Source organism: Sediminibacterium sp., assembly GCF_051861365.1.
In the GTDB taxonomy this organism is placed as follows: domain Bacteria; phylum Bacteroidota; class Bacteroidia; order Chitinophagales; family Chitinophagaceae; genus Sediminibacterium.
Genome location: NZ_JBHYCW010000002.1, coordinates 115,344 through 173,014 on the forward strand (window position 1 = coordinate 115,344; position 57,671 = coordinate 173,014).

The following is a 57,671-nucleotide window of genomic DNA, read 5'->3' on the forward strand; positions in this document are numbered from 1 at the left end:
TAAACAAGGTGAAAAACAGATCATACTGTTGGAAGATGTGATCAGACATAATTTGCCGGAGATCTTTACCTATTTTGATTACGATTATTTTGATGCACATGTTTTTAAAGTAACCAAAGATGCGGAGATCGATATTGACAATGATGTGAGTACCACTTTTGTGGAGAAGATAGAAAAAGGATTGAAAAACAGACGCAAAGGAAAACCCGTTCGTTTTGTTTACGACAAAGAAATGGATGCCGGTTTATTGGAATACCTCATTCGTCGCTTGAGTCTGAATCGTAAAAGCAATATTATTCCGGGTGGCAGAATTCACAATTTCCGTCACTTTATGGATTTTCCGGATGTATTTGACAGTAAGAATACACGTCGCCCCTCCTTTACACATCCGGCAATACAAGGCAGCATGCGTGTTACAGATGTGGTATTGAAAAAAGACGTGATGCTGCATTTTCCTTACCATTCTTTTCATACGGTCATTGATCTATTGCGTGAAGCTGCCATGGATCCGGATGTGAAATCGATCAAGATCACAGCATATCGTTTGGCTTCCAACTCTAAAGTGATCAATGCATTGATCAATGCTGCCAGGAATGGTAAAGAGGTAATTGTAATGTTGGAACTGAAAGCGAGATTTGATGAAGAAGCCAATCTGGAATGGAAAAAAATTCTTGAAGAAGAAGGTGTGCGTGTATTATTGGGTATCCCTAAAATGAAAGTCCATGCCAAACTTTGTATCATTAAAAAAAGAAAAGGGAATAAAACGGTTCAATATGGATTTGTGAGCACGGGCAACCTAAATGAAAAAACAGCCAAAGTATATGGTGATCATTGTTTACTAACCGCAAACAGAATGATCATGGCTGATATCAACCGCATTTTTAATTATCTCGAAAACTGGAAGACTGCAGCAGCCCAATTAAAACAATGTAAAACTTTGATGGTTTGTCCAACCAACATGCGACAGGAACTGACCAATTTCATCAACCGTGAAGTTAAAGCAGCAAAAGCGGGAAAAGAAGCCATCATAACACTCAAAGTAAACTCTTTGAGTGATGCCATGCTGATTGATAAATTGTATGCAGCTGCAGCAGCGGGTGTTGAGATCAGATTGATCGTGCGCGGTATTTTTTGTGCAGTCATTGACCATAAAAAATTCAAACAACCGATACGCGCAGTTAGTATTGTAGATGAATACTTGGAACATGCCAGGGTGCTGATTTTTCACAATGGAGGTCAGGAAAAGATTTATATATCCAGCGCAGACTGGATGGTTAGAAATCTTGATCATCGTATCGAAGCCGCTGTGCCCATTACAGATCCACATATCCGCGAAGAATTGAAACAGATTATCCACATTCAATTAAGAGATAATGTAAAAGCGCGTATCCTCGACAAAGAATTAAAGAACAACTATGTACCTTCCGCAGGTAAAAAAAGGGTTCGTTCTCAGATCGAAACCTATCAATACCTACACCGAAAAAACATAGTACCTATTGAGGCTGGCCGCAATTGATATTGGAAGTAATGCTGCACGCTTACTCATCTCTGAAGTAAGTCATGATGCAGAAGGCAAACCGCGTTTCAATAAACTGAATCTGGTTCGTGTACCCTTACGCCTCGGTTTTGATGTGTTTGAAAAAGGAGAAATCTCCAAAGAAAAAAGAGGAATGGTATTACAAACCATGAAAGCTTATGGACATCTCATCAATGCCTATGGAGTTCAACATACCATTGCTTGTGCCACCAGTGCCATGCGTGATGCACGTAATAGTTCGGACCTCATTAGGAAAATTAGACTAGAAACCGGACTTGAAATTGAGATCATTAGTGGAGATCTTGAAGCCTCAATCATCTATGAAAATCATGTTGCAGAAAATATGGATACCGATCATAGCTATCTGTACATTGATGTTGGTGGTGGTAGTACCGAGCTTACTTTTTTTGCAGAAGACAGGCTGGTATTCAAGCAGTCATTCAATATTGGCACCATACGCTTACTGAAAGATATGGTAGAAGACCATCATTGGAATGAGATGAAGGATATCATCAAAAACAAAACCAAAGGATATAAAAAAATAGTAGCCATAGGTACCGGTGGAAATATCAATAAGGTTTTTTCACTGAGTAAGAAAAAAGACGGTAAACCTTTGCCGATTGAGCTATTGAAAGATTACTATAAAGAAATTTCAAGCTTTTCGCTGGAAGACAGAATCAATATTTACAAATTGCGTGAAGATCGTGCCGATGTAATTGTACCAGCGTTACAGATCTATATCAATGTGATGCGTTGGGCAGATGCAGATGAGATTTATGTACCTAAAATAGGGTTGGCCGACGGACTCATTCAACACCTCTACTCTGAATTAACCTTGCAACAACAGTAATTCGTCTTTTTAAGATTGTGGCAATCCTAAAATCTGCCTACTTTGCAGCGTACCCGGCTTATCATCTGATTTAAAAAATACATGCATGTCTATTCATAAAGAAGTCAAAAAAATAACTACCAATACCCTGCTGAAAATGAAAGCTGCAGGTGAAAAGGTTTCCATGATCACCGCCTATGATTATTCTTTTGCCCGCTTGTTTGATGAAGCCGGTATTGACGTAGTGCTGGTTGGGGATAGTGCCAGTAATGTAATGGCCGGACATGAAACCACAGTTCCCATTACATTGGAACAAATGATCTACCATGCACAATGTGTGGTGAGAGGTATCGACCGATCGTTGGTAGTGGTGGATCTGCCCTTTGGCTCTTACCAATCTAATTCAGATATCGCATTGGCATCTGCTATTCGAATCATGAAAGAAAGTGGTGCCCATTCCATTAAACTGGAGGGGGGCTCAGAAGTGGTGGAAAGTATTCAAAGAATTGTTTCAGCAGGTATTCCGGTGATGGGACATCTCGGATTAACGCCGCAATCGATTTATAAATTCGGCACTTATAATGTACGCGCCAAAGAAAATGAAGAAGCTGAAAAGTTGAGGAAAGATGCCAAGTTATTGGAAGAAGCAGGCTGTTATGCAATTGTTTTGGAAAAAATACCCGCAGTATTGGCGGCAGAAGTCAGTCAATCCTTGTCTATCCCCACCATTGGTATCGGAGCCGGTGCCGGGTGCAATGGACAGGTGTTGGTTATGCACGATATGCTGGGGATTAACAACACATTCAAACCTCGTTTTTTAAGGCAATATTTGAATTTACAAGAACAGATACAAGAGGCGGTTGAACAATACATAAAAGATGTAAAATCAGGGAATTTCCCATCGGAAAAGGAGTCTTATTAAATCTTTACCGATGAAGACCCTCTTTTCGCCCATAATCATTTTTTATATTCATTGAGAAAAATAAATTTGAATAAATACCTATGTTTCGATTCACTACCATATTTCTACATTTTCTGTTGCTGAGTGTGACTGAGGCATCTGATGTACTGGCAAATAACGCTTGTGACACTTTACCTTATAAACATACCACTAATGGTGAACTGGATGACTGGGATCCTGCATCATTTGATATTCATGAACTTTCCGGTATTCGATTCGCTACAGAGAATGACAAGGAAAAGTTGTACATAGCTATGTATATCATTGATCAATCCGTACAAAAGAGAATTGCTCAAGCCGGTATGCAAGTAATGATTGATGTAAAAGGGAAAAAAAGAGAATCCACTTACATAGAATTCCCTGTGAAAAAAGATCCATTATCTGAGATGCCTGCTCCGGATTTACAAGCTCAAAATCAATCCTTTACTGAACGTTTAGCCGCCAGTATGTTATTCCTTAAGAAAAAGGGATTTAAAGATCAGTTGCAGGATATAGAAATGGAGCTTGCAGGAAGAGCATCTGATATCATGTTATCATTCGGATGGGATGAAAGAAATGTGCTTTATATTGAGTATGAAATTCCACTTAAAAGGATAGCAGCAGTGGAAAATTTAGTGGGTAAAGAAATTACCGTTGGATTTAAATTAAACGCACAAGAATCGCTACCGCTACCACCCAAACCTGTAACACCTATTGGATCATTCAGCGCCAGATTGGTAGCTGTTCCAGCAGGAAGTGGTCCTCCTGCGAGTAGGACAACTAGTACTCAAAATGCCAACCCAGCTCCAGCTAATAAGATATTGCAACCACAACAGTTGTTTTGGATGAAACATGTACTCAATTAAAATTATCAACACTATCATTAATCTCATCTTTTGAAAAACGATAAAAAAATAATTACGGTCTTCACGCATATGGTGGCATGGGCTTGTTTTTTCTTTGTGCCCTATCTGGTGTTTTTTCCGCGTTTGAGAGAATTCAGCATGAGCGATAATATGCTGGCTACCATCATTTGTAACAATGTTTTTATCGTTCTATTTTATTATTTCAATACACAGGTACTGGTACCCAAATTGTTGATCAATAAAAGATGGGGATGGTATATTCTTTCCATTGCCGCGTGTTTAGCAGCCTTTCTGTTTTTACCAAAAGAAATCGCCAATTTTCTTGTTGAACCTGAATTCATTCGTCAGAATAATGAGTTCATCAGAAACCCTGAGTTTAAAGGTACTCCTAAACTTACTAGGGCTCCTCGAAGAGTCAGACCCATTGCAGACCCCTATAATACAGTACTATTTCTATTGGTATTTGCTTTTGGAACCTGTATCTCGGTTACACAGCGGTGGTTAAAGACAGAGCAAACCAAAAAAGAAACAGAAAATGAAAAATTGAATACTGAGCTTTCGTTTCTGAAATCACAGGTCAACCCACATTTCTTTTTTAATACACTCAATAATATCTATTCCCTGGCAGTGGTAAGAAGTGAAAAAACAGCTCCCGCTGTGATGAAGCTTTCATCAATCATGCGTTATATTCTTACAGAAACAGAACGAGATCTGGTACCCTTGAATAATGAAGTAGACTTCATCCATAACTTTATTGAATTACAGCAGGTAAGACTAACAGATAAAGTCACCTTACATTTTTCCGCCAAGGGCGATATCGATACAATACTGATCGCGCCATTGATGTTTATTCCATTTGTTGAAAATGCTTTCAAGTATGGAGTGAGTACGAAAGAAGTATCAAAAATTGATATCTCTATTGATACCAAAGACAATATCATTTATTTTTCAGCCACCAATAATATTGTTGCAACAGATAACAATCTTATGGAGAATACAGGCATTGGTATCAACAATGTTAAAAGAAGACTTGAACTGATGTATCCAGAGCGCCATAAACTGAGCACAACAATTGAAAACAACATTTACATTGTAAAATTGGAAATCACAACATGATACATTGTATTGCCATAGATGATGAGCCACTAGCCTTACAACTGGTTCAGGAATACTGCGCGAAGATTTCTTTTCTGAAATTGGAAAAGACTTTTACCAATACAGATGAAGCCATTGCTTACATGCAATCGAATACCGTTGATCTTTTGTTTCTCGATATTCAAATGCCCGATATTACCGGCATTCAGTTTTATAAAGGTTTATCTGAAAAACCTCCGGTTATTTTTACCACTGCATACAAAGATTTTGCAGTAGAAGGTTTTAATGTGGATGCTGTAGATTATCTGCTCAAACCCTTTGAATATGATCGCTTTTTGAAAGCCTGTTATAAAGCCAAAGAATACATTGAGTTTCTTAGCTCCCAGGAAGTACAACTCAATTCACTGTTCATCAAAGTGAATTATGAGATCATGAAGATCAATCTGAAGGATATTGATCTGATTGAAGCGCTAGACGACTATATTAAGATCTATATCAAACCCAATCCCGTACTCACATTAATGACATTAAAGAGTATCCAAGAAAAATTACCTCCCCGGGACTTTGTAAGAATACATCGTTCTTTCATTATCCCGATTGCTAAAATTGAAAAATTCAGTAAGTCCAAAGTATGGATCGCCGGTAAAGAAATACCTATTGGAAGCAGCTACAGCAGTGTGTATGATCAATTACTGGAAATTTCTAAAACAAAATAGCCATTCCCCGATTTTGACCCACTCCTCACCTATCAATCGACAGGAAAAATCAACAAAAAGATAGTTTTACTCTGTAAATGCTGAAAGGCGTTTCATGCAGGGTTTTAGATAATAAAGTATCACACAGTTGGTCTCAACATAGTGATACTTTTTTTATGTCAGTTATTCTCTTCAGGTGCTCTTTTTTGAATCCATTACCTTTACAGCAAATTTTAACCTGCATGGATTTTTTAGCACAATTAGGCATTCAGTCTGTCAATCCCGGCGCTTCTACCGGAACCCAATGGATAGATAGTAAAGCAACAGTCATAAGTTCTTCCTCTCCGGTTGATGGTAAATTGATTGGCACCGTTCAATCAACCGATGAAACTACTTATCAGCGTATCGTACAACAATCTGCCCAAGCATTTGAAGATTGGCGTCAATGGCCGGCACCCAAAAGGGGCGAAATCGTTCGTCAGGTTGGTGAAGCTTTAAGAACTTATAAAGAGCCATTAGGGAAATTGGTGAGTTATGAAATGGGTAAAAGTTTGCAAGAAGGATACGGTGAAGTTCAGGAGATGATCGATATCTGTGATTTTGCTGTGGGATTATCCAGACAATTACATGGCTTAACCATGCACAGTGAAAGACCCAAGCACCGCATGTACGAACAATGGCATCCTTTGGGTATCACCGGTATTATTTCGGCCTTTAACTTTCCTGTTGCGGTATGGAGCTGGAATGCTGCACTGGCATGGATCTGTGGCAATACTACCATCTGGAAGCCCAGTGAAAAAACACCACTCTGCGCCATTGCCGTGCAAAATATAGTTGCAGACGTCTTCAAAAAAAATCAGGTACCGGAAGGTGTGAATTGCTTGGTACAGGGCGCTCGTGAAGTAGGTGAATGGATGAGCAATGACAACCGTATTCCATTGATCTCGGCAACAGGTTCTACCAGAATGGGTAAAATCGTTGCTGCAACCGTAGCCGCTAGATTAGGAAAAACGATTCTGGAACTAGGGGGTAATAATGCCATCATCATTTCTAAAGAAGCAGATCTGGATATGGCATTGATCGGTTGTGTATTTGGAGCGGTAGGTACTGCCGGACAAAGATGTACTACCACACGCAGACTGATCATCCATGAATCAGTATATGAAACTTTTAAAGCGAAATTGGTAAAGGCTTATGGACAATTGAGAATTGGCGATCCATTGAATACCAAAAATCATGTAGGTCCATTGATCGATCGAGATGCCGTACAGTTGTATTTGAAATCGATAGAAGACTGCAAACAACAGGGTGGCAAATTCATTGTAGAAGCAGGAGTATTGGAGGGCGCGGGATATGAAAGTGGTTGTTATGTAAAACCCTGTATTGCTGAAGCTGAAAATCATTTTCCCGTAGTACAACATGAAACATTTGCACCGATATTATACCTTATGAAATACCGTGATCTGGATGAGGCCATTGCTTTACAGAATGGTGTGCCACAGGGGCTTTCATCTGCTATCATGACATTGAATATGCGTGAGGCTGAACAATTCCTTTCTCATGGAGGAAGTGATTGTGGAATTGCGAACGTAAATATTGGTACAAGTGGTGCAGAGATCGGTGGTGCATTTGGTGGTGAAAAAGAAACCGGTGGTGGAAGAGAAAGTGGTAGTGATGCTTGGAAAGCTTATATGCGTCGTCAAACCAATACCATCAACTGGAGTACACAATTACCTTTAGCTCAAGGCATTCAATTTGATTTATCTTAAACCACTATGCATATCTCCGTATCAGATGCCATCAACCTATTAAGCAGAACACCCCAAGTATTGGAGGATCTGTTGCATGGTATCCCTGACTCACTTCTTCATGCCAATGAAGGCGGTGACAGTTGGAGTCCATATGATGTGGTAGGGCATCTGATACATGGAGAGAAAACAGACTGGATACCCAGGATGAAGATTTGTTTATCTGATGATGACCATAAAACCTTCACCCCTTTTGATCGCTTTGCTCAATTTGAAGACAGCAAAGGGAAATTACTTCCCGAGCTCTTACAAACATTTCGCAATCTTCGTGAAGAGAATCTAGCCACCCTTCAAAACTTCCATCTCAGTTCCGAAGATTTTAAAAGAACTGCTATACACCCTGCTTTTGGAACAGTAACACTGCAACAGCTATTGGCTACCTGGGTGGTACATGATCAGAATCATATTTATCAGATCACCAGAACCATTTCGCACCAATACAGGGATGAGACAGGACCTTGGAGAGCTTATTTGAGAATTATTGAATAAGTACTAAACCTCGCTGAAGATCAATTGTAATAATCAAGAACCTTTGTCAAGAAAATATGGTATTAAAAACCAAAGCAATCATTGAGGAATCGAATGGCTTGACATTTATTGCTATTGGTACATCCATGGCTCAAAAGTTTGTCAAAAAAGGAATCAAGCGATGTATTTGCATCCTCAATGGGAAATCGAGTCTGCATGTTGCACTACAATCCAGAAAAGAAGAAAGGTATTTCATTTATATCAGTAAGCATGTATTAAAAGAATTGAGCCTGAAAAAAGGAATGATAGTACAAATGGAACTAAAAGAGGATGAGAGTCAGTTCCAATTTGAAGAAGCGGCAGAATGGAATGAAGTACTTGCAACAGATCCTATTGCCAAAGACGTGTTTGATCAATTAACCCCGGGTAATCAGCGAAGTATTTTGTATTTAATTACCCGCGTTAAATCATCTGAAAAAAGAATCGAAAGATCACTCCATATCGCTGAACAGCTCAAAAGAGGTATTCATAGCGCTGCTAAACTGATGAAGAAATAAATCTCCATTGATCTTTAAAATTGTTAAGGAAAACTAAAAAAAGAAAACTTACTGATTGAGCTCCCCTTTTACCCCGCCAAGATTTTCCTAAATCATGTGTCAGCGGTTAATTTTTCATTATCATTACGGAAATTTGTGCTGATCGTTAAACTATACATTCGATGCTTCGCGGGATTCTCAGCTTATTAGCCATACCATTTTCTGTGCTGGTTCTTCATGCACAACAGGTTCCTAAGACCTGGTTTCACCTGGACTATCATAGAGATTCATTCTACGGAATCAGTTTATACAAAGCCTACGATTTTTTAAAAGAGCGCAATAAAAAAAGTGAACCTATCATTGTTGCGGTACTTGACTCAGGTATTGATACTACCCATGAAGACCTGAAGTCGGTACTTTGGCGTAACCCAAAAGAAATTCCGGGAAATAATAAAGATGATGATGGTAATGGATATGTAGATGATGTGTATGGATGGAATTTCTTAGGTAATAAAGACGGTAGAAACATTAAAAAAGCATCCGACGAACGTTCAAGAGTTTTTCACAGATGGAAGGATCAGTTTTCAAATAAAAATCTGAATCCGGAAGAAATGACACAGCAACAGCGTGAGCAATTCTTTATCTGGAAAAAAGCTTTGAACCAGATGAATTTTAGTCACGAGGAGCAAATGGAATTAATATTTGTTGAGGTAACAGCCAAGGCATTAAAAAAGCATGACAAAATCCTACGTCAGGAAATGGGATGTGAGGAATATACTTGTGAGAAGCTAGAAAAATTTCAGCCGATCAGCAAAATGGGGAAAGAAGCGAAATTGGGCTTTCTTACCTGTATGAAAATGATTGGATTGGATGCAGAAGAAAAGAATACTGTTTTATTATCTCAATTAGAGGAATACATTGATGGCAAGAAAACGGCTTTTGAATCGAAAGAAAAAGCACCTCGTGATTATCGTGCAGAGATCATTGGAGATAATTATTACAGTTTAAGTGATCGCTTTTATGGCAATGGTGATGTGATGGGACCCAACCCTGATCACGGTACGCATGTAAGTGGATTGATCGCCGCTCAGCGAAACAACGGTATCGGTATTGATGGTGTGGCAGACAATGTTCGCATCATGATGTTACGTGTGGTACCGGATGGAGATGAATACGATAAAGATGTGGCACTCGCCATTCGTTATGCAGTTGATCATGGTGCCAAAGTCATCAATATGAGTTTTGGCAAATCATTCTCCCCTGAAAAGAATTGGGTTGACAGTGCCATTCATTATGCAGAGCAGAAAGATGTACTGGTATTACATTCATCCGGTAATGATGGCGATAATATTGATGAAAAAGATGTGTTCCCAAATCCATGGTTACAACAGTGGAATACACTGGCCAGCAATTATATTACAGTAGGTGCGAGTAGCGATCCAAAAATTAGCGGCAGTATCAGTGCCGAGTTTAGTAATTATGGCAAACAGAAAGTGGATTTGTTTGCACCGGGTGTCAAAATTTATTCTACGATGCCGGGAGGCAACAAATACGGTAATCAGCAGGGTACCAGTATGGCCACTCCGATTGTTAGCGGTATAGCAGCTATGATACGGTCCTATTATCCACAGTTAACTGCTGCTCAAGTAAAACAGATTATCGAAAAATCAGTACTGATTCCTGAATCATCTGCGTATTGTTTCCGTCCGGGTGAGAAAGCCACCATTGTGCCTTTCACTGAATTATCAAGAACCGGAGGTATTGTAAATGCTTACAATGCAATGGTGACTGCGGAACAATGGATTCAGCAAGCGAATAAGCCGACTACAGAAACCAAGATCACCAACGTTAAGAAGAATAAGTCATACTAATTATTTATGAGTAGACCACAAGCCGGTGAGTACAACTCATTTTTTGAGCGATACATCAACCAAACCAAAGCACAAAATGCACATGCATTACTGGAAGAGTTAACCGCAGTACTTGAAAATTTTTATACGGGTTTACCCGAATCAAAAGCAGACTATGCTTATGCACCGGGTAAATGGACTTTGAAGGAAGTATTACAACATGTGACAGATACGGAGAGAATCTTTAGTTATCGTTTATTAAGAATTGCCAGAAAAGATGCTACTCCACTCCCTCCTTTTGAAGAAAATGATTATGTAGTGAATGCGGATGCCAACAAAAGAAGTTTTGATGCCATCAAACAAGAATTTTTAGCAGTAAGAAAATCCAGCAACCTGCTGATTGAATCACTTACAGAAGCACAATTAAATCATAGAGGTATTGTAAGCGGTACTGAAACTTCAGCCAATGCAATTGCTTTTATACTATTTGGACACTTGATGCATCATAAGGGGGTGATTGAGGAGAGATATTTGTAGGTAGCTTATGGTTCATGGCTTATGGTCCATAACCCATAGTAGAAGAAAGATCCACTTTAAATAAGAAGAGGCTGTATCAAAAATCTGATACAGCCTCTTTTAATTCATATCTGCGATCATTATTTAGCAAACAAATGAATCGCCAGTTGTACATCTTTAGCAGGACCATTGTACAAAATACCTAATGCAGTTCTGTCTACACTGAAATAAGCCTGACCAAACAGACCTTTTTCACTTGCACTGCGGATATTTGCATTGAATTTCACAGCAACAGTAGCGCCTTTGATATTCAGGTTACCATTGATTTCACAAGTACCTTCTCCGGTATAGTTTACACCTGTAATCGTGTAGGTAGCTTCACTAAACTTAGCTACATCAAAAAAGTCTGCAGACTTCAGGTGACCGGCTAATCTGTCTCCGGCTCCATCTGTTACTTTCAGGTTCGCCAGATCAATTACGAAACTACCACCTGTCAATTTACCATTCTCTACCTGTACTTGTCCACTTTTCACAGTGAAAGAACCGGTATGATAGTCGCCAGCTTTAGAACCGATCCAGTCAACACGGCTCTTATCAGCAACGACATTCAGTGTGATAGGTGCTTTTTTGTTTTCACCCGTAAAAGAAGAAAGACCGATCAATAATACGGCACTCATCAAGGTCAAAAATGCTTTTTTCATAATGTTTTTTGTTTTTACAGTTTTTGTAAGCATCGTAAAATTAGGGGAATTAATGTTACAACAATAAAATTTCGGCTTAAATCTGAATGCCTGATTCTCTTATCTTCGCAAAAATTTTTCCCGTATGAATCTTCACGAATATCAAGCCAAGGAATTGCTGAAAAAATACAATGTACCGGTGCAGGAAGGCATTGCGGTAGACACAGTAATGGCAGCCGAAGAGGCGTATCGCCAGATTAAGACCCAAACCGGTAATAATTTTGCTGTTATAAAGGCTCAAATCCATGCCGGCGGACGTGGTAAGGGTAAAATTGAGGGTACAGAACAGCGTGGTGTGGCCGTGGCTAAGAGTGTGGAAGATGTGGCTACCATCGCTAAAAATATTCTGGGTGGTACCTTGGTGACCATCCAAACCGGTCCAAGCGGTAAAAAAGTAAACAAGATCCTGATTGCTCAGGATGTGTATTATCCCGGTCCTAATCCAGTAAAAGAATTCTACCTATCAATCCTGCTTGATCGTGCCAAGGGCATGAACGTGATCATGTATAGCACTGAGGGAGGTATGGATATTGAAGAAGTAGCGCATAACACCCCAGATAAAATCTTTAAAGAGTGGGTTCACCCGGGTGGTGGTTTACAAGGTTTCCAGGCGCGTAAGATCGCTTTCAACCTGGGTCTGAGCGGGGAAGCTTTCAAAAACTGCGTGAAATTTGTCACCAACCTGTACAATGCCTATGTTGGATTGGATTGCGGCATGTTAGAGATCAATCCATTGTTCAAGACCAGTGATGAAAAGATCATTGCAGTAGACTGTAAAATGAATATTGATGACAACGCTTTGATGCGTCATGCAGATACTGCTGCTTTACGCGATGTATCAGAAGAAGATCCTACTGAAGTAGAAGCCGGACAATACAACCTGAACTTTGTGAAACTGGATGGTAATGTAGGATGTATGGTAAACGGTGCCGGTTTGGCGATGGCTACCATGGACATGATCAAGTTGAGTGGCGGTGAGCCGGCCAACTTCCTGGACGTTGGAGGTACTGCAAACGCTCAAACAGTAGAAGCCGGATTCCGTATCATTATGAAAGATCCGAATGTAAAAGCTATTCTGATCAACATCTTTGGTGGTATCGTTCGTTGTGATCGTGTTGCTGCCGGGGTGATTGAAGCTTATAACAAATTGGGCAATATTGAAATTCCTATCATCGTAAGATTACAAGGTACCAATGCCGTTGAAGCAAAGAAACTGATCGATGAAAGTGGATTGAAAGTACAATCTGCGATCGAACTCAGCGAAGCTGCTGATCTGGTGAAGAAAGCGGTTGCTTAATTAAAACTTTGAAAATTCAAAAGCTCCGGAAAAGCCGGGGCTTTTTTTTGCTGCAAGCTGCACGCTACACGCTGCAAGTGATCATAAAACCTTGAAGCTTGTAGCGTGTGGCTTGTGGCGTGCAGCTTCTAGCTTATAGCCGAAAGCCTTTTACGACTCTGAATAGATCATTTTAACTTCCATCACTGCGCTGAATGAATAACGCAGTCCGGTTGCCACTTCTACACATTCATATCTTTTTCTTCTTAGCTTACCTCGTCTGAAAACCCGCCCATTATCCATCTGAAATAGTTGTCCTTCAGCAATATCAGCCACATGTGCATAGCCAACCCTTTGTTGCTTATTGTACTTACGAAGAACCAATAACAAAGCGGTTTCACCATTCGCGGTAGCTGCAGGGTTCATCACCGAATTATGTAGTGCCTGTTCAATATCTTCCGGAAAAACACCTAATTGAATAAAGTGCAACAACAATTTTGCATAACAGGTCTTCCATTCTTTTCCATGTGCTTCTACCCTATTACGATATTGCTCAAACGTAAGCAGATGTGCCAATTCATGTAAGAGTGTAATGAGAAATTCATAAGGATTCAAATCACCGTTAACAGTGATGCGATGGTTCTTTCCAGCGAATGCATGGCGATAATCGCCTAGTACCGATTTTCTTTTCCGCGTAATAGTGAGGTGTACACGATACTGTTTGATATATGCTACTACTTCCTCAAAACTCCCTTCCGGAAGAAAAGAGGACAATGCCTGCATAGGATGTTCAGATACGGGCATTCTTTTTGGGGTTCTGCCTTAAGAATAAACGAACTTCCATCCAGGTATACACTACGTATAAACCGAGGGCCGCATAGATGGAGTACACACTTTTATCTTTTCCTACGATAGATAAATAAATAAGTAAAGCCGCCGCAAAACCAATTAGTTTTAACCCCATGCCTGCCATTACAGCTCTCACAATAGCATTGGGATTGGGATTTTTGGAAGCATTCAATTGCAATAATAAACCTATCAAGGAAAACACGAATAATAGAATATTTGCAACAATCAATACATCCTGTTGCATGCCCCATGCAGCAATTTGTTTATCGCCCACAACGGTGAGTGCATTGATGATCAAAAAAAATAAAACAAGTGGTCGGATTTTTTTTCCCATAATCATTTCTTTGATGTACCTGATGTATCGCTGATCAGTTTGATCAGTGTACCCAACAATGCCAGCAAGGGCAAAAGCCAGATGAATACAGGTTTTGAAAAGCTAAAATATTGATCTGCCCACTTTCCGCCATATATGGTTATACACAATAGCACGATGAGCTGTGTGGCTAGTGAAGCATAGGTTAGTAAGTTTTTATCAGGACGTTGATCAGATGACATTATTCGCTCGATATATCGGTCTTGGGAATGGCCAAGGAAATAGTATCTAGTTGAGAGGGTGTATCCCCTGCCAACACTTTTTTAACCCCATCAATATATTGTTCTTTATACCGTATGGCTTGCTCAAGAGAATCTGTTCTCATTTTCAGCATTTGAAGTGCTGCCCTGCTTTCTCTCGTTCCATAACCCGGTATATAATATTTTAAAGGCGAAAAGGCGATCAAGGCGATGGTGAGTCCAACCAGTAACACAAATATGGTACTCATCCCGATGTATACACTGAGGCGTGATAATCTGAAAGTCACTACTTCTTCATACGTATCATCATTCATTACTACGAGACGATAGTTATTTCTGATGCGTTTGAGATTATTATTACTATCGGAGTTGGCCATAGACTAAAATCAGGTTAAAGGTAATGATGAATTGGGTTTTCACAGCCGCCGAAAGGGAAATAACTGTATTTTTAGAGTGTTTTTATGCAGATACACCAGCGAATAAGATTTTCCGGGATGATTTTACGTTCTATACTACCATGCTTGTCAGTGATTTTTCTGTTTTTCACCGGAAAAAGCATTGCACAGCCTTATACCACCATCGAGCTCAAAAAGGAAAAACCTTATGAGAATCGAACTTTGCCATCCGAAAAATCGGGCAATAAAAAATTTACACTTCCCAAAAGGATCTATAACAATACAGTTACCCATTTCAACTATTATTTCAATGCCAACCAGCGCATGAATGAGATTGTAGAAAGGGCTACTGAATCGCATCGGGATGATTATACCCAACTCCTATCTTTTTACGATTATGAACTTGAAACAACCGCCCAGGATCAAATTGATACCGTACTGTATAAATGTACTGCTGGTATCTTATTGCATGATCTGAGAAGTGATTGGGTTGACAACCTCTATCTGCTGATGGGTAAAGCCTATCTCTTCAGAAAAGATTTTGACTCTGCATTGCATGTATTTCAATACATCAATTATGCATTTGCACCAAAAGACGATGGGTATGATGTGCCCATAGGAAGTAATGTAAGTAATGCCGGAGGTGTTTTTTCCATTTCTACCAATGAAAAAAGAAATCTATGGAAGAAAATAACCACCACCCTTCCCAGCAGGAATGAAAGTTTTCTCTGGATGGTTCGTACCTATATTGAACAAGATAAAATAGCAGAAGCTTCCGGTTTGGTTGCATTACTAAGAAGTGATGCGCTTTTCCCAGCCCGTCTACAGCCTGAACTTGATGAAGCTAGTGCTTATCTATTCTATAAACTCAATGCCTACGACAGTGCTGCATTTTATTTGACTCGTTCTTTGAAAAAAGGAAATAACCAACTGAATAAGGCTAGAACTTATTACTTGGCTGCACAACTGTATGAAAAGGCTAATAGAAATGCTGATGCCATCAAAAATTTCACTGAAGCCATTCGAAATGCACAAGATCCGTTTATGGAAGTGTATGCAAGATTGAATATTGCAGCATTGGCTACCGGAGAAAAAGACAATGCCCTTCAGGAAAATCTGAATGAGTTATTGAAAATGGCAAAAAAAGATAAGTATGATGTGTATCGTGACATCATTTACTATGCTGCCGCTAAATTGGAACTGAGCAGAAAAGCTTATCCTGCCGCACAACAATGGTTACTGAAAAGTGTTGCGTACAGTAGTGATAACCCCATTCAAAAACAGAAAAGCTTTTTGTTATTGGGTGATTTGAATTATGATCGAAAATCATATAGTCAATCTTTTCGTTTTTACGACAGCGTTGAAGCCAGACTTTTACCGGATGATGAGCAAGCAAGAATCGAAACACGTAAACCTGCACTACAACTCATCAGCATCAATGAAGAAAATATTCATCGGGAAGATAGTGTTCAAAAGATAGCAACCTTGCCTGAAAATGCCCGAACAGATTTTCTCAAAAAACTACTCAGACAAATCAGGAAAGAAAGAGGCATCAAAGAAACAGAAGAGCCTTCTTTCGGAGCAGATCTTGTGGCTGATTCTAAAAACACCGGCGATCTATTTGGGACGAACAATGCAGATTTTTATTTCCTGAATAGCAACTTAAAAAGTCGAGGCTTTAGTGAGTTTGGTAAAAGATGGGGCAATAGACCGAATGTAGATAACTGGAGAAGACAATCAGCCCTTGATAAAATTATTACCACACAACAAACACAGGCTTCAGTAGCACAGGATGGAAAAGCCGATCCCAAAAAAGAAGAACTTAGCCTGGAATCTCTGATGAATGCCATTCCGCTGACACAGGAACAAATGGAACTCTCGAATACCATTATTATTCGTGCTTTATTGGATAATGGCAATATTTTTCAACAACAATTATATGATTATGCTTCAGCCATTGAAGTGTATGAAGAATTATTGAGAAGATTCCCTCAATCAGCTGAGGCTGAAGAAACCAGTTTTTTACTGTTACAGTGTTATCGCAAAACCAATAACCTGAAAGCAGCTGACTCATTATCCCAGGTATTCAATCGCCAATATGCTGATAGTAAGTTTTTGTATGGCAATACAATCAGTAATCAACAACAGGATCCGAAAGAAAAATTATATACCAATATTTACAACCTCTTTATTGAAGGAAAATTTGATGATGCCATCAAAGCCAAAAAACAGGCTGAGCAATCCCTGAGTAGTTCTGCTTGGACACCACAACTCTTGTACATCGAGTCTATCTATTATGTAAAAGAGCGTAAGGATAGTACTGCAGTGAATCGATTGGAACAACTCATCAATAATTTCCCGACATCACCACTGGCAGAAAAAGCCAGTACAATGATTGATGTAATCAAAAGAAGAAGTGAAATTGAAAGCTACTTGTCTGAACTGAGTATTGAAAAACCCGTGGAAACAGTTACACGTTCTGTTGATCTAACCGGACCTGCCAATGTGATCTCTACAACTCCACAACGAAAAGATAGTTCCGCATCTGTACCAGCCATCAAAAACTTGAAACAACCACCGGGTGTGAATATTACTAATGCTGTACAATCTCCGGTACAAACTATTGAACTGGATTATGAGTTCATTGCTACCGACACCCAATATGCAGTGGTTGTGCTCAATAAAGTTGACGGCATGTTTGTAGGTGAAGCCAGAAATGCCTTCAATAGGTTTAATCAGGAAAGATATTTCAATCGTAGATTGAGCATCACCACAGAACCGGTGGTTCCTGAAATCCAGTTTTTATTGATCGGTCCATTCAAAGATGCCAGTGAGGCGGTGAGTTATACAGATGTTGTGAAGCCTTTAGCGGCTAACCGTATCCTACCTTGGTTGAGTGCCGACAAATATGGCTTTTTGATTATCAGTCCGGCCAATTTAAGGATACTTCAAACTAAAAAAGATGCGGGTGCTTATCGAGCATTTCTGCAAAAAATATTACCTGATAAATTTTAACGACCCTAAAGAGGAGCTTCACCAACTCTTCTTTAGCTTTACGATCTGTTATTAGTAACCATTTATTACTGATTATGTCAAAATCTGTTCGCATTTTCTGGCGCATTTTTTTCTGGACACTGGGTGGAGGAATTGTATTCCTACTAATGATCAATTTCGGTCTTTTAGGAAGAATGCCCTCCATCAATGATATTGAGAATCCAACTGCCTCTTTGGCCAGTCAGGTATATGCACAAGATGGTACGCTGATGGGAAAATATTATCTCGAAGATCGTATCAATGTACAATACAAAGACATCAGCAAACATGTGGTGAATGCATTGGTGGCTACTGAAGATGAACGTTTTTATGACCACAGTGGTATTGATCCGCGTTCGTTGGGTAGGGCTTTGATCTTTCTGGGTAGAGAAGGTGGTGCGAGTACCATCACTATGCAAACAGCCAAAAATTTATTTACAGACAACTGGGGTACCCGTAATATTTTTCTTCGCATCATTCAGAAAATAAAAGAATCGGTGATTGCGGTGAAACTGGAACGCAATTTTACCAAGGAAGAGATCATTACCATCTATTTGAATACGGTTGCTTTTGGTGATAATGTTTTTGGTATTCGCAATGCCGCTAAAACATTTTTCCAAAAGGAACCTGATCGATTGAATATTGAAGAGTCGGCTGTTTTGATCGGTATGCTGAAAGGTGCCACAATCTATAATCCCAGACGAAACCCGAAACTGGCATTGGATAGAAGAAATACGGTGATCAATCAAATGGTTCGTAATGAGTACCTGACCGAAGCAGAAGCCGCTATCCTGAAAAGAAAGCCGATTGAACTGAACTACAAAAAATTGGATGAAACAGCAGGTCTTGGCCCCTACTTCAGAATGATATTGGGTGAGGAAATGAAGAAATGGTGTAAGGAAAACAAAAAAAGTAATGGTGATAATTATAATCTGTACCGTGATGGCTTGAAAATTTATACCACCATCAATCCTAGGATGCAACAATATGCCGAAGAAGCAGTTGCCAAGCATATGAACTATATGCAAAAGCTTTTCAATACACAAGCGAATATCCGAAACGGAAGTATTTGGAAAGGATATGAGAATGTATTGGAAACAGCCATGAAACAAAGTGATCGCTGGAAGAACTTAGACAGAGAAGGTTTGAGTGCAGAAGATATCAGAAAAACATTCTTTGAAAAAACTCCGATGCGGGTGTTTGCTTACAACAGCAATCGAGAGACGGACACAACGATGACACCCTACGATTCGATCCGTTATCACAGACAAATGTTACAAGCAGGTTTTATGGTGATGGATCCATTAACCGGTGAGATCAAAGCTTGGGTGGGTGGTATTGGATTCAAGTCATTCAAATATGACCACGTTAATTTTAATACCAAGCGTCAGGTAGGTTCTACCATGAAACCTTTGTTGTATAGTTTAGCGATTGAGGAAGCAGGATTTACACCCAACACAACTGTTTACGATGAGCAACAAAGTTTTGGTCAGTATGGCTTGGTACCTGCAACGAGCAGGTCTTGTCAGGGTGGCGCGATGCCCATGGCTTCGGCACTTGCTTTTTCCAGAAACTGTGCATCGGCTTATATCATGAAACAATTAGACAGTGAAGGTAATAATGGTGCGAAAAGACTGGTTGATTTTTTACAGCGTTGTGATTTCAAAACAAAAATTGAACCCTACCCTTCCATCGCATTGGGCTCTTGTGAAATTTCATTGTTTGAAATGATGCAAGGTTTCAGCATGTTCCCCGGCAGAGGATTTAATGTTAAACCCATGTATATCACCAGAATTGAAGATAGAAATGGAAATGTACTAGCCACATTTACACCCAAAAGAAAAGAAGTGATCAGTGAAGTAACTGCTTATTCTGTGGTGAAGATGATGCAGGGAACTGTTCAAGTGGGTACGGGTCGGGGTATCTGGGGTTATGGTATGCCTGGTGTTGAGAATGCAGGTAAGACGGGCACCACCAATGAAAATAGCGATGGTTGGTTTATGGGCTACACCCCACAACTCATGGGAGGTGCTTGGGTAGGTGCAGATGATCGTTTCATCCATTTCAATAAGGAGAGTGCCAACGGACAAGGGGGTCGCGCTGCCATGCCGATATGGGCTTATTTCTTTGCAAAAGCGGCGGCTGATCCTAATTGCGGTATTGACAAGAGTGCCACTTTTGTGAAACCGGATGTAATGAGCAACGATATTGTGATTGATTATCTCAATGACTCTACACCGATATTGGGTGGAGAAGGTGAAGATGTAGGCACCGGAAATTCTCAAGATTATGAGATTCCACAGAATATCAAACTGGAAGATATTGGTGCAGAATCAGACATTAAACCCGCCACGCCCAAAACACCTGAGAAAAAAGATACAAAAGGTAATACCCCACCCCCACCGGCAGAAAAACCAAAAGCTGTTCTACCTAAAAAACCGGGTGGAGGAAAATAGTTGAAAGAGAACCAATATGAATTCATTGAAAGTAATTGCCTTTGACGCAGATGATACTCTGTGGGTGAATGAACCCTATTTCAGAGAAACTGAAGATCGTTTTTGTGAACTATTAGAAGATTATCTGCCGCATCATTCTGTTGCGCGTGAACTATTGCATACAGAAATCAAGAATATCAGTTTGTATGGTTATGGTGTGAAAGGATTCATGTTGAGCATGATTGAAACAGCATTAGAAGTATCCAACAAAACAGTACCGGTTGACATCATTGAAAAATGTATTCAATTAGGAAAAGAATTGTTGGATAAACCCATCGTTTTATTAGAAGGTGTAGAAGAAGTATTAGATGCACTCAAAGGGAAATATAAATTGGTGGTTGCTACAAAGGGAGATTTATTGGATCAGGAAAGAAAACTGATCAAATCAGGCTTATCACATTATTTCCATCATATTGAGATCATGTCTGAAAAAAAGGAAGCAGATTATCAAAAATTGATCAAGCATCTGGATATTCCAGCTGAATCATTTATGATGCTGGGCAATTCATTGAAATCTGATGTGATTCCGGTATTGGCATTGAACGGTCATGCAGTACATATACCTTATCATACCACTTGGGCACATGAAACAGTGGATGGAGATATCAAACATCCCAACTTTAGACAAGTAGAGACGATCAAAGAAGTCTTATCTTTCCTCTGATCATGAGAACATTACTTGATATTGAGACCTGGAATCGTAAAGATCAGTTTCGTTTCTTTAGCCAATTTGAAGAGCCTTTTTTTGGTATTACGGTACAGGTTGATTGTACGGAAGCATATGCATTTGCTAAAGCCAATCACTATTCCTTTTTTTTGTATTATCTGTATCAATCATTGAAAACTGCTAATCAAATTGAGCCATTCAAATACCGAATTGTTGAGGGAAACGTATATCAATATGATGTTGTAAATGCATCCCCTACGATCAATAGACCTGACGGCACTTTTGGTTTTTCTTATATGGATTATCATCCCGACTTTACATCTTTCGCTACATCTGCTCAAATGATAATGGAAGAAGTAAGAAACAGTACCGGTTTGATCCCTGCTGTTTCAGGCGAAAATGTGATCCATTATTCATCCATCCCTTGGATCAATTTCACCAGTTTATCTCATGCCAGGAGTTTTACATTCAAAGATTCCTGTCCGAAAATTTCTTTTGGAAAAATGACGGAAGTGAATGGTAGAAAACTGATGCCCTTATCAATTCATGTACACCATGCTTTGATGGATGGATTTCATGTAGGACAATACATTGATCTGTATCAACAGCTATTAACTGAACAATCCATTTAGAGATTCTCACCTTTCAAATTAAAGTTCAAGGAGAATTGGTGAAACATTTGGCGTTGATAAAAGCCGGTAGCATATCGCACCTGTAATTTGGGTAAAAGAATTCCTGCCCCTGCAGAAAAACCATTCAAGCCATTGGTAATATTAAAACCGTTCAGTTCCTGTCTGCGTTGAAAATGATATCCGGTACTGATTTCAATTTTTTCATCAGGGAAAAATTGCGCACCCAACACAATATGATTAAAGATTTTTTGCAGTGTATTTCTTTTACTGAAATCATCTTCTCCCTCTCCTGCCCTAAAGAGTGTGTCGTTATAAAAATTATTAAACCGATGCAGTTCATGAAGTGTCAATGAAAACTGAACTGGCGCATTCTGTAATTTCTTGGTGATACCTGCCTGCAAATCAAAAGGCAGTTCTTCCTTCCGACCGCCACCATCATAAGTATTCAATTGTGTGCCGATATTTTTTACGGTTATACCTGCCTGTAATCCTTTATCCGGGTCATGATAATTCAATCCAATATCCATAGCCAATCCAGAAGAACGAAATTGACCATACCCCGAATGAATAAATTTAATCGTAGCCCCATACCACCATTTTTCTTTATGATTCCTGGAAGCCATTACCTGTACCACATAGTCGCGTGGATTGAATCGCCCTATGATATTCCCTGCAGCATCTGTTTGATCTATGCTTCCATAATTCAAATAATTGATTCCCCAGCCAATACTGGTTTTCGCTTCTTCTAAATGATACCCTGCACTGATACTATAATTACTGATTCCGGCTATGAATGCGTTAAAAGAAGTATTGACCTGACGATGCATTTCTTTTCTTAATAATGCCGGGTTATGAAAGCTCATCCCAACATCTTTACCGCCCGAAGTAATATTGATTCCGCCCAATGCAGAAAGTTGTGCAGTATTGGCTTGTTTGAGAAAGCCGAAAACAGCATTACCTCCCAGGGTTTGACCACCTGCAGAGATCGCATACACTGATAAAGTCCATAAAATAAAAATCCTATATACCACTGTATTCAAATCTACAATATGTATGGTTGCGGGTGAAATTATTGCGAGAAGGAATAGGTGTTAAAAATGAAATCCCCCATGGAGATGGGGGATCTTAACCCTTAAAACAACCAACATGAAGAAAATGTTGATGTTTAAATAACAAGACTGCCTTTGAAAAGTTCAGACAGCTATAAATTTTAATGTCATACCAATGCTATATCCACCACCTGTTGCATGGTTTTAACATAATGAAATTCCACACCTTTGATGTAGTCGCCCTCAATTTCTTTCACATCTTTTTCGTTCTGCCAGCAAAGTATAATCTCTTTTAAGCCTGATCTTTTTGCTGCCAGTACTTTTTCCTTGATTCCACCTACCGGCAATACCTGTCCACGAAGTGTGATCTCACCGGTCATCGCCAAATAAGGCTTCACTTTTCTGCCGGTAAAGGCTGAGGCCAATGAAGTGAGCATGGTGATACCGGCGCTTGGACCATCTTTCGGAACTGCCCCCTCCGGCACGTGAATATGGATGGCTTTTTTAGAAAACTCTTCCGGATCAATTCCGTATTTCCGTGCATTCGCCTGCAAATAGCTAAGTGCGGTGCTGGCACTTTCTTTCATGACATTCCCCAGGTTACCGGTAAGTTTGAGTTCCCCTTTTCCTTCCCCAAGAATGGTTTCTATGAATAAAATATCACCCCCAACATAAGTCCAGGCCAAACCAACTGCTACACCCGGCATATTGGCGGTTTTATAAATCTCATTACTGTATCTGGCTTGTCCGAGTATCTTTTCTACATCTGGTAGAGTGAGGGTAGATTTTACTTTGTTTTTTATAGCCAGTTCTTTCGCCTGGTAACGCATCAATGCCGCGAGCTGTCTGTCAAGTTCTCTTACCCCACTTTCACGGGTATAGTTCTCAATAACTTTCTCTAATACTTTATCATTGATCTTGATATTCACTTTTGCCAATCCATGGGCTTCTTTTTGCTTGGGCAGCAGGTGACGTTTAGCGATCTCTACTTTTTCCTCAACTGCATATCCACTCAGGTCAATGATTTCCAGACGGTCGCGTAGCGCCGGTTGAATATTTTGAAGATTATTGGCGGTTGCGATGAACAATACTTTGCTCAGATCATATTCAAGTTCCAAGTAGTTATCGTAGAATGTATTGTTTTGTTCCGGATCCAATACTTCCAGTAATGCGGAGGAAGGATCTCCACGAAAATCATTTCCGATCTTATCGATTTCATCCAGAATCATGACCGGGTTGGAAGACTTACATTTGCGGATATTCTGCAAAATGCGACCCGGCATGGCACCGATATAGGTTTTCCTGTGACCACGAATCTCACTCTCATCATGCATACCTCCCAAACTCAATCGAACATATTTTCTCCCAATAGCATGTGCAATGGAACGTCCCAAAGAGGTTTTACCAATACCCGGGGGACCTAAAAAGCAAAGTATCGGACTCTTCATATCACCTTTCAGCTTCAGAACGGCGAGGTATTCGAGAATACGGCTTTTGATCTTGGTCATACCATAATGATCAATATCCAGCACTTTCTGGGCATTTTTCAGATCATAATTATCATCAGTATGTTCATTCCAGGGGAGATCCAGCATTAGGTCAAGGTGATTATATACCACCGAATAGTCGGGGGTACTGGGATGCATACGCTCCAGTTTTTCGATACCTGATTTAAAAAGGGTTTTAGCAGCATCGGGCCATTTTTTGCCTTCTGCTTTTTTCTTCATCTCAGCGATCTCACGCTCATTGGTATCGCCACCCAGCTCTTCTTTGATGCTTTTGAGTTGCTGTTGAAGAAAATAATCTCTTTGTTGTTTGTCGATTTCTGTGCGTGTTTTATTGGTCACTTTATCCTTCAACTCAGCAAATTGAAGCTCACGCTGAAGGATATGGATCAGTTTTTCCGCACGTTCATGAATATCATTGATTTCTAATAAACCTTGTTTTTCTGCCAGTTCACTATTCAGGTTACTGCTTACAAAGTTGATCAGAAAAGAGGGGTTTTCTATATTCTTGAGAATAATGGATGCTTCTGTCGGTAAGTTGGGTGATAACTGAATGATTTGAGTAGCGAGGTCTTTGATACTGCTTACAATGGCATCAAAATCTTCATGAGAAGGCAGTTCATCATCTGCCAGCATCCGAATAGAAGCCCTGAAATATGGGTCTTCGGAATCCATTTTAAGCAGTTCAAATCGCTTTTTACCTTGAATGATGATGGTAGTGCCACCATCCGGCATCTTGATCAGCTTAATGATTTTTGCAATGGTACCAATGGCACAAAGGTCTTTGGGTTCGGGATCTTCGATATTGGCATCTTTCTGGGCAACCACGCCAATCAATTTATCCGATTTATAAGCTTCATTGACCGCTTTAATACTCTTATCTCTACCTACAGTTATTGGCAAAACAACACCCGGAAATAAAACGGTATTACGCAATGGAAGAATGGGCAGGGTTTCAGGAATCACGGTATCCTTGTCAAATTCACCATCTGTTTCATTGATGGGAATAATGGGCATGAAATCAGTCTCGTCTTCCGCTCTAAAAAAAAGTTTCTCTTTCAACATAAATAATGAATCAATCTTAAGTCATAATGTCACATAAACCACCACCGGTTCATGCAAGCTAAGTCGGCAAAAATAAGTCAATATTGGTGCCATGAAGGATAAAAGAGTGCGACTGGTACAAACTGTCGCAAAAAAAATCTCCCACCAGAGGCGGGAGACTTTTTATTCCGCCTTAGGCGGAAAAAGCTTCTTGCAAGAAGTAATATTGTCTAAAAAAACAAATACTACTAGTGAGCAGCTGGAGCAGCAGCTGAAGAATCAGTTGTAGCAGCAGAAGAAGAATCTGTAGTTGCAGTTGAATCAGTTGCAGCAGGAGCTACAGTTTCAGTTGCAGTTGAATCAGTTGTAGCTTCTTTGTTTTCACCTGAATTACATGCAGTAACGAAAGCTGCAATAGCTAAAATTGCGAATACTTTTTTCATTGTACTTGTTTTTTGAGTTTTTTTGTTTGGGCGCAAAGATAATGGTCGTTTTTGCTTTTACAAATTTTTAACACAGTTTTTTACTTTTTCCTGAAGAATATTCTCACAGGCACTCCTTTGAAATTAAAGCTGGAACGGAGTTGATTCTCCAAATAATTACGATAAGGCATCTTAATATCATCGGGATAGTTCGTAAAAAAGGCAAAAGAAGGTACTACGGTCGGTAATTGTGTCACATATTTAATTTTTACAGTATTACCTCTCACTACCGGTGCATGGTATGCTTGAACCGCTTTTAACATCACATCATTCAGTTGTGAGGTTGGAATCTTTCGCTTCTTATTATCATACACTTCCAAAGCCATTTCGATGGCTTTGAAGATGCGGGTTTTATCCTTCACTGAGATAAACAATACCGGCACATCTGTAAAAGGAGCAATTTTAGACTTTAAAGTTTTTTCATAATCACGAGCGGTATTTGTCTCTTTTTCAATAAGATCCCACTTATTTACCAATACTACTACTCCTTTCCCTTTACGGGTAGCTAAGCTAAAAATAGTAACATCCTGGGCGGTAATTCCTTTATCCGCATCGAGCACGAGCAGACAAACATCAGCCTCATCCATTGCCTTAATGGCCCTGATGATGGAATAAAACTCAAGGTCATCCTTTTCTTTACTTTTCTTTCGAATACCTGCAGTATCGATCAAGATGAACTCCTTTTGGAACAATTTGTAGTGGGTATGAATGGTATCCCTGGTGGTACCGGCAATATCACTTACAATTGTGCGCTCCTCCCCAATCAAAGCATTCAGCAATGATGATTTTCCGACATTGGGTTGACCGATGATGGCAAACTTAGGCAGTTGATCTTCTTCCAATACTTCTGCCGAATCGGTATCGGATATTCCGGCAGCAATCGCATCCATCAACTCCCCCGTTCCACTACCTGAAATACTGCTAATGAAGAAGTTATGAGCGAAACCTAAACTATAAAATTCAGTAGCTTCTAACTCACGAGTACCATTATCGACCTTGTTTACAACTACGTAAACAGGCTTCGTGGTTCTACGCAACATATCTGCCATCGACTCATCCAGATCGGTAATACCTGTTGCTACATCCACCATAAAAATGATGGCATTGGCCTCATCTATGGCAATTTTTACCTGTTTGCGGATCTCTTTTTCAAAAATATCTTCGGTATTGGGCACAAAACCACCGGTATCAATTAGGTTGAATACTTTACCATTCCAGTCGGCGATCCCATACTGACGGTCGCGGGTAACACCACTGATATCATCTACAATGGCTTTTCTTTTTTCTAATAAACGATTGAAGAATGTACTCTTCCCCACATTTGGTCTACCCACAATTGCTACTGTATATCCCATATTTTAAATTGATTTAAATATTCTAATTAACTGATAATCATATTATTGATATCCATATTCATTTAGCTGCATTTCATTATCGCGCCATTTAGGACGAACTTTAATAAACAATTCTAGAAACACTTTTCGCCCAATAAAACCCTCGATATCTTTTCTTGCCAAGGTTCCTACTTCCCTGATCATCTTGCCTTTATCACCGATGATGATTGCCTTTTGACTTTCTCTTTGTACAATGATATCTGCCTGTATCTTAACCAAGGTTTCCTTTTCCTTGAATTCATTCACCATTACTGCTGTATGATAGGGTATCTCGTCGCCAAACAATTCATAGATCTTCTCTCTGATCATTTCACCAACAAAAAACTTGGTAGGCAGATCGCTCAGATCATCTTCACTATAGAAAGGAACGGCTTCTGGCAATAATGTCAGAATGGCATCTAACAATTTCTGAAGATGCACTTTCTGAAGGGCCGATATTTTGATGAGTTGCTTACAATAGGGTTTAGTTGTAAAGAAAGCCTCTGCTTCAGCAATCTTTCCATTGGCAGCCTTATCGATCTTATTTAAGACAAGTAAAGCCGGCACTTTTAACCGAAGTGAAGAAAAGATCGCATCACATTCTTGAAAATCGTCGTTGGCATCTACCATCAATAAAGCCAAGTCTGCATCTTCCAAAGCCCCTTTTACTGAATCCATCATCCGTTGGTGGAGTTTGTACTTGGGGTCAATGATACCCGGCGTATCGGAAAAGATGATCTGATACTCGCCCGGTTTATTCAAAAATGCCTTGATACGATGACGCGTGGTTTGAACCCTTGGGGATACAATGGCCATTTTCTCCCCTATCAAAGCATTCAATAAAGTGCTTTTGCCGGCATTGGGTTTACCAAATATGTTGACGAAACCTGATTTCATATACTAATTATTTAAAGGATTAGTAAATCCGGCTTAAGGGCAAAGGAAACTCAAAAGAGAATAAAACAACAGGAGACAAATAAACGACCACCTGTCCAAGTAGTTATTCAGTATCCAGAGTAGCCTCTAGCCGAAAAGAAAATCTTTCTGATTTTCTGGGATTTTAAAAACCCTTCTTAAATATCAAAGGCCTCATATCGAGGCCTTTGATATTTATTCTGTTGCGAGGGAAGGGATCGAACCTCCGACCTTCGGGTTATGAGCCCGACGAGCTACCGCTGCTCTACCTCGCGATGTTTGGGTTGCAAAGGTACGGGCTGGTAGTTTCTCCTCCAAATAATAATTGATCTAATCGCTGGTTCTTCGCTTGATCGAAGAACTACCACTTGTACTAATATCTCGAATTAAGCCTTCGCCCTTGTAGTAAATGGAGCTAGCACCACTGGCTTGGGCACTCAATTCTTTATTCACACTGATTCTTGCAACAGAAGCACCGGATGCATCAATCTTACAATAATCACTGTTCAAATCATAACAACGGATATCACTGGCGCCATTGGCATCAATATTCAATTTGGCTACCGCACCAGTTACCTGAATTCTAGATGCGCCGGAGGCTTCTAATTTTAAATTCTCTCCTTCCACCTCTCCTTTGAAATCGCTGGCTCCAGACATTTGAATACGCAACTGATCAGCTTTGATCTTGCCGGATACCTTCACATTACAAGCCCCGGATGCTTCTACGCCGGTAATAGACTTGAATGTTACATACGCTTTCATCTTGTGATTATTCCATTTGCGCCAGTTTAATCCTTTCCCATCGAAATAAATACGTAATACGGTACCGCGCATTTCTGTTCGGATACGTTTCAGTATTTCATCTTCGCTGGCACTTACCGCTACTGCCTCCTCTGAGCCTTGAGACAGATACAGATCAATGGCACTGGATACTTCAATAGCAGTAAAGCCTTGATGCTTTCTTACTTCTGCATTACCATCATACACCAGGTTTTTCTCTACCTGTGCAGCCCCCCACAAAGCGCTGGCTAAAAAGAGTATAAAAAATAAAAATCGTTTCATACGAGTGTTTTGTGCGTAACGGTTATTGGTCGATAAAGTTACAGTTGGCAGCAATTTAGCTATTTCATAGCTTTGCAGCAGATCATTCCTCGGGGTGCTTTCCCGATCTAATTGGGAAGGCTGAGATAATACCCGTTGAACCTGAACAGGGTAATTCCTGCGAAGGGAAGGCGTACATTTTTGGTCGTACCTCTCCATTAGCTGTTTCCCTGTTCCCATTATTAACTTTTTAAATCATTTCAAATGAAAAAGTTTTTGGGAACAATGTCGCTGACATTCCTAATCCTGCTCGTATTCGGGCAAAACAACCCATCGTTACGCGGTAAAGTCACCGACCGCAGTACCCAACAACCCATTAGTGGAGTTGTGGTTCAATTGAACAATTTACAAGTGGTTACCGATGACAATGGTCAATTTAACCTGAAATGGACCGGCGCAGAAAACGCATCCGTAAAAATCATGAGTCTTGGCTATCGTGATCAGTCCATCCAGGTCAACAAAAACTCAATTGGCAAAGAACTGATCATTGAACTTGAACCCGGCTCGCTTTTTTTACAGCCGTTGGAAGTGAGATCCATTCGTGCAACTGATAAAGCTCCATTTGCAAAGACCAATTTGGCTAAAGAAGACATCGTTAAAAACAATCTTGGACAAGACATTCCTTTTCTACTTAACCAAACACCTTCTGTAGTAGTAAATGCTGACGCAGGAAATGGGGTTGGGTATACAGGTATTCGTATTCGTGGAACAGATGCAACTAGAATCAATATTACATTGAATGGGATCCCATATAACGATGCAGAAAGCATGGGTGCCTTTTTTGTAAACCTCCCCGATTTCAGTTCCTCTGTTAACAGCATTCAAATTCAGCGAGGTGTCGGTACATCCTCCAACGGAGCAGCCGCTTTTGGTGCTACCATCAACCTCTCTACCAATGAATTCAATGAAAAAGCTTACACAGAATTGAACAACAGTTTCGGCTCTTTCAATACCCGCAAACACACTTTACGTGCGGGAACAGGGTTGATCAACAAACATTTCACCCTTGATGCACGTGTTAGCAGCATACAAAGTGACGGTTATGTTGACAGGGCTTCCAGTGATCTTCGCTCTTTTTACATCAGCGGCGCATGGTTGAACAAATCATCATCTCTCCGATTCAATGTCTTTTCAGGTAAAGAAAAAACATACCAAGCATGGTATGGTATTGATAAAACAACGCTTGTCAATAACCGTACTTTTAATCCGGCGGGAACAGAAAAAACGGATAGCCCGTACGATAATCAAACAGACAACTATACACAAACCCATTATCAGTTATTCTTCAACCATGCTTTTAATAACGACTGGTCTTTGCAAACCGCTGCATTTCTCACCAGAGGCTATGGATATTATGAAGAATACAAAAGTGATGAGGAATTTTCAGATTACGGATTGCCGAATGTGAGTCCGTCAGTTACCAGCACGGATCTTGTACGTCAACGCTGGCTCAACAATTATTTCTATGGACAGAATGCTTCTCTGCAATATAGAAAAGCAGGAAATGAGTTGACATTAGGTGGTGGATGGAGTACCTATACCGGTGATCATTATGGCACCCTCCCTTGGCTTCAAAGAGGTACTGCACCGGCGGGATATCGATATTATATACACCCTGCTACAAAAAAAGATGTGAATCTATTTGCCAAATGGCAACAAAATCTGGGCACCAACTTGTTTGGATTCATTGATGTTCAGTATAGAAATGTATCCCATCGCATGAATGGCTTCCAAGGAAATCCAACATTATTGGTGGATCGGAATTTTAATTTCTTCAATCCGAAACTAGGCTTCACTTATCGTAAGAATCATATACAGGCTTATATCAGTTATGCGATCGGACAAAAAGAGCCGAATAGAGATGATTTTGAAGCGGGCGCCACCAATCAACCAAGATCTGAAAAATTGCAGGATCTAGAATGGGGATTTGATTACAAAAAAAGCAATATTCAATTTGGCGCGAACATGTATTATATGAACTACATCAACCAACTGGTATTAACCGGACAGATTAATGATGTAGGTGCCTATACACGTTTTAATGTTCCTAAAAGCTATAGACTGGGCATTGAAATGCAAGCAAGCTGGAAACCGACTTCTTGGATCACTGCAGGCGGTAATCTTGCTTTGAGTAGAAATAAAATAAAAGCATTTACAGAATACTTTGACAACTATGATACAAACGGACAAAATTCTGTAGACAGAAAAAATACAGATATTGCTTTTTCACCCGCAGTTGTAGCAGGAACTCAACTACTTTTCTTCCCTGCAAAACAATGGGAATTAGGGCTATTGGGAAAATATGTTGGCAAACAATACATGGATAATAGCGGACTTGACAGAAGTATATTGAATGGATTCAGTACACAAGATCTTCGCATCATCTACAACTTTTCCAATAAGACTTTTAAATCGCTACAGGTAATTGGACAGGTTAACAACGTCTTCAATACGCTCTATGAACCCAATGGTTATAGCTATACTTATATCAGTGGAGGTACACAGTATACCGATAACGGCTTTTATCCGATGGCGGGAAGAAACTTTATGATTGCGGTGAATATAAGACTGTGATAGCAGAGGAATAAGAAATAAAAAACAAGAAACAAGTAAGAAACAGGAAACAAGAAATCAAGTGGTAGAGGTGGTTCACGCTCACTTTCTGATTTCTTATTTCTGTTTCTTATTTCCTGTTTTTTGTTTCTTATTTCTTATTTATTCGCTTCTTGCCAAGCCAACATTCCACCGGCAACATTGACCACATTGGTGAAGCCCATGGTACCAAGAATCAAACAGGCTTGTCCGCTTCTGTTACCACTTCTGCAATAAACATAGACTGTTTCATTTTTCAAGTCTTCAATATCATCTACTTGCATGGTTTGCACTTTACCAAGAGGTAATAAAGTACCCCCAATATTGAACTCGGCATGCTCATGAGGTTCGCGTACATCAACCAGATGTATTGATTCGCCGTTGTCTATTTTAGACTTGAGTTCTTGCACTGTAATTGTTTGTATCATCGGAATATGAATTGATTAGTATTGATTGGGAGGGATGATTCTTCCTGTATCTCTAATAGGTGCTATACTGCTAATGTATAGATCCATGATTTGTCCCTGACGTATTTTGTTCGGGACTCTGTTACCTGACTGATCAAGTAGTTCTGATAAATAGTCAGGCGATTGTCTGATAACAAAGGCACTAGCAGAATCTTTAATCGCCCCAACTCCTACTATGGCACCGGTATTGATACTTAATGTGGACAGATAAGAACGGGCTTCTTCGAGTGTCATACCAATGAGATTGGGTACATCCATTTCATTACCGCCCAATCCACTACCCAATACAAAACTGATGGTAGCACCTAACGGAACCTTATCACCGGCTTTTATAGGAAGCCCATTATACAACTGCTCTAATACAGAATTACGAGCGATATCAGGTTTATAAGTGATAGTACCCATTTTTAACTGCAGACTTTGCAAATACAGTTCCGCGCTTTTAACAGAATAACCAATCAGGCTCGGCATTTCTACCTGAGGTGATACTTGGCGATTCACAGTAAGATAAATGGTACGTCCGGATTTCACTGCTGCATCAGCTTCGGGGGTTTGACGAACAACTGCAAGTTTGGGTAAGCTATCAACGTATACAGAATCTTGTATCTCCACTTCAAATCCGGCTTGTTCCAAAACCTGAATGGCCGCGGTTACTTCTTGTCCGGTAACAGAGGGTACAGTGGTTACCTTACCGTAGTTGGTAATCCAGCCCAAAAGAGAAAAGAATAATACAATTAATACCAGAACAATTCCCAATCCTGCCAGGATATTCACCCATAGGGGCTTTGCTGTTATTTTCTGAATGAATTCCTTCATGTGTATTTGGCTTGATGAAACAAGATACAGATTCCTATCAGTCGCCTTTCTGAATAGTATCTGATTTTTAAAATTTTAACGAAGTGCTTCCGTTACTACTGCTGAGTAAAAATCTTTCAAAGACATTCCCATCGCTCTCACCTGTTGCGGAATAACACTGGCTTCACTTTGTCCGGGTACCGTATTCACTTCCAACATATAGGGTTGACTAGTTGCGGTATTATAAATAAAATCAATCCGCACTACACCTCTGCAATTGAGTACTTCATACACCCGTTTCGCAGCTGATTCCAATTGCGTTTTCATCTCTTCGTCAATAGCAGCGGGGGTTGTTTCGATGCTTTCGCCTTGGTATTTCGCTTCAAAATCAAAGAATTCATTTTTTGTTTCAATCTCTGTAATGGGCAATACCTGAATATGTCCATTTGACTTAAATACTCCAATTGTAAACTCTCTGCCACTAATAAATTCTTCTACCAATACCTGATCATCTTCTTTGAATGCTTTTTCCAATGCTGCTGCCAACTCATCCGACTTATTCACTTTACTCATCCCAATACTACTTCCTCCGTTATTGGGTTTTACAAATACCGGCAATCTGAGCTCAGTTAATATCTGTGAAGGGGCTACCGGTGTGTGTTTGAACAGATGCATCGATTTAGCAACATGTACACCCCCAAAAGCAGCCACGGCTACTGTATATCTTTTATTAAAAGTAAGTGCTGAAGTTGCAGCGTCACAACTGGTATAGGGCAGTTTCAGCATATCAAAATAACCCTGTAATTTTCCATCTTCTCCCGGTGTTCCGTGTATACAAAGCAATACCACATCAAAATGAATGGTCTGCCCCTCATCCGTAATGGAGAAATCGTCTCGATTCACTTTCGACTTTTCCCCTTTTCCATTCTCATACCACCAACCTTCAGGATTGATATCTATTTTATAGACATCAAATAAGTCTCTATCCAAATTGTTCCCAACTGTTATAGCACTTTTATAACTGATTTGTGCTTCCCCACTTAGTCCACCCGTAACCAATGCCAGTTTTTTCTTCATATTGATAAGGTTATGGGACAAAGATAGGAAGTGGGATGTTAGATGTCAGATCGCAGATGTCAGATATGAAAAATAAATCTGACATCTGCGATCTGATATTTGACATAAAAAAGGTGAAGAAACTACCCGTCTCTTCACCTCACGTTGACGGGAAATATCACCCGCCGTTACTAGTTGTCGTAGTATTAAGTACAACAATAATTGATAACTCTAAGCTATTCACTTTTCCCAGTAAATGCAAGCATTTTAGGGAAAAGTTTAGCACATACTATTGTGCATTAGATGTGCATTTTCTCTTTCTTCGCCAATAGCTCTTCCACTGTTTCCTGGTACATTTCATCGGGTACACAACAGTCTACCGGACAAACTGCCGCGCACTGAGGTTCTTCATGAAAACCCTGACATTCTGTACACTTGTTAGGTGTAATGTAATAAGTATCAACGCTGATGGGTTCGAAACGCTGATCAGCGTCTACCACGCTACCATCCATTAGGGTAAAAGACCCTTTAATGGTGGTTCCATCAGCAATCGCCCATTCAACACCACCCTCGTAGATAGCATTATTGGGACATTCGGGCTCGCAGGCTCCGCAGTTGATACACTCTTCAGTTATTTTGATCGCCATATTAAAAATGGTTTGTTGGGTTAGTGATTTTACATTTGCTGTTCCAAAAATACGGTTGACAAATGATTTTACAAGAACGAATTCAGTTACTGGCCCGATTGGGGGAATATATGTTGAACAAAGAAGAGGAATGGTTGTCTGTGCAAGACCGTGCATATCGTGAAAATGCCTGGTTTATCCCTGAATTTATCGAAAAAGCCGTAACCCAAATCGCTACTCGATTTCTTCAACCGGAATTATTGTTCGATTGGGCTCAACAATATGAAATCCCGAATGATCTGACAAATTCCAAGAATGTAGGTATTGTCATGGCCGGAAATATCCCATTGGTAGGATTTCATGATTTTCTGTCGGTTTTTGTATCCGGACATTCCATGACCATCAAGACTTCATCCAAAGATGAATTCCTGATCAAACACCTTATCAAAAAGTTGTACGAGTGGGACAATACCATTCAAAATCAGGTTTCATTTGCTGAGCAACTCAAAGGCTGTGATGCATACATCGCCACCGGATCCAATAATTCCGGGCGCTACTTTGATTACTATTTTGGCAAATACCCGAATATCATCCGACGAAACAGAACTTCAGTGGCCATCTTAGATGGAACCGAAACTGAACAAGAACTTGAGTTATTGGCCGATGACATCCAATTGTATTTTGGGCTCGGTTGCAGAAATATTACCCAATTGAATGTTCCGGAAGGATATGATTTCATTCCACTACTAGATATATTGAAAAAATATGCCTATTTGATCGATTATCATAAATACAAACACAATTATGATTACCATTTGGCATTACTGATCATGGGGAATAAATATTACATGAACAATGATTCCATCATACTTACAGAAAACAGCTCTCCTTTTTCTCCGGTAAGTCAGGTTCATTATCGCTTTTATACCGATAAAACACAATTGGAAGAGGAACTGAGTGGTCATCAAGATATACAATGCATCGTAGGAAAAGGACAAGTTCCATTTGGGCAGGCGCAATTCCCTGGTTTAATGGATTATGCAGATGGCGTAGATACGATGGCGTTTTTAAAATCCTTGTAATGAATAAAGGGTCAAGTATTTGACCTGATCATTCTATTTTCCGTCTATCCAAAGTCATTGGCTTCCGTTTTGATTATCGTAACTTTAAGCAGTTTATAGCGAGCCTGCCCCGATCTACGAGAATTGCCGTAAAACATTTGTTAAATACTGTCAGTGGTGAACTGTCATTTAAACAGCTTTGTTTTATTTGTTATCGGAAAGGCATATTTTTTGATCAGATTAAAATCATAAAAGACCATGCATATGAATCTCAAGAACATTTTAGCCGTGGTTGCCATTAGTGCCACCACCGCTGTCCTTAGTGTTTGGGGCTTTAGTAAGTACAATGATTATCAGCGTGTAGGAATGCAGGAAGAAGGAAAGTTGCCTGTGAACTACGCCGGTTTTTTTGATAAAAACAATAATATAGGTTCGGCAGTCGATTTTACGCCTGCTGCTACTTCTGCAACACCTGCAGTAGTGCATATCAAAACAAAAACAAAAGCACGTCAAGTGAGCAATCGCCAACGTAATCCTTTTGCCGATATGTTTGGTGATGATTTTGGTGATTTCTTTGGAGGACCTCGTGTCATTCCTGAGCAACGTGCCAGTGGTAGTGGTGTATTGATCACGGAAGATGGGTATATCATCACCAATAATCACGTAGTAGATGGTGCTGATGAGATCAATGTTACTTTGGCGAATAAAAAATCATACAAAGGCACTGTCATCGGCACAGATCCCAGCAGTGATATTGCTGTCATCAAAATTGAAGGTAAATCCTTGCCTTATTTGGTTTATGGCAATAGTGATGAGGTGAAACTCGGACAGTGGGTATTGGCTATTGGATATCCTTTGAATTTAGATGCAACAGTTACTGCAGGAATTGTAAGTGCTAAGTCAAGATCTATAGGCATTAACAGTCGTCAGAGCCAAAGTCCGGTAGAATCATTTATACAAACAGATGCTGCTGTGAATAGCGGCAATAGCGGTGGTGCATTGATCAATACTTCTGGAGAATTGATTGGTATCAACTCTGCGATTGCCTCTCCTACCGGTTCTTATGCTGGATATTCTTATGCAATTCCTGTGAACATTGTAAAAAAGATTGTAACGGATATTGTGAAGTTTGGAACTGTTCAGCGTGCTTATATTGGTATCAACTATCCAAATGAGAATCTTTCTGATGATCAGAAACGCGAATTGGAAAAAGAAATTGGCGTTGCGATAAAAGAAGGTGAAGGTGTATACATTACCGGGGTTCCTGAAGGAGGTGCTGCTGCGGCTGCGGGATTGAAAAAAGGCGATATTGTAACCAAAGTAAATGGCAACCCTGTTACCAGTGGACCAGAATTACAAGAGCAAGTCGCTTTGTACAAACCGGGTGATAAAATTACTTTAGCCTATAAACGTGGTGGAAAAGAAAACACAGTTGGTATTACACTGAAAAATAAAGCTGGTACTACTGATATTGTTAAGACAACCTCCGTTATTGAGCAAATAGGCGGTGAATTAGAAAATATTGATAAAAGTTTGGCTGCAGCCAATGATATCAAAGGAGGCGTAAGGGTTAGAAAAGTAGGTAATGGACTCTTAAGTAAGAGCAGAATGCAAGACGGATTTGTAATCACCGGAGTAAATGGACGTGAAGTAAAAAATCTGGAAGAGTTCCAAGAAATTATCAGCTCACTGAAAGGCAGTGGTGTTATTCGTCTAGAAGGTATTTATCCCGGATTTGAAGGAAACTATACTTATCCGCTTACACTGGCAAAAGAATAATAAAAAGTAGAACACATAAAAAAAGGCAACTGAATCAGTTGCCTTTTTTTATGTATACCAGATGATCTCCCGGCATTAATTCAAACTGTTCTTTTGTTGAAAAGGTATACCCTAAAGAAGAAAATAGGTTTATGAAATTTCCGGACAACCATTGATGCTCTACTTCTATTGTACCTCTTTCTTTATCGGAAAGATTCAATAATACCAATACTATTTCATTACCTTTTTTCCTGAAATAAGCCATGATAAAATTTTGTTCAGCAGGAAGAATGAATGTCTCGCCTTCTAGAATAGCTGATGATTTTTTTCGGTACTGTAAAAGTTGCTGATAGAATGTATGAAGTGCAGGTGTTTCTTTCCACTCTATTTGATCTTTATCAAAAAAAGCAAGCCGTTTCAAATTCGGATTTTCTTGTCCGCTATACACCAAAGGCATTCCCTGCCAAGTACATGTAAATACCGCCCATGCTTTTGCTGCTATGCCATATTTTTCATACTCGGTTCCATTCCAACTATTTTCATCATGATTGCTGGTAAAGAAAAGCTTGATCGACCCGGATGGATACTGTGAATAAGCATGTAACACTTCTCTTACTTCATGTAAACCATGTTCTCCTTTCATAAACTTCTCCGATTCATGCATCCACCACCATGCATAAGTGGCATCAAATGCGTTGTGGTATTCTACGACTTCACATTCTGCCAACCAGAAGCAAGGTTTTATAGTATCACATTGTATTCTTGCGTGCACCCAAAAATCAAGTGGTACGAGATGAGCCATATCGCAGCGAAATCCATCAATATTAAATTCAGTGATCCAATACTGCATTGCGTTGACTAAAGCGGATCGCATGTCGTTGTTATCAAAATTCAAATCAATCACATCTTTCCATCCATTTCGTTCTGTAAAATTCCCTTCTGAATCTCTTATAAACCAATCGGCATGAGTTTGGGTCCAATGATGATCAGCTCCGGTATGATTAGCAACCCAGTCAATGATCAATTTCATATCCAATGCATGCACTTGATCGACCAACATTTTAAAATCTGCTGTTGTTCCAAACTCCGGATTGATATCGGTATAGCTGCTACAAGCATAATAACTACCCAGAGTCCCCTGACGTTTCTCTACACTGATAGGAGTAATAGGCATGAACCAAAGAATATCAATACCCATTTCTTTTAATCTCGGCAGATGTTCCATGAATGCACGAAAAGTTCCTTCCGGAGTGTACTGTCTGATATTCACCTCGTAAACAACGGCATGCTTCGCCCAAGGTGTAACGGTAAATCGATTGCTCATGCTACGATGTTACTGATTTTTCCATAAATCAGGTATTTATACGTATTGTATGGCTTGATAGGTGCCATTAGTTTTACCATTTCAAACTACGAATATGGCATCTAAGAAGCAAATCATCATCGTGAAAGACAAGCCAATCGAATTACTCAAGAATGGTACTATCGATTTTATATCATTAACCGATATAGCAAGGTATAAGAATCCGTCTGAGCCGAAGGACATCATTAAGAATTGGATGCGAACCAAGTCGACCATTGAGTTTCTAGGGATCTGGGAACTATTGCATAATCCCGATTTCAAAGGGGTCGAAATCGACCCCTTACTGAGAGAAGCGGGAAGCAATAGCTTCATCTTATCGCCATTAAAATGGATAACTATAGTAAATGCCAAAGGTATCATTGTAAAAGCAGGTAATACAGGTGGAACTTTTGCTCATAAAGACATCGCATTTGAATTCGCCTCATGGATCAGCGCAGAATTCAAGTTATACCTGATCAAGGAAGTCCAAAGATTAAAAGAACAGGAATCAACTACCCATCAGCTAGAATGGAATATCCATAGAACAGTAGCCAAAATCAACCATAAAATTCATACAGATGCTATTGTAGACGTATTAATACCTCCTACTCTCAGCAAACAGCAAATAGCAATGGTATATGCATCAGAAGCAGACGTCATTAATATGGCTGTATTTGGGAAAACAGCTAAACAATGGAAAGAAAATCATACCGGAAACATCAGAGACCAAGCTACCTTGGAGCAACTCATCATCCTTAGCAATCTGGAAAGTATCAACGCTCTCTTGATCAGAAATGGGTTAACGCAACAACAACGCTTAGTAGAATTGAATAAAACAGCTATCCAGCAAATGAAATCCTTACTGAATAACCCTTCGTTGAAACAATTGGAAAACAAAACTCAATAAAACTACTGCTAAAGCTCCTACTACATTCAACCAAAGGAAACCAAGGCCAATGATGTTATATCGATCCAATAAGAAGAATCCAATCACAATCAATTCACCAATAACCGCTGCTGCAAACACCGCATTTGCTTGTACTTTTTTCATGTAAAACGCCACTAAGAAGATACCTAAGATCACTCCGTAGAAAAGTGACCCCAAAACATTTACAGCTTCAATCAAACTTCCCATACCGGATGCAAACTGAGCGGTGATCACACAAAAGATTCCCCATGCTAGCGTATAATATTTCGATTGCTTATATTCTTTTGCACATTGATCAGGATCTGTATTGTTTGTTTGAATTCCTTGCAATCGTTGGTGAAAGTCAATCATGGTACAAGAAGCCAATGAGTTCAACGCTGCTGCTATAGACCCCCATGCTGCCAGAAAGATGATTGCAATCAATAATCCCACCAATCCTTTGGGTAAGAAATCAACTACAAACCTTAAAAAGATATAGTTGGTATCATTAGTATCCGCACCAGGCACTGCTTTGGTTAATATGGTTTTATATTGCTTCTGTAAACCCGCCAATTGTTTCGCACCTACTGCAATACTATCCTTATACTGCTCTTGTTTTTCAACCGTATACAACCGACTCCACTCTTGTTGTTTAGTCTGATAGGTATTGAATTGCGATTGAACGGACACAAGCTCTTCCTTATATGAAGTTTGCATCGCTTTTTCTTCCACTGCCTTATTAAAAAAGACCGGTGAAGGTGTAAACTGATAAAAAGTGAACAATAAGGCACCTAACAATAAGATCAAAAACTGCATGGGTACTTTCACCAATCCATTCATGAGTAATCCCAATCTACTTTCGGTATTATCCTTGGCGGTTAAATAGCGACCTACCTGTGATTGATCAGTACCGAAATAAGAAAGTGCTAAAAAGAAGCCACCAATGATACCACTGATTAAGTTGTATCGATCTTTCCAATCAAACCCATTCTCAGTAATGCCTGTTGTAATAACATTGAGCTTTCCTGAAGCGCCACTTACTTTCAAGGCATCATTAAACCCTACTCCATTCGGTAGATAATCAACGATCAAATACCCCGCAACAAACATTCCGGCAAAAATGATGATCAATTGCAATTGCTGTGTATACGCTACTGCTTTGGCTCCACCACTAACCGTATAAATGATCAGCATACCTCCCATGACAATATTTGTCCAAAAAATATCCCATCCCATCAAAGAAGATAAAATGATAGAAGGAGCATAAATACTGATACCCGTTGACAACCCTCTTGACAACAAGAATAAAAAAGAAGTAAAAGTTCTGGTCTTTAAATCAAATCTTTTCTCCAAAAACTCATAAGCAGTAAATAACCTGAGTTTATTGAATAACGGAACAAAAGTCACACATAGTATCACCATGGCAATAGGTAGACCAAAATAATACTGTACAAATCGCATACCGTCAGTGAATGCTTGTCCGGGTGCAGATAAAAAGGTAATCGCACTTGCTTGTGTCCCCATAATGCTGAGCAATACGAGGTACCAAGGCATACTTCTGTTACTTAGAAAATAGCCTTCAAGATCTTTACTGGTTCTGCTTTTATACAGTCCATAAGTAATGATCGCAACAAGTGTGATTACTAGTACTATCCAATCTACCTTACTCATGCATACGTTTTAGTAAGCCATAGAAAAAAAAGTATCAATCCCAATAATACCAATAGCACAAACCAATACCAGTTGCTCCAAGATTTGAATAAAGGAATTTTTTCTTTGGTATTCATATTTATCATTTGTTTCTGTTATGGATGAGACTACCGCTTAATAATCCTAATGCCAATCCTATTAGTAAGCCCACACGTACATTTTTAATCAAAAACCCAATAGCTATTCCAATTACGACCAAAGTCAATATGCCTATCTTTCTTCTTTGCTTCATTGTATTATTGCTTGGGTAAGGCTATTAAATTTGCCAAAATCTTAAATGCGCCAGGATTACCGGCAGGTAATTGCCTAAACATAACCAAACTTACATAAGCAAAATTTCCTTTACCATATTTAGTGGTGATCAGGCTTCCCGTACTTTCTTTTTCACCTTTATCATTCATACCTAAAGGTGCTTCATATTTTCCAATAAACTGATCGGCTTGATAAGTACTTCTTTCCTGTACCCAATCATTAAAATCTTCTTGAGAAATTTTATTAGGATAATTCAATACAGGATGTTGTGGCTGCACAAATTTCACAACAGCATCTTCTTCTGTTACCCTTGTGCTACTGATCTGAAAAGGATAGGGACCAATCTTGGGATTAGATACACCACCTTGATTTCTATTATATTGTACGATCAGATTACCACCATTTTGTACGTAACGCATCATCACATCATACTTTCCGCTAAGCCACTCATGTATATTGTAAGCTCTTACTCCTGTTATGATTGCATCGAGGTCTTTCAATCCTTCATCTGTTACAGATGCATCATCTAAGACCTTCACTTCATATCCCATTTGTTTCAGCGCTTCCGGCATTACATCTCCCGAACCTTGAATGAAACCAATCTTCTTACCCCTTACTTTAATTTCCGAATCAATCACTTTTACATAATCTCTGAAAGCATAATGTATGTTGGGGATATGATCGTATTTGATTGCTTTGAAATAATCAGAAAAATTCAAGACCTTACCTTCTGCAGTGGTAATACGCATCGTTGCTTCCAAATACTTTACAGGAGCTTTTGAATTATACACTTTAGATATAGGAATATCAATGATTTGCCTTTGCCCTTTTACAAAACTTCTTTTCTCTCCTGAGATAACTGATTTCACTGCTTCCTGACGAATAGTCAAATCAGTCATGATTCCTGTTTGTGAGAAATTAGATCGATAAATCACATGTAACATGGAATCAGAACGACTCTTCCCATACTCATCTTTCACATTCAACAATACTACGGATGGAGACATGTACAATTCGATATGTGGCACAATGATAAATGGCTGGTAGAGCTCTCCACGTTCTGCATCCACATATTTATATAGCACCGGCTTCTTCAGGTCAAAAGTATACCCATCTATTTCCACTGTGAATACAGCATGATACAAAGGATCATTCCATGCTTTACCCACATCAATCTGATCTGATACTTTAAACATCCCATCCCTTACTTTAGGTTGACGAAGCCAGTAAGGCTGTGTCATCTCAGCTCCATATGTTGGTATCAAAACTTTTGTAAAGACATAGTTTTTATTTTTTTCAGGATAGAGCATCATTAGGGTATCCTGATAATCGGCCATCTTTACAGATCTGATCTTCATAGGCAGATCAGACCTTTTATTGATAAAGTAACTCACACGTACACTGTCTCCTTTTAATGCAGTTTCCTGTTGTGTATATGCTTCTACAAACAATGCTGAAGCAAATTCAATGATTTCTTTTAGCTCTTTTAGCTTTTGCGATTTCCAAACCTGATCAGAAGTTTTTAGACTTTCAATCTTGCGATACAATTTCACAAGCACTGGAACAGATTTTTCCGGACTTTTGAAATCATATTGCTGTAATACTTGTTGAAGTAGTAATTGAATACTATCAATCTGAGCTTTATTATTGACAGGAACCGATATCGTTTTCCCTTGTGTTGTAACTGTTTGCAAAACAGTATCTACTTTCAATCTTTCCCAACCGGTATTGATTCCTTCCATGATATCTGTCTTAGCAGAATCTCCACCTGTTGTTACAAAGTATTCAAATACTTCACCTCTTCTTCTAGGTCTGCCTTCAGCCTGACTTTTATGCATGCTTCTTGCTTCTCCACCCAATTCCCCATAACTCTTTCCAATCAAGGGATTGTATGCGCCTACTTCCATTTTTAACTGATTATCACTCGTAGTATTTGTTCGGCCAAAATTGAAAGTGTTCCACAAAATTCTTTTGGCCTTCCATGGTTTGACTCCGTATCTAAACTGATCCGGAAATTTATTGGGATCTGCCGCTGCTTCAAAAGCTTCATTGGCAATAATGGCGGAAGCCGCATGGTGTCCATGACCGGCCCTTTCATCTCCTGGAAAACGAGCTACAACAATATCGGGCTGGAATTTTCTGATCATCCAAACCACATCTTCCAATACGCGTTCCCGGTCCCAAATACGCAATGCTTCTTCTGCACTTTTGCTAAACCCAAATTCATAGGCTGTCGAAAAATATTGTTCAGATCCATCGATCGCACGTGCAGCCATTAATTCATGGGTACGAATCATCCCCAATTCAATTCCTTGCTCGGGACCGATCAGATTTTGACCCCCATCACCTCTGGTCAGACTTAAATACGCGGTACGATACAATTTCTCTTTTGCCAGATAAGGAAGTAAGCCGTTGTTTTCATCATCAGGATGTGCTGCGATATACAGCACACTGCCAAGGACATTCAGCTTTTTCAACTGCTGGTAAATATCTGAAGAACTGGCTGTTGGAGGTACAATCTGGGCTTTAGTAAAATAAGTCAGCAAACAGAAGAATAAAAGAAAGGAGGTATTTTTTCTTTTCATACGACAATAATGGTGCTGGCGAAGATAATGGCTGATCCAAGATACGACTCACCGTTTACACAAAAATCGGTGAATGACTATAGCTTTAACAAAACAGCCCTCACTGTTTTATAATGGCTCCATGGTATAAAATGATTGGCTCCTGGAATGGTTAGTGTATCCATAAATGCCGCATTCTTCATGGCTTTAACTCCAAAATGAAGGTTTGCATAAGGCACCAGGATATCCTTATTACCATGAACAATGTAGACCCTGGCTTTTATTTGATCCATTTGAGGGGCTAAATCTTTAAGGTCTTTCTTCAAGTACCACAATTCATCATTGGAAGGACGCATAGCACCGGGAACCAGAAATTTAAGTGGATTATTCATCAACAGAGGACGCCATCGCTCCGGATTTTCTTGTTTGGGATCGATGGATCCTGCCAGTATCACCAAAGCATCAAAAAAATCGGGTCTGTCAATTGCCAGTTGTATAATCAAAGGCCCTCCTAATGAATGTCCTACTAAATAAACCGGCTTACCATTTTGTTCCTTTTCAAACAAGGGTTGAATGATCATAGACTGATCTTGTAAATTCATGGCATCTCCAAAATCACTATAACCAAAGCCGGGACGATCAACTGAAATCATCCGATATTTTTCGAGCAATATTGGATCACGCATAAAAGCCTCAAAAGCATCCCATGCTCCCGGTGAACCATGAACAAAAACAATGGTGGGCAATGTATCATTTCCTGTTTTGGCATAATGTAAGGTTCTGGTATTTACTTTCAACCTCCCGATCCGCAGCGCTACTCCTGCTTTTTTAAACTTCTCGATCGCCTGTTCATCACTGATTCTGAACTTCATACAGCTTTGAGCCATGATCGTCCATAAACAAAGAAGAATCAGCATAATAATACCGGTTCGTTTCATTCTTCGCTTGAATTTGCTGGATGAGATCATAAATAAATATAAAAAAGGCCGGATCAAATCCGGCCTTTTGAATGTTATTGTCCTGCTAAGAAAACAGCGTTCGTGAATAAAAGTTTACCATTCTCCCAGAAATTACGGAATAATGGATTATCAGATAGATATACTACAGATCCTCCACCCATATCCTGTACACCGAAAAGCATACCGTCTTTCAACTTGCTCTTCACTTTATAACCGGCAAAGCCAGTTACATAAGCATCTTTCTTTAACACCCCAACATTCCAACCACCTTTCATGAATTCATATAAGGTTGCATCTTGTTTGAGCGTATAGTAGAAATCAGGATAACCAAATCCTAAAGGATGCGTGTTATCTAGATCCATTTTATAGATAGCTCCTGGAATAGAATTAGGTAAATAACTTCTCTCTCTGTCTCCGTATTTTTTCACATCCAGATATTCGCCCTTCTCATCATCTTTATCAGTCTTCTGCTTCAGTCCCCATTCAGATGCCATCAAGGACACTGCATTTTCCAATGCCACGATCTTCCCACCTGAGCGAACAAAATCTTTTAACCTGTCTGATGTTGCTTTTTCTGAAAGCGCACGAATGAATCCATCCGGCACGATCAGCACATTAAAGTTTTTAAGATTGGCTCTCCCGATGTCATTAGCATTGATCAGTGTCAATGGATAATCCAGTTGCTTGTCAAAAAAGTGCCATACTTCTCCGGCTCCCAATGATGAAGTTCCTTCACCGGTCAGCAATGCAACTTTAGGAGCACTGCTGATCATTTTAACATCAGGTGAACCCATATCAGAACCTTGATCCATAAATCCGGTCTCTACTACATCCGCCTGTACATTATGTTTGATACATGCAGCATTTGTAATAGCCGCCCAATTCACAGACGCATTACTTGTCTTTAGAACGATGAGTGTTCCTCTTTCATAATTTTTTGTTCCATACTTAAATGGCTTTTCTGCAAAACGAACTTTTACATTTTGTTTTAAAAGTTCGGCCAATACTTTAGCACTATTAAAAGAGGTATATGGAATCAATAAACCATAAGATGCATTTACAGGTGTTACGGTTGTTGGTTTCCAGTCATTGGATACATCCAATCTTTCTTTGATGGCGTATCCTTTCACTCCATAGGCATAAGGAACAGACCAAGTAGTGATATCATATGTATTTGAATCAGTTACAACTGTTCTTGGCTCGAGTAATACTTTAGCTAAAACGGCTTTGGGTTGTGCTGCACTTACTGCAATGTGTAACCCTTCATCAGCAAACGCTTCTTGCTTTCCTGTGAAATAATTGAAGCCGCTGAAATTCTTATTACTAACGGTTCCCCACTCAATACCATTCTGATCTAATAATTTGATCACAGCATTCAATTTATTCTGATCTTTTGAAGTCAGTACATAAGTTTTGTACTCTCCGATCTTACCGGTTCTGCTATCATCAAAATACTTTTTGAATTCATTCATCAGCTTTTGCTGATGCTTGCTGGCGGTTTCTACGGTAGACAATCCGGTAGTGAAATGATGCGTAGCACGATCTACCAATGTAAGGGTATCTCCATCTTCATTCACAACAGCCAATCCTCCCCTGCTATGTCCGCCCTGCTCATAGGTCATACCAATGGCTCCGTTATAAACAGGATAGGTATCACCATAAGAAGGATATAACAAGTCAAATCTTTCTTTCGTAAAGAATAGCCATCCATTTTTATCAAAATAAGAAGCGTTATTCCTGCCGATCAGTACTTGAAAATCTCTCTGCCATGGTGTAATCACTTCATGAAAAGGCTCTGCTGCGGGAGCAAAATAATAGGGCTCATTGTATCCCTGTTCATGAAAGTCAACATGTACTTGAGGTAACCATGCATTGTATTTTTTCAATCTTTGCTGTGTTTCTACCTGTGTTTGCCATGCCCAGTCTCTATTCAGGTCAAAATTATAGTGATTACTTCTGCCACCCGGCCATGGCTCAGCATGTTCACGTGAAGAGGGTTCTGCATTCATTTCTTTTCCCACTACAGAATTGAACCAATTCACATAACGATCTCTTCCATCAGGGTTGATACATGGATCTATTACCACTACGGTATTCTTCAACCATTCTTTGGTGGTACTATTTGACGGATCTAACAATGCATGGATCATTAATAAGGCTGCTTCAGAAGAAGAAGGCTCATTACCGTGTACATTATAACTTAACCAAACAATAGCCGGTGCATTTTCTACAATAGGAGCAGCCCTATCTTTTGTAGTACCTGCGATGCGAAGGTTATTCAAGCGAATAGCTTCCAATCGCTGCATATTTTCAGGGGAACTCACAAAAGCAAGCATCAATTCTCTACCCTCATTGGTTTGACCATAAGATTCGATCTTTACCATGTCGGGGCGGGCTTTCGCCACTGTGTTGAAATATTCAACGATCTTATGGTGCCGCGTATAACGGGTACCAACTTTGTAACCCAGATAAGTTTCAGGACTGGGTACATTTTGAGCTGTGACTGATATAGACAATACCAGAACCACCAGAATGGATAATAATGATTTCATATTCAATATAAATGAGTGGTGAATGTAGCGAAGAAATAGAGGTCGCGGAAAAGATTGGTTCATTTTTTTATACAGATCATATTATGGGAAGGTCAGTTTTGTACAAAAACGCCTAATTTTCACTTATGAAAACAATCCTTCTATCATTTGCATTTTTTTTACTTTTATCAGGCATACAGGCACAAAAAGTGGTGTCGGTAGTTGGACCCGGAAAAGCCATCAACCCTTACAAATATTCCATTGTTAAAAAGGCAACTTATGCAAAAGCAGCCGTATCCAGTGCTCATCCACTGGCCAGTCAGGTTGGGGCTGTAATCATGAAACAAGGTGGTAATGCGTTTGATGCTGCTATCGCCACACAATTGGCTTTGGCTGTGGTATATCCGGGTGCAGGTAATTTAGGGGGTGGCGGATTTTTACTTGCCAGAAGAAGTAATGGAGAACTACTTGGATTAGATTACCGTGAAGCAGCTCCTGCAGCCGCATCAAGAGATATGTATCTGGATCAACAGGGTAATGCGAATATCTCATTGTCGCAAAATGGACACCTTGCTTCCGGTATTCCCGGAACGGTAGCCGGCTTATTTGCAACCATGCCTTATGCCAAACTTCCTTTTGCGAAATTGGTGCAACCCGCTATTGATCTGGCTGAGTATGGATTTGTTTTGACGGAAAGAGAAGCATCATCTCTGAATAGTACACGTGAATCTTTTCTAAAATACAGTACCAGACCTACGGCATTTACAAAAGAAGGCAGATGGAAAGCCGGGGATACCCTTGTACAAAAAGAATTGGCTGCAACGCTGAAGAGAATGCAAAAAGACGGAGCTGCAGGATTTTATGAAGGAGAAACCGCCAAACTAATTGTAGAAGAAATGCAACGTGGTAAAGGCATCATTACGTTGGAAGATCTTAAAAGTTATACAGCTAAACTTAGAGAACCTATCCGATTCAATTATCGGGATCATGAGGTCATCAGTTTTGCCCCTCCTAGTAGTGGTGGTATTCTGATTGCGCAAATGATGAAAATGATCGAAAAATTCCCCATGAACAGTTATGGATTTCAAACAACAGCCAGTGTTCAATTAATGATTGAAGCAGAGAGAAGAGCCTATGCAGATAGAGCAGAACATATGGGCGATCCTGATTTCTGGAAAGTACCGGTAGACACTTTGATGAGTGAAGCCTATTTGACTGACAGAATGAAAGATTATGATCCCAATAAAGCAGGGGTGAGCACTCAAATCAAAGCAGGTGTTGTTTCTGAAAGTGAAGAAACCACCCATCTCAGTGTGATTGATGCAGCAGGAAATTTGGTGGCTGTTACCACTACCCTGAATGGCGGATATGGTAGTAGAACAGTTGTAGGAGGTGCAGGTTTTTTATTGAACAATGAAATGGATGATTTCAGCGTAAAGCCCGGTGTTCCTAATATGTACGGCGCGTTGGGTGGTGAAGCCAATGCCATTGTGCCGGGTAAACGAATGCTCAGCTCCATGACTCCAACCCTGATGCTGAAAAACAAAAAACCTTATCTCACCATTGGCACTCCCGGTGGAACTACGATTCCTACCTCAGTATTTCAGGCTTTGGTGAACCTGATAGATTTCAAAATGGATCTGGATGACGCCATCAACAAGCCCAAATTCCACCATCAATGGTTTCCGGATGAAGTGGTGATTGAAAGGGACTTCCTCGTAGATACCAAAAAGAAACTGGAAGCCATGGGTTATAGAGTCAAAGAACGAAGTGCTATTGGTCGAACAGAAGGTATCCGAATACTCCCCAACGGTCAAAGAGAATCCGTTGCTGACAAAAGAGGGGATGATTCCGTAGCCGGATTTTAAAAATAATTGTATGCAAACATTGGAAGAAGGATTCCTAAAGGATAGTATTAAAAGATTCAGGTATTACAAAGAGTTGGGTGATAAAACATTTGAGCAACTCAAAGACGATGATTTTTTTTACCAACCGTATACAGAGAGTAACAGTATCGCTATCATCATTCAACATATGTATGGAAATATGCTGAGCAGATGGACAAATTTCCTGACAGAAGATGGAGAAAAAGATTGGCGTAAAAGAGATGCCGAGTTTGAAGTCATTACGATGACAAGAGAAGACTTACTATCCTTTTGGAACGAAGGTTGGAATTGTCTGCTTAATACACTTGAAAGTTTACAACCGGGTGACCTGATGAAAACCATCACCATCAGAACAGAACCATTGTTGGTATATGATGCTATTTTAAGACAATTGGCACATTATCCTTATCATGTGGGACAAATTGTATACCTCGGGAGAATGATTCGGGAGAATGAATGGCATTCTTTGAGTATTCCTAAAGGAGAAAGCAAAACCTATCTCGAAAGTGTAAAACAGGCACAACAACACAAACAATAGCACCCGCAACAATATGCAACCAATCGTTGATATCCTTCGTACGGATATTTTATCAGACAACTGGTATATACTGAAACGAATCGAATATGAAATAACTGATCATCTCGGTAATAAAAAAAGGCAACTAAGAGAAGCTTACGATAGAGGTAACGGAGCAACCATTTTATTGTACAATCAAGATCAAGGAACTGTTATTTTGACCCGTCAATTCCGCTTACCTACATTTATCAATGGCAATCCGGATGGTATGTTGATTGAAGCTTGTGCCGGTTTATTGGATAAGGATGACCCTGAAAATTGCATCAGAAGGGAAACAGAGGAAGAAACCGGATACCTGATTAAAGATGTTAAAAAGGTTTTTGAGGCTTATATGTCGCCGGGATCTGTTACAGAAATCCTATATTTTTTTGTAGCAGCTTATACCAAAGACATGAAAATCACAGCAGGTGGAGGTATCGAGGAAGAACAGGAAAATATTGAAGTGCTGGAATTACCATTCCAAAAAGCCCTGGAAATGATTGAATCCGGAGCGATAAAAGACGGCAAAACGATTATGCTTTTACAATACGCACAGATACATCGATTATTATAATCTATTTTCACTTTATTTTAGATGACCAAATGCCTTTTGGTATTGAATTTGCACAGAGGAAGCTATTACCTAAATTTGTATTAAACTGACCTTTCTGAAGCGATTCCTGAAAATATTAAGATATACCCTACTCGTCCTCATCACGCTTATCCTCGTCATCTTTATAGCTATTCAAACAGAGTATGTACAGAATAAACTGGTTAGGATGGCTACTAGTCGGATCTCTAAGTCATTAGGCACCGAAGTCAGTATTAAACATGTTAGTATCGGAATTCTGAACAGACTGAATTTGGAAGGTTTGATGATCAGAGACCGCTCAAAAGATACACTTATCTATGCCGGCGCGGTCAAAGTTCGCATTACAGATTGGTTCATTCTTAAAGAAAAAGCGGTATTGCGATATGCCGGACTGATGGATGCTGTTATAAAGATCAATCGGAAAGACAGCGTTTGGAATTATCAATATATTGTTGATCATTTCGCCTCTCCTTCTCCTAGCAAAAAAAAGAAAGGGGGATTGGAGCTCGATTTAAAGAAAATCGATCTAAAAAATCTACGTTTAGTCAAAAACGATCAATGGGTAGGTGAAAAAATGACCGTTCAATTTGCCAGCCTGATCATAGATGCCAATCGTGTTGATTTAAATAATGGTATTTTTCTGATTGACGACATCAAACTACATCAGCCCTTTTTTGCCATCCAGGCCTTGCCGGCTTTACGTCCTGATTACTTAAGAAAAAAAACAAAAGCATCGATAGATACAGGCATGTATTTTAATGCGGGGAATATCCTTGTTCAAGCGAAACAACTTAAGATAACAGATGGTAAATTATTCATTGATGGAAATCCGAATAACCCATCTAATAATTTTGACGGATCGCATATACAGCTGAGTAAATTAAATGGCAGTTTCAATAATCTATCCTTCATTAAAGATACTATTCGAGCAGATATTGATCTTGCTGTAAAAGACAGAAGTGGTTTTGAATTACAAAGACTAAAGACCAAATTTCGTTTCACTCCACAGATCATGGAATTAGCGTCTTTAGACCTGCGGACAAGTAAAAGTAGAATTGGTAATTACTATGCAATGAAATACACTGATTTCAATAAAGACTTTGGTGAATACATTGATAAAGTAGTAATGGAAGCTCGATTTAGAGATGCTAAAATCAATAGTGATGATATTGCCTTTTTTGCACCTGAGCTCAAAAATCTGAAAAGAAATATTGAAATCAGTGGCAATTACTTGGGTACTGTTGCTGATTTTACCACTACGAATCTTTACTGCAGAATCGGCAACAATACCAATCTATCCGGAACCATCAGCATGAAAGGGTTACCGGATATCAATACAACGAAAATCTCTTTAACCAAAAGCGTAGTAACAACGAATTATAATGACCTACTCAGTTTCATTCCTGTTCTAAAAGATATCAAGGATCCCAACCTTGCTGAACTAGGTAATGTCATTTACAGAGGTAACTTCAATGGAACCATTCGAAATTTCGTAACCTCGGGTGTATTTAGTACTGCTTTGGGTGGACTCACCACTGATATTAGCTTGAAGCTTCCTGTTAAAGGTGAGCCCAGTTATAAAGGAAAAATTGAAACAACCAGATTCAATATTGGTAAGTTTTTAAATACAGAAGCACTTGGACTTGTGAACTTCAAAGGAGGTATTGAAGGAAGTAGCTTTAACATTGATCTACTAAAAACAACTGTTAATGGAACCATCGATTCATTACAGTTTAATGGATATACCTATACCAATATCATTACCAACGGAACATTCCAGAAAAAATCATTTGCCGGGGAGCTTGAAATTGACGACCCAAATTTAAATTTTACAAACTCTGTTATCATTGACCTTTCAAAAGAAGTACCTAGTTTCAATATTGTAGGTGACCTTGTACAGTCGAATTTGAAAGCATTAAATTTTGTCAAACAAAATATTGAGATTACCGGATTATTGGATGCGAACTTCACCGGCACCAACATTGATAACTTTAAGGGTGTTGCTAAATTTTTGAACGCATCTATAAAAGATGAGACGAATAAAATCAGTTTTGACTCACTGAATTTAAGCTCCATTCAAAACGACAGTATTAAGATACTGAGTGTTGGGAGTAATGAATTACAAGCTACGATCAGCGGACAATTCAGCATTCTTGAATTACCGGCTAGTATTCAGTCATTCCTTCATCATTATTATCCGGTTTACATTTCCGAGCCTAAAGTCATTCCGCAGAATCAAAGATTCGATATAAAGATCAATACCAATTATATAGAGCCTTATTTGCAAATTTTTACAAAAGGTATCACCGGATTCAATGATGCTTCCCTCACCGGAAGTATTGATACGCGAAATAGCGACTTGAAGATATCTGCTAATATTCCTTATGGCCGTTTTGATAAATATGGATTTAATGGTATCCAGTTAGAAGGCAGAGGAAATCTGGATACGATTTCGCTCAATGGGAATATCACTACAATTACCATTAATGATAGTCTTAATTTCCCGAATACCAATATTTCAGTAGTTGCCAAAAACGATCATTCGCTCGTATCTATTAAAACCAGCGCTGACAATACTTTAAATGAAGCAAGTTTAAATGCGGATGTAATCACATTAGAAGATGGTGCCAGAATTCAGTTCCTACCCTCTTCGTTTGTTCTGAATACAAAAAAATGGAACCTTGAAAAAGAAGGGGAACTCATCCTTCGCAAAAAATTTATCAAAGCCACTGATGTAAAATTTACTCAAGGCTTTCAGGAAATTGAAGTAGAGACAGAAGAAGAAGATGGAGGCAATACCAATAACCTCATCGTAAAACTAAAAAATGTTGTTCTAGGCGATTTGACAAGTCCGTTCATGAAAGACCCAAGACTGGAGGGTATTACCAGTGGAGAAATTACCATGCGAGATTTCTTTGGTCAGTTCAATGCAGATGCGCTTTTAAAAGCAGAACAGTTTCGATTTAACGATGATTCAATTGGCCTAGTGAATATTAAATCAGGTTATAATAGTAAGACGGGGCTTATCCCTTTTGAAATTCAATCAGCCAATAAAGGATTTGATTTCAGCGCAAAGGGTTCCTATAATTTAAAAGATTCCATTCAACAACCATTGTACACAGATATTGATCTTAGAGACACCCGTATCCATTTATTGAATCAATTTTTGACCGGACTCTTTTCTGATTTAAAAGGACAAGCAAAAGGTAAACTGTCTATCAGTGGTGACCCTAAAAGCCCTACCCTACTAGGAAAAGTAAAACTGTTAAATGCGGGATTAAAAGTTGACTATACACAAGTATATTATACGATTGATTCAGCCAATATCAGTTTTGAAGAAGATGGTATTAATTTTGGACAATTCACCATAAAAGATCAGTATAAAAATACCGGTAGTGTAAAAGGTAAATTATACGAAAGAGGATTTAAGGATATGGCTTTTGATTTTGATCTATCGACCAATAAGCTATTGTTGATAGACACAAAACTGGAAGACAACCAACAGTTTTATGGAAGAGCCATTGGGAGGGTGAGTACATTTAGTTTAAAAGGACCTGAATCCAATGCTAAAATGACATTGGTAGCAGAATCAACAGATAGCTCACATATTTATATCCCGAACTCAGTAACGAGAGAAAGTGGAAGTGCCGATTTCATTGTATTTAAGGAGTATGGTACAGAAATGTTGAATACCAAGAACAAATCAGGATTTAATCTAACTGTGGATCTTGATCTTACAGCTACCAATAAAACAGAGATTGATGTGATTCTGGATGATCTTACAGGTGACGTAATCAAAGCTACCGGAAATGGCCGTTTGAGAATTCGTGCCGGCACCACTGAGCCCTTATCCATCAGAGGTCGATACAATATTGAGAAAGGAAATTACGATTTCAATTTTCAGTCATTTATCCGGAAGCCATTTGAATTGATGCCAAATGCCGGAAACTATATTGAATGGACAGGAGACCCATTTAAAGCAGATATCCGTATTGATGCGCAGTATACTGCAGAAAGAATTGCCATGTATGATCTTGTTTCCAATTTACAAGTAGATGGTTCAACAAAAGGGTATCGTGGGGAAGTATATGTAATCGCTGAATTAAGAGATAAATTAACCGCTCCTAAAATACGCTTCAGATTAGACTTTCCACAGGGTAGTCCGGTTAAAAGTGATAATGTATTAGCGCAATACATTAACCGCTTAGAAAATGATGAAAATGAAATATTGAAACAAGTATCTTTCCTAATTGTATTCAACACATTTGCTCCGCCTAGTGTAGGCAATAGCGGTAGCAGCGCAGCCAATAATTCATTAACTACTATTGGCGCTAACACCTTATCACAAATATTGACCAAAGAGATCAATAAAATGTTCTCTAACTTTTTATACAAACTTACCGGTGATAAAAGTTTGCGATTTGATTTAGGAACATCTTGGTACAGTAATAATGAAATTACCAGTAATGTTGCTGGTGGTACATTGAATAATAATACAATTGATCGATCACGTGTAAACTTTAAACTGGGTAAGAGTTTCTTTCAGGATAAAATGATAGTCACATTTGGTGGCGATCTCGATTTTAATGTGAGTAACTCAGCTGCTATAAAAAATGGGAATTTTCAATGGCTTCCTGATTTGAATGTAGAGTTCATACTATCAAAAGATAGAAAACTCAGAGCCATTCTATTCAATAAAAATAGTCTTGATATTTCCAATACCGGTGCCGGGGGTATAGGAAGAAGAAATCGTTTTGGAGCCAGTATCTCTTACAGAAAAGACTTTGATAAATTATTCGCTACCAAGCCTGATGATATTGTGTTCAAACCTGCTGCAGACAGCACACAAAAAAGTCCGGCAAGCGGTCAATGATGGTTAATAACTGGAAGTACTGCAGTAGCATTGGGTTTGGCATTTCTTAAACGATACACATAGAAATAACGTACTACCTTCCCTCCTCTTTTTTGATCAATTACTACAGGTGCGTCAATACGATTAAAATAAGGCTCCATCAATTTCTGCACATCTGCCGGCAAGTTTGATGGTAAAATATAATAAGCATCAGACCCTTGTTGTAAAACCTGCCTGTCCTGATTCAGCCAAACAAATTTGTGTAGATCTTGCAAAGCACCAACACCCACCAAATTAATTCCTGTAGTTCGAGCAGTGTAAAATTCCAGATGTCCACCCGGAAACCATTTATGCACCACCAACGGATCTGTTATTTTCATGGTACCGGCAGCAATATCAGCTTTACGTAAAGCATCAAAAGCAAAACTAAAATCTTTCCAACCCGACATATCCAATGTTGGACAATACTCTCCGTAATTCTCTTTTTGTTGACTACCAAAATTGACAGGAGAAAAGCGTATCAGTAAGGTTCCGGTGATCAATACCGTCAAAACAAGCCCTAAAGATGCTTGCAATATGATGGGTACATTTCTATTGGTTCTTTTTTGCAGGTACATGGCTGCTACAAAATACAAGGGTATATAAGCAGGCCCGGCCCAATGTGGTAAAGTTGGATTGAATAATGCTACTGTCCAAAAAATGAGTATCATAGGAATACTCATCCATCCCAACCAAAGTTTGATTCTTTTTCTCGCAAATCGAATTCGATTGGTGATGGCTGCAAAAAGTCCGACCAGTATGACTATAAACAAAAATGGATGTTGATACAATGCTTCCCCCGCTATTTCTTGTCCTAGCATATCCCATCTAAGCGAAGTATTGGAAACTCTTTCCGAATGAAAACGATAGGTGATAAAATCGTTTTGATAATTCCAATAAAAAATAGGGAAAATACAAATGAGCGTAACCAACACCCCCATATACAGTCTCCAATTGGTTAGCCATTGAATCCGGCTAAACAGTAAAAATGCTCCAAAGCCCGCCCATAAATACAATCCATGAACCTTACTCAATGCAGCTAACCCAATCATTAAGCCTAACAACAACCATACACTCAGATTTTCCTCATCACGTTTCAACAGCAAATGAGCCATGATATACAAAGAAGCAGTCCAGAAAAGCATTTGAGGAGAATCCGGAAGGATAAAGAGCCCTGCAATAAACCCGGTGTAAATAGACAAAGTATAGATCCAGGCTGCTAACCATCCTACTCGTTCACTATCCAATAATTTCCCCAGTTTAAAGATGATCCAAGTAGCAAAACCTGAACAAATAATTGCTCCTAAGCGGAGGGTTACCTCATTAACCCATGATAGATTGAATGTTGTTAATCGTATCAACCAACCAACCATTGGTGGATGATCAAAATGATTCCAATCGGACTGTATTGCGTAAGTCCAATAATACACTTCATCATTACCCAGTTCCAAGAAAGCTGCTGCTAACAGTTTAATGATGCTGCTAATAATGATCAGCCAAAAAACTTTTCTGCTATATTTTTGATACATGATGTCGCTGAAAATGCAAAGACCGTACCAGTCATTTACTCAATAGCCAACGAACGGCTAACTCATAGCCTTTCAACCCCAATCCAATGATACTGCCTGCTGCTTTGCCTGAAACATGAGACAATTTTCTGAATTCCTCACGTGCATGTACATTACTAATATGAACTTCCACTACCGGTGCTTTCACTGCTGCAATGGCATCACCAATGGCAACAGAAGTATGGGTGTATCCACCCGGATTTAAAATGATGCCATCATAATTAAATCCACAATTTTGGATGGCATTAATCAGTTCGCCTTCAATATTACTTTGAACATAATGAAACTC

Annotated in this window: 47 protein-coding genes, 1 tRNA gene and 1 riboswitch (2 of these 49 cut by a window edge); of the genes, 24 read left to right on the plus strand and 24 right to left on the minus strand. The window is 39.4% G+C overall.

Going from position 1 to position 57,671, the window contains the following annotated elements; all coding sequences use genetic code 11:
- The 11 genes from ppk1 to ACTIEV_RS01405 all read left to right on the plus strand — a co-directional run.
- Positions 1 to 1,516, plus strand: the 3' portion of a protein-coding gene (gene ppk1 / locus ACTIEV_RS01355) for a polyphosphate kinase 1 (RefSeq protein ID WP_322195860.1). It extends 575 nt beyond the left edge of the window; only the last 1,516 of its 2,091 coding nucleotides appear in the window; its start codon lies off the left edge, out of view; its stop codon occupies positions 1,514 to 1,516.
- Positions 1,497 to 2,387 carry a Ppx/GppA phosphatase family protein gene (locus ACTIEV_RS01360; protein WP_322195859.1) on the plus strand — a complete coding sequence of 297 codons (891 nt, stop codon included), beginning with the start codon at positions 1,497 to 1,499 and terminating at the stop codon, positions 2,385 to 2,387. Before ppk1 ends, ACTIEV_RS01360 begins: the two co-directional genes overlap by 20 nt.
- An 85-nt stretch (positions 2,388 to 2,472) precedes the next feature.
- Positions 2,473 to 3,288 (plus strand): 3-methyl-2-oxobutanoate hydroxymethyltransferase, encoded by an 816-nt coding sequence (gene panB, locus ACTIEV_RS01365; RefSeq protein WP_439515904.1) that lies wholly within the window; start codon positions 2,473 to 2,475, stop codon positions 3,286 to 3,288.
- A gap of 80 nt (positions 3,289 to 3,368) precedes the next feature.
- Complete coding sequence (locus ACTIEV_RS01370; protein WP_439515905.1) at positions 3,369 to 4,172, plus strand: hypothetical protein; 804 nt, start codon at positions 3,369 to 3,371, stop codon at positions 4,170 to 4,172.
- 30 nt (positions 4,173 to 4,202) lie between these two features.
- Entirely contained in the window at positions 4,203 to 5,288 is a 1,086-nt protein-coding gene (locus ACTIEV_RS01375) for a sensor histidine kinase (RefSeq protein ID WP_439515906.1), read from the plus strand.
- The gene (locus tag ACTIEV_RS01380; protein ID WP_439515907.1) at positions 5,285 to 5,983 is read left to right on the plus strand and encodes a LytR/AlgR family response regulator transcription factor; all 699 of its coding nucleotides are present in this window, start codon (positions 5,285 to 5,287) and stop codon (positions 5,981 to 5,983) included. Before ACTIEV_RS01375 ends, ACTIEV_RS01380 begins: the two co-directional genes overlap by 4 nt.
- 221 nt (positions 5,984 to 6,204) lie before the next feature.
- Positions 6,205 to 7,731, plus strand: coding sequence for an L-piperidine-6-carboxylate dehydrogenase (gene amaB / locus ACTIEV_RS01385; RefSeq protein WP_439515908.1), 1,527 nt, complete (start codon positions 6,205 to 6,207; stop codon positions 7,729 to 7,731).
- 6 nt (positions 7,732 to 7,737) lie between these two features.
- Positions 7,738 to 8,259: a DinB family protein gene (locus tag ACTIEV_RS01390; protein WP_439515909.1), complete on the plus strand. Its 522-nt coding sequence runs from the start codon at positions 7,738 to 7,740 to the stop codon at positions 8,257 to 8,259.
- A 56-nt stretch (positions 8,260 to 8,315) separates the two neighbouring features.
- Positions 8,316 to 8,795, plus strand: coding sequence for a YdeI/OmpD-associated family protein (locus tag ACTIEV_RS01395; RefSeq protein WP_439515910.1), 480 nt, complete (start codon positions 8,316 to 8,318; stop codon positions 8,793 to 8,795).
- 161 nt (positions 8,796 to 8,956) lie between these two features.
- Positions 8,957 to 10,645 carry a S8 family peptidase gene (locus ACTIEV_RS01400; RefSeq protein ID WP_439515911.1) on the plus strand — a complete coding sequence of 563 codons (1,689 nt, stop codon included), beginning with the start codon at positions 8,957 to 8,959 and terminating at the stop codon, positions 10,643 to 10,645.
- A 6-nt stretch (positions 10,646 to 10,651) separates the two neighbouring features.
- Positions 10,652 to 11,161: a DinB family protein gene (locus ACTIEV_RS01405; protein ID WP_439515912.1), complete on the plus strand. Its 510-nt coding sequence runs from the start codon at positions 10,652 to 10,654 to the stop codon at positions 11,159 to 11,161.
- A gap of 119 nt (positions 11,162 to 11,280) precedes the next feature.
- Here ACTIEV_RS01405 and ACTIEV_RS01410 read toward each other — a convergent pair whose 3' ends face one another.
- Entirely contained in the window at positions 11,281 to 11,841 is a 561-nt protein-coding gene (locus ACTIEV_RS01410; protein WP_250685973.1) for a YceI family protein, read from the minus strand.
- Between the two features lie 124 nt (positions 11,842 to 11,965).
- On the opposite strand from ACTIEV_RS01410, the gene sucC reads away from it, so the two are divergent.
- Complete coding sequence (gene sucC, locus ACTIEV_RS01415) at positions 11,966 to 13,177, plus strand: ADP-forming succinate--CoA ligase subunit beta (RefSeq protein WP_178889257.1); 1,212 nt, start codon at positions 11,966 to 11,968, stop codon at positions 13,175 to 13,177.
- Positions 13,178 to 13,327: 150 nt separating this feature from the next.
- Here sucC and ACTIEV_RS01420 read toward each other — a convergent pair whose 3' ends face one another.
- Genes ACTIEV_RS01420 through ACTIEV_RS01435 form a run of 4 tightly spaced genes read right to left on the minus strand, consistent with a single transcriptional unit; the run spans position 13,328 to position 14,955 of the window.
- A complete protein-coding gene (locus ACTIEV_RS01420) occupies positions 13,328 to 13,960 on the minus strand; it encodes a SprT-like domain-containing protein (protein WP_250685974.1) in 633 nt (210 codons plus the stop codon).
- A complete protein-coding gene (locus ACTIEV_RS01425) occupies positions 13,947 to 14,339 on the minus strand; it encodes a hypothetical protein (RefSeq protein ID WP_439515913.1) in 393 nt (130 codons plus the stop codon). Before ACTIEV_RS01425 ends, ACTIEV_RS01420 begins: the two co-directional genes overlap by 14 nt.
- Positions 14,340 to 14,341: 2 nt before the next feature.
- On the minus strand, positions 14,342 to 14,560 hold the full coding sequence (locus ACTIEV_RS01430) for a hypothetical protein (RefSeq protein ID WP_439515914.1): 219 nt from the start codon (positions 14,558 to 14,560) through the stop codon (positions 14,342 to 14,344).
- Entirely contained in the window at positions 14,560 to 14,955 is a 396-nt protein-coding gene (locus ACTIEV_RS01435) for a hypothetical protein (protein ID WP_439515915.1), read from the minus strand. Before ACTIEV_RS01435 ends, ACTIEV_RS01430 begins: the two co-directional genes overlap by 1 nt.
- Positions 14,956 to 15,099: 144 nt before the next feature.
- Between ACTIEV_RS01435 and ACTIEV_RS01440 the strand changes: the two genes are divergently transcribed.
- From ACTIEV_RS01440 to ACTIEV_RS01455, 4 genes are all read left to right on the plus strand, one after another.
- Entirely contained in the window at positions 15,100 to 17,988 is a 2,889-nt protein-coding gene (locus ACTIEV_RS01440; RefSeq protein ID WP_439515916.1) for a hypothetical protein, read from the plus strand.
- Between the two features lie 74 nt (positions 17,989 to 18,062).
- Positions 18,063 to 20,462, plus strand: a complete 2,400-nt coding sequence (locus ACTIEV_RS01445; protein ID WP_250685978.1) for a transglycosylase domain-containing protein — start codon at positions 18,063 to 18,065, stop codon at positions 20,460 to 20,462.
- 16 nt (positions 20,463 to 20,478) lie between these two features.
- Positions 20,479 to 21,165: an HAD family hydrolase gene (locus ACTIEV_RS01450; RefSeq protein ID WP_439515917.1), complete on the plus strand. Its 687-nt coding sequence runs from the start codon at positions 20,479 to 20,481 to the stop codon at positions 21,163 to 21,165.
- Positions 21,166 to 21,167: 2 nt separating this feature from the next.
- Positions 21,168 to 21,800 (plus strand): chloramphenicol acetyltransferase, encoded by a 633-nt coding sequence (locus ACTIEV_RS01455; RefSeq protein WP_322195841.1) that lies wholly within the window; start codon positions 21,168 to 21,170, stop codon positions 21,798 to 21,800.
- On the opposite strand, the gene porQ is transcribed toward ACTIEV_RS01455, so the two are convergent.
- The 7 genes from porQ to ACTIEV_RS01490 all read right to left on the minus strand — a co-directional run bounded on the left by porQ (position 21,797) and on the right by ACTIEV_RS01490 (position 29,230).
- A complete protein-coding gene (gene porQ, locus ACTIEV_RS01460) occupies positions 21,797 to 22,831 on the minus strand; it encodes a type IX secretion system protein PorQ (RefSeq protein ID WP_322195879.1) in 1,035 nt (344 codons plus the stop codon). The genes ACTIEV_RS01455 and porQ overlap by 4 nt on opposite strands.
- 185 nt (positions 22,832 to 23,016) lie before the next feature.
- Positions 23,017 to 25,419, minus strand: a complete 2,403-nt coding sequence (gene lon, locus ACTIEV_RS01465; RefSeq protein ID WP_439515918.1) for an endopeptidase La — start codon at positions 25,417 to 25,419, stop codon at positions 23,017 to 23,019.
- A 227-nt stretch (positions 25,420 to 25,646) separates the two neighbouring features.
- Positions 25,647 to 25,841, minus strand: a complete 195-nt coding sequence (locus ACTIEV_RS01470; protein ID WP_439515919.1) for a hypothetical protein — start codon at positions 25,839 to 25,841, stop codon at positions 25,647 to 25,649.
- An 80-nt stretch (positions 25,842 to 25,921) separates the two neighbouring features.
- On the minus strand, positions 25,922 to 27,235 hold the full coding sequence (gene der, locus ACTIEV_RS01475) for a ribosome biogenesis GTPase Der (protein WP_439515920.1): 1,314 nt from the start codon (positions 27,233 to 27,235) through the stop codon (positions 25,922 to 25,924).
- Between the two features lie 42 nt (positions 27,236 to 27,277).
- Complete coding sequence (gene era / locus ACTIEV_RS01480; protein WP_439515921.1) at positions 27,278 to 28,150, minus strand: GTPase Era; 873 nt, start codon at positions 28,148 to 28,150, stop codon at positions 27,278 to 27,280.
- Positions 28,151 to 28,371: 221 nt separating this feature from the next.
- A tRNA-Met gene (locus tag ACTIEV_RS01485) sits at positions 28,372 to 28,443 on the minus strand.
- 55 nt (positions 28,444 to 28,498) lie between these two features.
- A complete protein-coding gene (locus ACTIEV_RS01490; RefSeq protein WP_439515922.1) occupies positions 28,499 to 29,230 on the minus strand; it encodes a head GIN domain-containing protein in 732 nt (243 codons plus the stop codon).
- An 80-nt stretch (positions 29,231 to 29,310) separates the two neighbouring features.
- A riboswitch (TPP riboswitch) is annotated at positions 29,311 to 29,415 on the plus strand.
- Positions 29,416 to 29,473: 58 nt separating this feature from the next.
- Here ACTIEV_RS01490 and ACTIEV_RS01495 point away from each other — a divergent pair.
- Positions 29,474 to 31,843, plus strand: coding sequence for a TonB-dependent receptor (locus ACTIEV_RS01495; protein WP_439515923.1), 2,370 nt, complete (start codon positions 29,474 to 29,476; stop codon positions 31,841 to 31,843).
- A gap of 137 nt (positions 31,844 to 31,980) precedes the next feature.
- Here ACTIEV_RS01495 and ACTIEV_RS01500 read toward each other — a convergent pair whose 3' ends face one another.
- From ACTIEV_RS01500 to ACTIEV_RS01515, 4 genes are all read right to left on the minus strand, one after another.
- Positions 31,981 to 32,289, minus strand: a complete 309-nt coding sequence (locus ACTIEV_RS01500) for a rhodanese-like domain-containing protein (protein ID WP_439515924.1) — start codon at positions 32,287 to 32,289, stop codon at positions 31,981 to 31,983.
- Between the two features lie 15 nt (positions 32,290 to 32,304).
- Positions 32,305 to 33,144 carry a PASTA domain-containing protein gene (locus ACTIEV_RS01505; RefSeq protein ID WP_250685989.1) on the minus strand — a complete coding sequence of 280 codons (840 nt, stop codon included), beginning with the start codon at positions 33,142 to 33,144 and terminating at the stop codon, positions 32,305 to 32,307.
- A 75-nt stretch (positions 33,145 to 33,219) separates the two neighbouring features.
- A complete protein-coding gene (locus ACTIEV_RS01510) occupies positions 33,220 to 34,200 on the minus strand; it encodes a D-alanine--D-alanine ligase (RefSeq protein ID WP_322195834.1) in 981 nt (326 codons plus the stop codon).
- Positions 34,201 to 34,478: 278 nt separating this feature from the next.
- The gene (locus ACTIEV_RS01515) at positions 34,479 to 34,826 is read right to left on the minus strand and encodes a 4Fe-4S dicluster domain-containing protein (RefSeq protein WP_178886661.1); all 348 of its coding nucleotides are present in this window, start codon (positions 34,824 to 34,826) and stop codon (positions 34,479 to 34,481) included.
- A 62-nt stretch (positions 34,827 to 34,888) separates the two neighbouring features.
- Here ACTIEV_RS01515 and ACTIEV_RS01520 point away from each other — a divergent pair, with 62 nt between their 5' ends.
- On the plus strand, positions 34,889 to 35,887 hold the full coding sequence (locus ACTIEV_RS01520) for an acyl-CoA reductase (RefSeq protein WP_439515925.1): 999 nt from the start codon (positions 34,889 to 34,891) through the stop codon (positions 35,885 to 35,887).
- 243 nt (positions 35,888 to 36,130) lie between these two features.
- Positions 36,131 to 37,645: a trypsin-like peptidase domain-containing protein gene (locus ACTIEV_RS01525; RefSeq protein ID WP_250685992.1), complete on the plus strand. Its 1,515-nt coding sequence runs from the start codon at positions 36,131 to 36,133 to the stop codon at positions 37,643 to 37,645.
- Between the two features lie 34 nt (positions 37,646 to 37,679).
- On the opposite strand, the gene ACTIEV_RS01530 is transcribed toward ACTIEV_RS01525, so the two are convergent.
- Positions 37,680 to 38,948, minus strand: a complete 1,269-nt coding sequence (locus ACTIEV_RS01530; protein WP_439515926.1) for an alpha-amylase family glycosyl hydrolase — start codon at positions 38,946 to 38,948, stop codon at positions 37,680 to 37,682.
- Positions 38,949 to 39,042: 94 nt separating this feature from the next.
- Between ACTIEV_RS01530 and ACTIEV_RS01535 the strand changes: the two genes are divergently transcribed.
- The gene (locus tag ACTIEV_RS01535) at positions 39,043 to 39,873 is read left to right on the plus strand and encodes a KilA-N domain-containing protein (RefSeq protein ID WP_439515927.1); all 831 of its coding nucleotides are present in this window, start codon (positions 39,043 to 39,045) and stop codon (positions 39,871 to 39,873) included.
- Here the strand turns inward: ACTIEV_RS01535 and ACTIEV_RS01540 are convergent.
- The 5 genes from ACTIEV_RS01540 to ACTIEV_RS01560 form a co-directional block, all read right to left on the minus strand.
- Complete coding sequence (locus ACTIEV_RS01540; protein ID WP_439515928.1) at positions 39,826 to 41,544, minus strand: sodium:solute symporter; 1,719 nt, start codon at positions 41,542 to 41,544, stop codon at positions 39,826 to 39,828. The genes ACTIEV_RS01535 and ACTIEV_RS01540 overlap by 48 nt on opposite strands.
- Positions 41,545 to 41,665: 121 nt before the next feature.
- Positions 41,666 to 41,815, minus strand: coding sequence for a hypothetical protein (locus ACTIEV_RS01545; RefSeq protein ID WP_439515929.1), 150 nt, complete (start codon positions 41,813 to 41,815; stop codon positions 41,666 to 41,668).
- A 4-nt stretch (positions 41,816 to 41,819) separates the two neighbouring features.
- Complete coding sequence (locus ACTIEV_RS01550) at positions 41,820 to 44,420, minus strand: PIG-L family deacetylase (RefSeq protein ID WP_439515930.1); 2,601 nt, start codon at positions 44,418 to 44,420, stop codon at positions 41,820 to 41,822.
- A 77-nt stretch (positions 44,421 to 44,497) separates the two neighbouring features.
- On the minus strand, positions 44,498 to 45,337 hold the full coding sequence (locus ACTIEV_RS01555) for an alpha/beta fold hydrolase (protein ID WP_322195826.1): 840 nt from the start codon (positions 45,335 to 45,337) through the stop codon (positions 44,498 to 44,500).
- Between the two features lie 74 nt (positions 45,338 to 45,411).
- Positions 45,412 to 47,910 (minus strand): M14 family metallopeptidase, encoded by a 2,499-nt coding sequence (locus ACTIEV_RS01560; RefSeq protein WP_439515931.1) that lies wholly within the window; start codon positions 47,908 to 47,910, stop codon positions 45,412 to 45,414.
- A gap of 125 nt (positions 47,911 to 48,035) precedes the next feature.
- On the opposite strand from ACTIEV_RS01560, the gene ggt reads away from it, so the two are divergent.
- The 4 genes from ggt to ACTIEV_RS01580 all read left to right on the plus strand — a co-directional run bounded on the left by ggt (position 48,036) and on the right by ACTIEV_RS01580 (position 55,796).
- On the plus strand, positions 48,036 to 49,757 hold the full coding sequence (gene ggt / locus ACTIEV_RS01565) for a gamma-glutamyltransferase (RefSeq protein WP_439515932.1): 1,722 nt from the start codon (positions 48,036 to 48,038) through the stop codon (positions 49,755 to 49,757).
- 10 nt (positions 49,758 to 49,767) lie between these two features.
- Complete coding sequence (locus tag ACTIEV_RS01570; protein ID WP_439515933.1) at positions 49,768 to 50,313, plus strand: DUF1572 family protein; 546 nt, start codon at positions 49,768 to 49,770, stop codon at positions 50,311 to 50,313.
- A gap of 13 nt (positions 50,314 to 50,326) precedes the next feature.
- Positions 50,327 to 50,905 carry a GDP-mannose pyrophosphatase NudK gene (gene nudK / locus ACTIEV_RS01575; protein ID WP_439515934.1) on the plus strand — a complete coding sequence of 193 codons (579 nt, stop codon included), beginning with the start codon at positions 50,327 to 50,329 and terminating at the stop codon, positions 50,903 to 50,905.
- A gap of 205 nt (positions 50,906 to 51,110) precedes the next feature.
- Positions 51,111 to 55,796 carry a translocation/assembly module TamB domain-containing protein gene (locus ACTIEV_RS01580; protein WP_439515935.1) on the plus strand — a complete coding sequence of 1,562 codons (4,686 nt, stop codon included), beginning with the start codon at positions 51,111 to 51,113 and terminating at the stop codon, positions 55,794 to 55,796.
- Here ACTIEV_RS01580 and ACTIEV_RS01585 read toward each other — a convergent pair.
- Both ACTIEV_RS01585 and aroQ read right to left on the minus strand, forming a co-directional pair.
- Positions 55,790 to 57,343, minus strand: a complete 1,554-nt coding sequence (locus ACTIEV_RS01585; protein WP_439515936.1) for an ArnT family glycosyltransferase — start codon at positions 57,341 to 57,343, stop codon at positions 55,790 to 55,792. The genes ACTIEV_RS01580 and ACTIEV_RS01585 overlap by 7 nt on opposite strands.
- A gap of 31 nt (positions 57,344 to 57,374) precedes the next feature.
- Positions 57,375 to 57,671: the 3' portion of a type II 3-dehydroquinate dehydratase gene (gene aroQ, locus ACTIEV_RS01590; RefSeq protein WP_439515937.1), read on the minus strand. Its footprint extends 123 nt past the window's final position; the window shows 297 of its 420 coding nt (coding positions 124-420); the start codon falls outside the window, past its right edge; it ends in the stop codon at positions 57,375 to 57,377.

What these genes read in the sequence shown, in the direction of transcription:
- panB (WP_439515904.1), top strand. Translation starts at nt 2,473, where the DNA reads ATGTCTATTCATAAAGAAGTCAAAAAAATAACTACCAATACCCTGCTG.
- ACTIEV_RS01370 (WP_439515905.1), top strand. Translation starts at nt 3,369, where the DNA reads ATGTTTCGATTCACTACCATATTTCTACATTTTCTGTTGCTGAGTGTG.
- ACTIEV_RS01380 (WP_439515907.1), top strand. Translation starts at nt 5,285, where the DNA reads ATGATACATTGTATTGCCATAGATGATGAGCCACTAGCCTTACAACTG.
- amaB (WP_439515908.1), top strand. Translation starts at nt 6,205, where the DNA reads ATGGATTTTTTAGCACAATTAGGCATTCAGTCTGTCAATCCCGGCGCT.
- ACTIEV_RS01390 (WP_439515909.1), top strand. Translation starts at nt 7,738, where the DNA reads ATGCATATCTCCGTATCAGATGCCATCAACCTATTAAGCAGAACACCC.
- ACTIEV_RS01395 (WP_439515910.1), top strand. Translation starts at nt 8,316, where the DNA reads ATGGTATTAAAAACCAAAGCAATCATTGAGGAATCGAATGGCTTGACA.
- ACTIEV_RS01400 (WP_439515911.1), top strand. Translation starts at nt 8,957, where the DNA reads ATGCTTCGCGGGATTCTCAGCTTATTAGCCATACCATTTTCTGTGCTG.
- ACTIEV_RS01405 (WP_439515912.1), top strand. Translation starts at nt 10,652, where the DNA reads ATGAGTAGACCACAAGCCGGTGAGTACAACTCATTTTTTGAGCGATAC.
- ACTIEV_RS01410 (WP_250685973.1), bottom strand. Translation starts at nt 11,841, where the DNA reads ATGAAAAAAGCATTTTTGACCTTGATGAGTGCCGTATTATTGATCGGT.
- sucC (WP_178889257.1), top strand. Translation starts at nt 11,966, where the DNA reads ATGAATCTTCACGAATATCAAGCCAAGGAATTGCTGAAAAAATACAAT.
- ACTIEV_RS01420 (WP_250685974.1), bottom strand. Translation starts at nt 13,960, where the DNA reads ATGCCCGTATCTGAACATCCTATGCAGGCATTGTCCTCTTTTCTTCCG.
- ACTIEV_RS01425 (WP_439515913.1), bottom strand. Translation starts at nt 14,339, where the DNA reads ATGGGAAAAAAAATCCGACCACTTGTTTTATTTTTTTTGATCATCAAT.
- ACTIEV_RS01430 (WP_439515914.1), bottom strand. Translation starts at nt 14,560, where the DNA reads ATGTCATCTGATCAACGTCCTGATAAAAACTTACTAACCTATGCTTCA.
- ACTIEV_RS01435 (WP_439515915.1), bottom strand. Translation starts at nt 14,955, where the DNA reads ATGGCCAACTCCGATAGTAATAATAATCTCAAACGCATCAGAAATAAC.
- ACTIEV_RS01445 (WP_250685978.1), top strand. Translation starts at nt 18,063, where the DNA reads ATGTCAAAATCTGTTCGCATTTTCTGGCGCATTTTTTTCTGGACACTG.
- ACTIEV_RS01450 (WP_439515917.1), top strand. Translation starts at nt 20,479, where the DNA reads ATGAATTCATTGAAAGTAATTGCCTTTGACGCAGATGATACTCTGTGG.
- ACTIEV_RS01455 (WP_322195841.1), top strand. Translation starts at nt 21,168, where the DNA reads ATGAGAACATTACTTGATATTGAGACCTGGAATCGTAAAGATCAGTTT.
- lon (WP_439515918.1), bottom strand. Translation starts at nt 25,419, where the DNA reads ATGTTGAAAGAGAAACTTTTTTTTAGAGCGGAAGACGAGACTGATTTC.
- ACTIEV_RS01470 (WP_439515919.1), bottom strand. Translation starts at nt 25,841, where the DNA reads ATGAAAAAAGTATTCGCAATTTTAGCTATTGCAGCTTTCGTTACTGCA.
- der (WP_439515920.1), bottom strand. Translation starts at nt 27,235, where the DNA reads ATGGGATATACAGTAGCAATTGTGGGTAGACCAAATGTGGGGAAGAGT.
- era (WP_439515921.1), bottom strand. Translation starts at nt 28,150, where the DNA reads ATGAAATCAGGTTTCGTCAACATATTTGGTAAACCCAATGCCGGCAAA.
- ACTIEV_RS01490 (WP_439515922.1), bottom strand. Translation starts at nt 29,230, where the DNA reads ATGAAACGATTTTTATTTTTTATACTCTTTTTAGCCAGCGCTTTGTGG.
- ACTIEV_RS01495 (WP_439515923.1), top strand. Translation starts at nt 29,474, where the DNA reads ATGAAAAAGTTTTTGGGAACAATGTCGCTGACATTCCTAATCCTGCTC.
- ACTIEV_RS01500 (WP_439515924.1), bottom strand. Translation starts at nt 32,289, where the DNA reads ATGATACAAACAATTACAGTGCAAGAACTCAAGTCTAAAATAGACAAC.
- ACTIEV_RS01505 (WP_250685989.1), bottom strand. Translation starts at nt 33,144, where the DNA reads ATGAAGGAATTCATTCAGAAAATAACAGCAAAGCCCCTATGGGTGAAT.
- ACTIEV_RS01510 (WP_322195834.1), bottom strand. Translation starts at nt 34,200, where the DNA reads ATGAAGAAAAAACTGGCATTGGTTACGGGTGGACTAAGTGGGGAAGCA.
- ACTIEV_RS01515 (WP_178886661.1), bottom strand. Translation starts at nt 34,826, where the DNA reads ATGGCGATCAAAATAACTGAAGAGTGTATCAACTGCGGAGCCTGCGAG.
- ACTIEV_RS01520 (WP_439515925.1), top strand. Translation starts at nt 34,889, where the DNA reads ATGATTTTACAAGAACGAATTCAGTTACTGGCCCGATTGGGGGAATAT.
- ACTIEV_RS01525 (WP_250685992.1), top strand. Translation starts at nt 36,131, where the DNA reads ATGAATCTCAAGAACATTTTAGCCGTGGTTGCCATTAGTGCCACCACC.
- ACTIEV_RS01530 (WP_439515926.1), bottom strand. Translation starts at nt 38,948, where the DNA reads ATGAGCAATCGATTTACCGTTACACCTTGGGCGAAGCATGCCGTTGTT.
- ACTIEV_RS01535 (WP_439515927.1), top strand. Translation starts at nt 39,043, where the DNA reads ATGGCATCTAAGAAGCAAATCATCATCGTGAAAGACAAGCCAATCGAA.
- ACTIEV_RS01540 (WP_439515928.1), bottom strand. Translation starts at nt 41,544, where the DNA reads ATGAGTAAGGTAGATTGGATAGTACTAGTAATCACACTTGTTGCGATC.
- ACTIEV_RS01545 (WP_439515929.1), bottom strand. Translation starts at nt 41,815, where the DNA reads ATGAAGCAAAGAAGAAAGATAGGCATATTGACTTTGGTCGTAATTGGA.
- ACTIEV_RS01550 (WP_439515930.1), bottom strand. Translation starts at nt 44,420, where the DNA reads ATGAAAAGAAAAAATACCTCCTTTCTTTTATTCTTCTGTTTGCTGACT.
- ACTIEV_RS01555 (WP_322195826.1), bottom strand. Translation starts at nt 45,337, where the DNA reads ATGAAACGAACCGGTATTATTATGCTGATTCTTCTTTGTTTATGGACG.
- ACTIEV_RS01560 (WP_439515931.1), bottom strand. Translation starts at nt 47,910, where the DNA reads ATGAAATCATTATTATCCATTCTGGTGGTTCTGGTATTGTCTATATCA.
- ggt (WP_439515932.1), top strand. Translation starts at nt 48,036, where the DNA reads ATGAAAACAATCCTTCTATCATTTGCATTTTTTTTACTTTTATCAGGC.
- ACTIEV_RS01570 (WP_439515933.1), top strand. Translation starts at nt 49,768, where the DNA reads ATGCAAACATTGGAAGAAGGATTCCTAAAGGATAGTATTAAAAGATTC.
- nudK (WP_439515934.1), top strand. Translation starts at nt 50,327, where the DNA reads ATGCAACCAATCGTTGATATCCTTCGTACGGATATTTTATCAGACAAC.
- ACTIEV_RS01580 (WP_439515935.1), top strand. Translation starts at nt 51,111, where the DNA reads ATGGCTACTAGTCGGATCTCTAAGTCATTAGGCACCGAAGTCAGTATT.
- ACTIEV_RS01585 (WP_439515936.1), bottom strand. Translation starts at nt 57,343, where the DNA reads ATGTATCAAAAATATAGCAGAAAAGTTTTTTGGCTGATCATTATTAGC.